At 61.8% G+C, this 54,508-nt stretch carries 64 protein-coding genes (1 of these 64 cut by a window edge); 53 read left to right on the top strand and 11 right to left on the bottom strand.

Features of this window, described 5'->3' with window-relative positions; all coding sequences use genetic code 11:
* The 31 genes from rplB to LB545_RS29585 form a co-directional block, all read left to right on the top strand.
* Positions 1-702: the 3' portion of a 50S ribosomal protein L2 gene (gene rplB / locus LB545_RS29735; RefSeq protein WP_140501261.1), read on the top strand. It extends 132 nt beyond the left edge of the window; the window shows 702 of its 834 coding nt (coding positions 133-834); the start codon falls outside the window, past its left edge; it ends in the stop codon at positions 700-702.
* Between the two features lie 16 nt (positions 703-718).
* Positions 719-997: a 30S ribosomal protein S19 gene (gene rpsS, locus LB545_RS29730; protein WP_006205463.1), complete on the top strand. Its 279-nt coding sequence runs from the start codon at positions 719-721 to the stop codon at positions 995-997.
* Between the two features lie 2 nt (positions 998-999).
* Entirely contained in the window at positions 1,000-1,389 is a 390-nt protein-coding gene (gene rplV / locus LB545_RS29725) for a 50S ribosomal protein L22 (protein WP_006205462.1), read from the top strand.
* Positions 1,389-2,117 carry a 30S ribosomal protein S3 gene (rpsC, locus tag LB545_RS29720; protein WP_140501263.1) on the top strand — a complete coding sequence of 243 codons (729 nt, stop codon included), beginning with the start codon at positions 1,389-1,391 and terminating at the stop codon, positions 2,115-2,117. Before rplV ends, rpsC begins: the two co-directional genes overlap by 1 nt.
* A gap of 27 nt (positions 2,118-2,144) precedes the next feature.
* Positions 2,145-2,558 (top strand): 50S ribosomal protein L16, encoded by a 414-nt coding sequence (gene rplP, locus LB545_RS29715; protein ID WP_027026963.1) that lies wholly within the window; start codon positions 2,145-2,147, stop codon positions 2,556-2,558.
* Between the two features lie 13 nt (positions 2,559-2,571).
* On the top strand, positions 2,572-2,772 hold the full coding sequence (gene rpmC, locus LB545_RS29710; RefSeq protein ID WP_006205459.1) for a 50S ribosomal protein L29: 201 nt from the start codon (positions 2,572-2,574) through the stop codon (positions 2,770-2,772).
* An 11-nt stretch (positions 2,773-2,783) separates the two neighbouring features.
* Positions 2,784-3,023, top strand: a complete 240-nt coding sequence (rpsQ, locus tag LB545_RS29705; RefSeq protein WP_010909280.1) for a 30S ribosomal protein S17 — start codon at positions 2,784-2,786, stop codon at positions 3,021-3,023.
* 85 nt (positions 3,024-3,108) lie between these two features.
* Positions 3,109-3,477, top strand: coding sequence for a 50S ribosomal protein L14 (rplN, locus tag LB545_RS29700; protein WP_006205457.1), 369 nt, complete (start codon positions 3,109-3,111; stop codon positions 3,475-3,477).
* A 12-nt stretch (positions 3,478-3,489) separates the two neighbouring features.
* Positions 3,490-3,804, top strand: a complete 315-nt coding sequence (rplX, locus tag LB545_RS29695; protein ID WP_006205456.1) for a 50S ribosomal protein L24 — start codon at positions 3,490-3,492, stop codon at positions 3,802-3,804.
* The gene (gene rplE, locus LB545_RS29690; RefSeq protein WP_140501265.1) at positions 3,797-4,375 is read left to right on the top strand and encodes a 50S ribosomal protein L5; all 579 of its coding nucleotides are present in this window, start codon (positions 3,797-3,799) and stop codon (positions 4,373-4,375) included. The genes rplX and rplE overlap by 8 nt, the downstream gene beginning before the upstream one ends.
* Positions 4,376-4,402: 27 nt before the next feature.
* The gene (rpsN, locus tag LB545_RS29685) at positions 4,403-4,708 is read left to right on the top strand and encodes a 30S ribosomal protein S14 (protein ID WP_013895695.1); all 306 of its coding nucleotides are present in this window, start codon (positions 4,403-4,405) and stop codon (positions 4,706-4,708) included.
* Positions 4,709-4,720: 12 nt separating this feature from the next.
* A complete protein-coding gene (gene rpsH / locus LB545_RS29680; protein ID WP_006205453.1) occupies positions 4,721-5,119 on the top strand; it encodes a 30S ribosomal protein S8 in 399 nt (132 codons plus the stop codon).
* 93 nt (positions 5,120-5,212) lie between these two features.
* Positions 5,213-5,746 (top strand): 50S ribosomal protein L6, encoded by a 534-nt coding sequence (gene rplF, locus LB545_RS29675; RefSeq protein ID WP_140501269.1) that lies wholly within the window; start codon positions 5,213-5,215, stop codon positions 5,744-5,746.
* Positions 5,747-5,885: 139 nt separating this feature from the next.
* Positions 5,886-6,245, top strand: coding sequence for a 50S ribosomal protein L18 (gene rplR, locus LB545_RS29670; protein WP_140501271.1), 360 nt, complete (start codon positions 5,886-5,888; stop codon positions 6,243-6,245).
* A gap of 147 nt (positions 6,246-6,392) precedes the next feature.
* Entirely contained in the window at positions 6,393-6,956 is a 564-nt protein-coding gene (rpsE, locus tag LB545_RS29665; RefSeq protein WP_006333394.1) for a 30S ribosomal protein S5, read from the top strand.
* A gap of 24 nt (positions 6,957-6,980) precedes the next feature.
* Positions 6,981-7,178, top strand: coding sequence for a 50S ribosomal protein L30 (gene rpmD, locus LB545_RS29660; protein ID WP_006205449.1), 198 nt, complete (start codon positions 6,981-6,983; stop codon positions 7,176-7,178).
* Positions 7,179-7,200: 22 nt separating this feature from the next.
* Positions 7,201-7,674: a 50S ribosomal protein L15 gene (rplO, locus tag LB545_RS29655; protein WP_140501273.1), complete on the top strand. Its 474-nt coding sequence runs from the start codon at positions 7,201-7,203 to the stop codon at positions 7,672-7,674.
* Positions 7,675-7,864: 190 nt separating this feature from the next.
* Positions 7,865-9,205 carry a preprotein translocase subunit SecY gene (secY, locus tag LB545_RS29650; RefSeq protein WP_140501275.1) on the top strand — a complete coding sequence of 447 codons (1,341 nt, stop codon included), beginning with the start codon at positions 7,865-7,867 and terminating at the stop codon, positions 9,203-9,205.
* Entirely contained in the window at positions 9,202-9,810 is a 609-nt protein-coding gene (locus tag LB545_RS29645; protein ID WP_140501277.1) for an adenylate kinase, read from the top strand. Before secY ends, LB545_RS29645 begins: the two co-directional genes overlap by 4 nt.
* A gap of 191 nt (positions 9,811-10,001) precedes the next feature.
* Positions 10,002-10,370 (top strand): 30S ribosomal protein S13, encoded by a 369-nt coding sequence (gene rpsM / locus LB545_RS29640; RefSeq protein ID WP_006205445.1) that lies wholly within the window; start codon positions 10,002-10,004, stop codon positions 10,368-10,370.
* Between the two features lie 156 nt (positions 10,371-10,526).
* Positions 10,527-10,916, top strand: a complete 390-nt coding sequence (rpsK, locus tag LB545_RS29635; RefSeq protein ID WP_006205444.1) for a 30S ribosomal protein S11 — start codon at positions 10,527-10,529, stop codon at positions 10,914-10,916.
* A 101-nt stretch (positions 10,917-11,017) separates the two neighbouring features.
* Positions 11,018-12,028: a DNA-directed RNA polymerase subunit alpha gene (locus LB545_RS29630; RefSeq protein ID WP_023682599.1), complete on the top strand. Its 1,011-nt coding sequence runs from the start codon at positions 11,018-11,020 to the stop codon at positions 12,026-12,028.
* 104 nt (positions 12,029-12,132) lie between these two features.
* Positions 12,133-12,564 (top strand): 50S ribosomal protein L17, encoded by a 432-nt coding sequence (gene rplQ, locus LB545_RS29625; protein ID WP_140664504.1) that lies wholly within the window; start codon positions 12,133-12,135, stop codon positions 12,562-12,564.
* 161 nt (positions 12,565-12,725) lie between these two features.
* A complete protein-coding gene (locus LB545_RS29620) occupies positions 12,726-14,216 on the top strand; it encodes a DegQ family serine endoprotease (RefSeq protein ID WP_224706214.1) in 1,491 nt (496 codons plus the stop codon).
* A 45-nt stretch (positions 14,217-14,261) separates the two neighbouring features.
* Entirely contained in the window at positions 14,262-15,569 is a 1,308-nt protein-coding gene (locus LB545_RS29615) for a replication-associated recombination protein A (protein ID WP_140557280.1), read from the top strand.
* A gap of 334 nt (positions 15,570-15,903) precedes the next feature.
* Positions 15,904-16,734: an aspartyl/asparaginyl beta-hydroxylase domain-containing protein gene (locus LB545_RS29610; protein ID WP_140664499.1), complete on the top strand. Its 831-nt coding sequence runs from the start codon at positions 15,904-15,906 to the stop codon at positions 16,732-16,734.
* A gap of 67 nt (positions 16,735-16,801) precedes the next feature.
* Entirely contained in the window at positions 16,802-17,176 is a 375-nt protein-coding gene (gene crcB, locus LB545_RS29605; protein ID WP_140515446.1) for a fluoride efflux transporter CrcB, read from the top strand.
* Positions 17,177-17,236: 60 nt separating this feature from the next.
* Positions 17,237-18,217 carry an RluA family pseudouridine synthase gene (locus LB545_RS29600; protein ID WP_140515445.1) on the top strand — a complete coding sequence of 327 codons (981 nt, stop codon included), beginning with the start codon at positions 17,237-17,239 and terminating at the stop codon, positions 18,215-18,217.
* Positions 18,218-18,219: 2 nt separating this feature from the next.
* On the top strand, positions 18,220-19,143 hold the full coding sequence (locus LB545_RS29595; RefSeq protein WP_140650858.1) for a DMT family transporter: 924 nt from the start codon (positions 18,220-18,222) through the stop codon (positions 19,141-19,143).
* A 1-nt stretch (position 19,144) separates the two neighbouring features.
* Positions 19,145-19,936 (top strand): ATP12 family chaperone protein, encoded by a 792-nt coding sequence (locus LB545_RS29590; RefSeq protein WP_140561145.1) that lies wholly within the window; start codon positions 19,145-19,147, stop codon positions 19,934-19,936.
* A 172-nt stretch (positions 19,937-20,108) separates the two neighbouring features.
* Entirely contained in the window at positions 20,109-21,998 is a 1,890-nt protein-coding gene (locus LB545_RS29585; RefSeq protein WP_140650863.1) for an MFS transporter, read from the top strand.
* Between the two features lie 77 nt (positions 21,999-22,075).
* Here LB545_RS29585 and LB545_RS29580 read toward each other — a convergent pair whose 3' ends face one another.
* Complete coding sequence (locus LB545_RS29580; RefSeq protein ID WP_140650866.1) at positions 22,076-22,270, bottom strand: DUF2735 domain-containing protein; 195 nt, start codon at positions 22,268-22,270, stop codon at positions 22,076-22,078.
* A gap of 311 nt (positions 22,271-22,581) precedes the next feature.
* Here LB545_RS29580 and LB545_RS29575 point away from each other — a divergent pair, with 311 nt between their 5' ends.
* On the top strand, positions 22,582-23,622 hold the full coding sequence (locus tag LB545_RS29575) for a glutamine synthetase beta-grasp domain-containing protein (protein WP_140650869.1): 1,041 nt from the start codon (positions 22,582-22,584) through the stop codon (positions 23,620-23,622).
* 851 nt (positions 23,623-24,473) lie between these two features.
* Here the strand turns inward: LB545_RS29575 and glnA are convergent.
* Together glnA and LB545_RS29565 are read right to left on the bottom strand one after the other, a co-directional pair.
* The gene (gene glnA / locus LB545_RS29570) at positions 24,474-25,883 is read right to left on the bottom strand and encodes a type I glutamate--ammonia ligase (RefSeq protein WP_140515442.1); all 1,410 of its coding nucleotides are present in this window, start codon (positions 25,881-25,883) and stop codon (positions 24,474-24,476) included.
* A gap of 59 nt (positions 25,884-25,942) precedes the next feature.
* The gene (locus tag LB545_RS29565; protein ID WP_006205430.1) at positions 25,943-26,281 is read right to left on the bottom strand and encodes a P-II family nitrogen regulator; all 339 of its coding nucleotides are present in this window, start codon (positions 26,279-26,281) and stop codon (positions 25,943-25,945) included.
* Between the two features lie 332 nt (positions 26,282-26,613).
* Here LB545_RS29565 and LB545_RS29560 point away from each other — a divergent pair, with 332 nt between their 5' ends.
* A complete protein-coding gene (locus LB545_RS29560) occupies positions 26,614-28,143 on the top strand; it encodes an NAD(P)H-hydrate dehydratase (RefSeq protein ID WP_140584213.1) in 1,530 nt (509 codons plus the stop codon).
* An 18-nt stretch (positions 28,144-28,161) separates the two neighbouring features.
* Here the strand turns inward: LB545_RS29560 and LB545_RS29555 are convergent, their stop codons facing one another.
* Positions 28,162-29,694, bottom strand: coding sequence for an acyl-CoA carboxylase subunit beta (locus LB545_RS29555; RefSeq protein ID WP_140515440.1), 1,533 nt, complete (start codon positions 29,692-29,694; stop codon positions 28,162-28,164).
* A gap of 398 nt (positions 29,695-30,092) precedes the next feature.
* On the opposite strand from LB545_RS29555, the gene LB545_RS29550 reads away from it, so the two are divergent.
* The gene (locus LB545_RS29550; RefSeq protein ID WP_140515439.1) at positions 30,093-31,508 is read left to right on the top strand and encodes a DEAD/DEAH box helicase; all 1,416 of its coding nucleotides are present in this window, start codon (positions 30,093-30,095) and stop codon (positions 31,506-31,508) included.
* Between the two features lie 108 nt (positions 31,509-31,616).
* Here LB545_RS29550 and LB545_RS29545 read toward each other — a convergent pair whose 3' ends face one another.
* Complete coding sequence (locus LB545_RS29545) at positions 31,617-32,591, bottom strand: alpha/beta hydrolase (RefSeq protein WP_140515438.1); 975 nt, start codon at positions 32,589-32,591, stop codon at positions 31,617-31,619.
* A 93-nt stretch (positions 32,592-32,684) separates the two neighbouring features.
* Complete coding sequence (locus LB545_RS29540) at positions 32,685-33,506, bottom strand: SDR family oxidoreductase (protein WP_140501312.1); 822 nt, start codon at positions 33,504-33,506, stop codon at positions 32,685-32,687.
* A gap of 230 nt (positions 33,507-33,736) precedes the next feature.
* Here LB545_RS29540 and LB545_RS29535 point away from each other — a divergent pair, with 230 nt between their 5' ends.
* From LB545_RS29535 to LB545_RS29510, 6 genes are all read left to right on the top strand, one after another.
* Positions 33,737-34,771 carry a cysteine synthase A gene (locus LB545_RS29535; RefSeq protein ID WP_140501314.1) on the top strand — a complete coding sequence of 345 codons (1,035 nt, stop codon included), beginning with the start codon at positions 33,737-33,739 and terminating at the stop codon, positions 34,769-34,771.
* A complete protein-coding gene (locus LB545_RS29530; RefSeq protein ID WP_140671680.1) occupies positions 34,771-35,514 on the top strand; it encodes an alanyl-tRNA editing protein in 744 nt (247 codons plus the stop codon). The genes LB545_RS29535 and LB545_RS29530 overlap by 1 nt, the downstream gene beginning before the upstream one ends.
* A gap of 81 nt (positions 35,515-35,595) precedes the next feature.
* Entirely contained in the window at positions 35,596-36,447 is an 852-nt protein-coding gene (gene sseA, locus LB545_RS29525) for a 3-mercaptopyruvate sulfurtransferase (protein WP_140515435.1), read from the top strand.
* A gap of 2 nt (positions 36,448-36,449) precedes the next feature.
* The gene (locus LB545_RS29520) at positions 36,450-37,013 is read left to right on the top strand and encodes a GNAT family N-acetyltransferase (RefSeq protein ID WP_140564586.1); all 564 of its coding nucleotides are present in this window, start codon (positions 36,450-36,452) and stop codon (positions 37,011-37,013) included.
* Between the two features lie 96 nt (positions 37,014-37,109).
* Positions 37,110-37,667, top strand: a complete 558-nt coding sequence (locus LB545_RS29515; RefSeq protein WP_140501321.1) for an OmpA family protein — start codon at positions 37,110-37,112, stop codon at positions 37,665-37,667.
* Between the two features lie 143 nt (positions 37,668-37,810).
* On the top strand, positions 37,811-38,278 hold the full coding sequence (locus tag LB545_RS29510) for a DUF1203 domain-containing protein (RefSeq protein WP_224706213.1): 468 nt from the start codon (positions 37,811-37,813) through the stop codon (positions 38,276-38,278).
* A gap of 376 nt (positions 38,279-38,654) precedes the next feature.
* Here the strand turns inward: LB545_RS29510 and ald are convergent, their stop codons facing one another.
* A complete protein-coding gene (ald, locus tag LB545_RS29505) occupies positions 38,655-39,770 on the bottom strand; it encodes an alanine dehydrogenase (RefSeq protein ID WP_140501325.1) in 1,116 nt (371 codons plus the stop codon).
* A 158-nt stretch (positions 39,771-39,928) separates the two neighbouring features.
* Here ald and LB545_RS29500 point away from each other — a divergent pair, with 158 nt between their 5' ends.
* Positions 39,929-40,402: an Lrp/AsnC family transcriptional regulator gene (locus LB545_RS29500; protein WP_140501327.1), complete on the top strand. Its 474-nt coding sequence runs from the start codon at positions 39,929-39,931 to the stop codon at positions 40,400-40,402.
* A 79-nt stretch (positions 40,403-40,481) separates the two neighbouring features.
* Here the strand turns inward: LB545_RS29500 and LB545_RS29495 are convergent, their stop codons facing one another.
* From LB545_RS29495 to LB545_RS29485, 3 genes are all read right to left on the bottom strand, one after another.
* Positions 40,482-41,309 carry a peptidoglycan-binding domain-containing protein gene (locus LB545_RS29495; protein ID WP_140761948.1) on the bottom strand — a complete coding sequence of 276 codons (828 nt, stop codon included), beginning with the start codon at positions 41,307-41,309 and terminating at the stop codon, positions 40,482-40,484.
* Positions 41,309-41,938, bottom strand: a complete 630-nt coding sequence (locus LB545_RS29490) for a hypothetical protein (RefSeq protein ID WP_140761951.1) — start codon at positions 41,936-41,938, stop codon at positions 41,309-41,311. The genes LB545_RS29495 and LB545_RS29490 overlap by 1 nt, the downstream gene beginning before the upstream one ends.
* A gap of 100 nt (positions 41,939-42,038) precedes the next feature.
* Positions 42,039-42,689 (bottom strand): 5-formyltetrahydrofolate cyclo-ligase, encoded by a 651-nt coding sequence (locus tag LB545_RS29485; protein WP_224706212.1) that lies wholly within the window; start codon positions 42,687-42,689, stop codon positions 42,039-42,041.
* Positions 42,690-42,854: 165 nt separating this feature from the next.
* Here LB545_RS29485 and LB545_RS29480 point away from each other — a divergent pair, with 165 nt between their 5' ends.
* The 7 genes from LB545_RS29480 (at position 42,855) to LB545_RS29455 (ending at position 49,305) form a co-directional block, all read left to right on the top strand.
* The gene (locus tag LB545_RS29480; RefSeq protein ID WP_224706211.1) at positions 42,855-44,120 is read left to right on the top strand and encodes an NAD(P)/FAD-dependent oxidoreductase; all 1,266 of its coding nucleotides are present in this window, start codon (positions 42,855-42,857) and stop codon (positions 44,118-44,120) included.
* Positions 44,121-44,272: 152 nt separating this feature from the next.
* Positions 44,273-46,249 (top strand): bifunctional 2',3'-cyclic-nucleotide 2'-phosphodiesterase/3'-nucleotidase, encoded by a 1,977-nt coding sequence (locus LB545_RS29475; protein ID WP_224706210.1) that lies wholly within the window; start codon positions 44,273-44,275, stop codon positions 46,247-46,249.
* Between the two features lie 192 nt (positions 46,250-46,441).
* Positions 46,442-46,576, top strand: a complete 135-nt coding sequence (locus tag LB545_RS30935) for a hypothetical protein (protein ID WP_263486323.1) — start codon at positions 46,442-46,444, stop codon at positions 46,574-46,576.
* A gap of 118 nt (positions 46,577-46,694) precedes the next feature.
* Positions 46,695-46,985, top strand: coding sequence for a Dabb family protein (locus tag LB545_RS29470; RefSeq protein ID WP_140501335.1), 291 nt, complete (start codon positions 46,695-46,697; stop codon positions 46,983-46,985).
* A 49-nt stretch (positions 46,986-47,034) separates the two neighbouring features.
* The gene (locus tag LB545_RS29465; protein ID WP_140525534.1) at positions 47,035-47,925 is read left to right on the top strand and encodes a VOC family protein; all 891 of its coding nucleotides are present in this window, start codon (positions 47,035-47,037) and stop codon (positions 47,923-47,925) included.
* Positions 47,922-48,767, top strand: a complete 846-nt coding sequence (gene kdsA, locus LB545_RS29460) for a 3-deoxy-8-phosphooctulonate synthase (RefSeq protein ID WP_224706209.1) — start codon at positions 47,922-47,924, stop codon at positions 48,765-48,767. The genes LB545_RS29465 and kdsA overlap by 4 nt, the downstream gene beginning before the upstream one ends.
* Before the next feature lie 172 nt (positions 48,768-48,939).
* The gene (locus LB545_RS29455; protein ID WP_140501340.1) at positions 48,940-49,305 is read left to right on the top strand and encodes a PRC-barrel domain-containing protein; all 366 of its coding nucleotides are present in this window, start codon (positions 48,940-48,942) and stop codon (positions 49,303-49,305) included.
* Between the two features lie 70 nt (positions 49,306-49,375).
* Here the strand turns inward: LB545_RS29455 and LB545_RS30930 are convergent, their stop codons facing one another.
* Positions 49,376-49,498, bottom strand: coding sequence for a hypothetical protein (locus LB545_RS30930; protein WP_263483006.1), 123 nt, complete (start codon positions 49,496-49,498; stop codon positions 49,376-49,378).
* 199 nt (positions 49,499-49,697) lie between these two features.
* Between LB545_RS30930 and eno the strand changes: the two genes are divergently transcribed.
* The 5 genes from eno to LB545_RS29430 all read left to right on the top strand — a co-directional run.
* Positions 49,698-50,972: a phosphopyruvate hydratase gene (gene eno / locus LB545_RS29450; RefSeq protein WP_140501342.1), complete on the top strand. Its 1,275-nt coding sequence runs from the start codon at positions 49,698-49,700 to the stop codon at positions 50,970-50,972.
* Between the two features lie 157 nt (positions 50,973-51,129).
* Positions 51,130-51,453, top strand: a complete 324-nt coding sequence (locus LB545_RS29445) for an FtsB family cell division protein (protein WP_140501344.1) — start codon at positions 51,130-51,132, stop codon at positions 51,451-51,453.
* A 214-nt stretch (positions 51,454-51,667) separates the two neighbouring features.
* Positions 51,668-52,705, top strand: a complete 1,038-nt coding sequence (gene pdhA / locus LB545_RS29440; protein ID WP_140525504.1) for a pyruvate dehydrogenase (acetyl-transferring) E1 component subunit alpha — start codon at positions 51,668-51,670, stop codon at positions 52,703-52,705.
* Positions 52,706-52,720: 15 nt separating this feature from the next.
* Positions 52,721-54,112 carry a pyruvate dehydrogenase complex E1 component subunit beta gene (locus tag LB545_RS29435; RefSeq protein ID WP_140501348.1) on the top strand — a complete coding sequence of 464 codons (1,392 nt, stop codon included), beginning with the start codon at positions 52,721-52,723 and terminating at the stop codon, positions 54,110-54,112.
* A gap of 18 nt (positions 54,113-54,130) precedes the next feature.
* Positions 54,131-54,508: biotin/lipoyl-containing protein (locus tag LB545_RS29430; protein ID WP_224706208.1), on the top strand; the 378-nt coding region annotated here is incomplete at its 3' end.

Below are 54,508 nucleotides of genomic sequence, written 5' to 3'. Positions count from 1 at the left end.
AATTACGGCCGCATCACTGCACGCTTCATCGGCGGCGGTCACAAGCGTTCGTACCGCATCATCGATTTCAAGCGCCGCAAGTTCGACGTCGTCGGCACGGTCGAGCGCATTGAATACGATCCGAACCGCACCGCCTTCATCGCGCTGATCAAGTATGACGATGGCGAGCTGTCCTACATCATCGCTCCGCAGCGCCTTGCCGCAGGCGACAAGATCGTGGCTGGCGAAGCGGTCGACGTGAAGCCGGGCAATGCGATGCCGCTGGCCTCGATGCCGGTCGGCACGATCGTCCACAACATCGAGCTGAAGCCGGGCAAGGGCGCCCAGGTCGCCCGTTCGGCTGGCGGTTACGCCCAGCTCGTCGGCCGCGACCAGGGCATGGCGATCCTGCGCCTCAACTCGGGCGAGCAGCGTGTCGTTCACGGCTCCTGCATGGCTACCGTCGGTGCCGTGTCCAACCCGGACCACGGCAACATCAACGACGGCAAGGCCGGCCGCACGGTTTGGCGTGGCAAGCGCCCGCACAATCGCGGCGTGACCATGAACCCGGTCGACCACCCGCATGGCGGTGGTGAAGGCCGCACCTCCGGTGGCCGCCATCCGGTCTCGCCGTGGGGCAAGCCGACCAAGGGCAAGAAGACGCGGTCCAACAAGGCGACCGACAAGTTCATCCTGCGCTCGCGCCATCAGCGCAAGAGCTAAGAAGAGGTAACGCCAAGTGACTCGTTCTATTTGGAAAGGCCCCTTCATCGACGGCTACCTTCTCAAGAAGGTGGACAAGGTTCGTGAAGGTGGTCGCAATGAGGTGATCAAGATGTGGAGCCGTCGCTCCACCATCCTGCCGCAGTTCGTCGGCTTCACCTTCGGTGTCTACAACGGCCAGAAGCATGTTCCCGTCTCGGTGAACGAGGACATGGTCGGTCACAAGTTCGGTGAATTCGCTCCGACGCGGACCTATTACGGTCACGGCGCGGATAAGAAGGCGAAGAGGAAATAATCATGGGCAAGGCCAAAGCTCCGCGCAGGCTTGCTGACAACGAAGCGCGCGCCGTACTGCGCACGATCCGTATCAGCCCGCAGAAGCTGAACCTGGTTGCCGCGCTGATCCGCGGCAAGAAGGTCGCGACAGCGCTTTCCGACCTGGAATTCTCGGCCAAGCGGATTTCCGGCACGGTCAAGAAGACGCTGGAATCGGCGATCGCCAACGCGGAAAACAACCACGACCTCGACGTCGATGCGCTGATCGTGGCGGAAGCCTATGTCGGCAAGTCGATCGTCATGAAGCGGTTCCATGCCCGGGGCCGTGGTCGCGCCAGCCGTATCGAGAAGCCGTTCTCGCACCTCACGATCGTCGTTCGTGAAGTCGAAGAAAAAGGGGAGGCCGCATAATGGGCCAGAAAGTCAATCCGATCGGTCTTCGCCTCGGCATCAACCGCACCTGGGATTCGCGCTGGTTCGCGAACACCGGCGAGTACGGCAAGCTGCTGCATGAGGACATCAAGATCCGCAAGTACCTCGAGAAGGAGCTCAAGCAGGCTGCCATCTCGAAGGTCGTGATCGAGCGTCCGCACAAGAAGTGCCGCGTCACCATCCATGCCGCGCGCCCGGGTCTGATCATCGGCAAGAAGGGCGCCGACATCGAGAAGCTTCGCAAGAAGCTGATGGAGATGACCAAGTCCGAGACGCACCTCAACATCGTCGAAGTGCGCAAGCCGGAAATCGACGCGACCCTGGTCGCCCAGTCGATCGCCCAGCAGCTCGAGCGCCGCATCGCGTTCCGCCGCGCCATGAAGCGTGCCGTGCAGTCGGCGATGCGCCTCGGTGCCGAAGGCATCCGCATCAACTGCTCGGGCCGTCTCGGCGGCGCTGAAATCGCGCGCATGGAATGGTACCGTGAAGGCCGCGTGCCGCTGCACACGCTGCGTGCCGATGTCGACTACGGCACGGCCGAGGCGAATACGGCGTACGGCATCTGCGGCGTCAAGGTGTGGGTGTTCAAGGGCGAGATCCTCGAGCACGACCCGATGGCTTCGGAGCGCCGCGCGACCGAGGGCGATCATGCGCATGGCGGTGGTGGTGGTGATCGCGAACGCGGTCGTCGTCGCGAAAACGCCTGAGACATTTAGGAATTTGGAGTTAGAACGATGCTGCAGCCAAAGCGCACAAAGTTCCGCAAGCAGTTCAAGGGCCGCATCCACGGTACCGCCAAGGGCGGCACCAACCTGGATTTCGGTGGTTTCGGGCTGAAGGCGCTTGAGCCGAACCGCGTCACCGCGCGCGAGATCGAAGCGGCCCGCCGCGCGATCACCCGCGAGATGAAGCGCGCCGGCCGTGTCTGGATCCGTATTTTCCCGGATCTGCCGGTCACCTCGAAGCCGACCGAAGTCCGCATGGGCAAGGGCAAGGGCGCGGTCGACTACTGGGCGGCGCGCGTCAAGCCCGGCCGGATCATGTTCGAGATCGACGGCGTCAACGAAGAAACCGCCCGTGAGGCACTGCGTCTCGGCGCGGCCAAGCTCTCGGTCAGGACGCGCTTCGTACAGCGCATCGCAGAATAAGGACGGGCTGATCATGAAAGCCGAAGACATCCGGACCAAGACCCAGGACCAGCTGACCGACGACCTGGCCAGCCTGAAGAAGGAGCAGTTCAACCTGCGCTTCCAGAAGGCGACCGGCCAGCTCGAAAAGACCGCGCGCGTGAGGCAGGTCCGCAAGGACATTGCGCGTATCAAGACCATCGCTGCGGAAAAGTCCGCGGCTAAGAAGGCTTAAGGACGAAAACCATGCCAAAGCGCATTCTGCAGGGCACCGTCGTCAGCGACAAGAACGAGAAGACGGTTGTCGTCAAGGTCGAACGGCGCTTCACGCATCCCGTGATGAAGAAGACCGTGCGCATGACCAAGAAGTACAAGGCGCACGACGAGAACAACGCCCACAAGGTTGGCGATCAGGTGTTCATCCAGGAATCGAAGCCGATTTCCAAGGACAAGCGCTGGATTGTCGTGTCTTCGGACCAAGCCTGATCTCTGGGCGTAAACAAACGAATTTTGGACAGACCGGGGAGGGGTGAAGAACCCGTCCCGTTAGAAAAGAAGAAGGCGGCCAGTCATGATTCAGATGCAAACAAACCTCGACGTCGCGGATAATTCCGGCGCCCGTCGTGTCATGTGCATCAAGGTGCTGGGCGGCTCGAAGCGGAAATACGCTTCCGTAGGCGACATCATCGTGGTGTCGATCAAGGAAGCCATCCCGCGCGGCCGCGTGAAGAAGGGCGATGTGATGAAGGCGGTCGTGGTTCGCACGGCCAAGGACATCCGCCGCCCGGACGGCAGCGTGATCCGTTTCGACAAGAACGCGGCCGTTCTCGTCGACAACAAGAAAGAGCCGATCGGCACGCGTATCTTCGGACCGGTTCCGCGCGAACTCCGCGCCAAGAACCACATGAAGATCATCTCGCTCGCGCCTGAAGTGCTGTAAGGAGCCGGACCAATGCAGAAGATTAGAAAAGGCGACAAGGTCGTCGTGCTGGCTGGCAAGGACAAGGGCCGTTCGGGCGAAGTCCTGTCGGTTCAGCCGAAGGACGACACCGCGCTGGTGCGCGGCGTCAACATGATTCGTCGTCACCAGAAGCAGTCCCAGTCCCAAGAGGGCGGGATCATCACCAAGGAAGCGCCGATCCAGCTGTCGAACATCGCGCTGGCCGACCCCAAGGATGGCAAGCCGACCCGCGTCGGCTTCATCTTCCAGAAGGACGGCAAGAAGGTGCGCGTCGCCAAGCGCTCGGGAGAAGTCATCAATGGCTAAGGCTCAAACCAAGCAGGCGACTGCCCAGAACACGCCGCGCCTCAAGCAGGTCTACAACGATACCATCCGCAAGGCCTTGCAGGAGCAGTTCGGCTACGACAACGAGATGCAGGTTCCGCGCATCGACAAGATCGTGCTGAACATGGGCGTTGGCGAAGCGACCGGCGATTCGAAGAAGCCTTCGATCGCGGCCGAGGATCTGGCGATGATCGCCGGCCAGAAGGCCGTCGTCACCCGCGCCCGCAATTCGATCGCGGGCTTCAAGGTCCGCGAGAAGATGCCGATCGGCGCCAAGGTCACGCTGCGCAAGGAGCGCATGTACGAGTTCCTCGACCGCCTCGTGAACATCGCGCTGCCGCGTGTCCGCGACTTCCGCGGACTGAATCCGAAGAGCTTCGATGGTCGTGGCAACTACGCCATGGGCATCAAGGAACACATCGTGTTCCCGGAGATCAACTACGACAAGGTTGATCAGATCTGGGGCATGGACGTCATCGTTTGTACGACTGCGAAGACGGACGACGAAGCCAGGGCACTGCTCAAGGCCTTCAACTTCCCCTTCCGCCAGTAACGGCAGCGAGAAAAGGAAAAATCTGAAATGGCAAAGACCAGCTCAGTCGAGAAGAACAACAGGCGCCGCAAGCTTGCCGACCAGTACGGTCCCAAGCGCGCTGCCCTGAAGGCGATCATCATGGACCAGTCCAAGCCGATGGAAGAGCGCTTCCGCGCTCAGCTCAAGCTTGCCGCCATGCCGCGCAACTCGGCCAAGATCCGCATCCGCAACCGCTGCGAAGTCACCGGCCGCCCGCGTGCCTATTATCGCAAGCTCAAAGTATCGCGCATCGCGCTTCGTGATCTCGGCAATAACGGCCAGATCCCGGGCCTGGTCAAGTCGAGCTGGTAAGGAGGACATAATATGTCATTGAGCGATCCTCTCGGCGATATGCTGACCCGCATCCGCAACGCCTATGGCCGCAAGAAGTCGAGCGTGTCGACGCCGGCCTCGCGTCTGCGCACCCGCGTCCTCGACGTGCTGAAGGCTGAAGGCTATATCCGCGACTACAGCCAGACCGATTTCGACAACGGCAAGTCCGAAATCGAGATTGAGCTGAAGTATTTCGACGGAGCGCCGGTGGTGCGCGAAATCGCCCGCGTCTCGAAGCCGGGCCGCCGCGTTTACGTTTCGGCCAAGTCGATCCCGCATGTCGCCAACGGCCTCGGTATCGCCATCCTTTCGACGCCGAAGGGCGTGATGGCCGACCACGAAGCGCGCGAACAGAACGTCGGTGGCGAGATCCTCTGCCAGATCTTCTGATCCGGCAGCGTGATCCCGAAAAAAATGGAATCCGGTCTTCGGATCGTCCCGAAGACAGAGACCTGAAACAAGAGAAGTGACGAGGACAACAAAATGTCTCGTATTGGAAAGAAACCCGTTTCGCTGCCGCAGGGCGTGACCGCGACCGTCAACGGCCAGACCGTGACGGCGAAGGGCCCCAAGGGCGAGCTGAAGTTCGTGGTCAACGACGAAGTGCTGGTCAAGATGGAAGGCAGCGAGATCGCTGTCGAGCCGCGCGACCAGTCCAAGACCGCCCGCTCCAAGTGGGGCATGTCGCGCACGCAGATCGTCAACATCCTGCAGGGCGTCAAGGACGGCTTCGAGAAGAAGCTCGAGATCACCGGCGTCGGCTATCGCGCGGCCTTGCAGGGCAAGAACCTGCAGCTGGCGCTCGGCTTCAGCCACGACGTCGTCTACGAGACGCCGCAAGGCATCACCATCACCGTGCCGAAGCCGACCGAAATCACCGTTGCCGGTATCGACAAGCAGCAGGTCGGCCAGGTGGCCGCGGAAATCCGCGAATACCGTGGTCCCGAGCCCTACAAGGGCAAGGGCGTCCGCTATGCAGGCGAGAAGATCGTCCGCAAGGAAGGCAAGAAGAAGTAGTGGGTTTGGCCCCGGGAAGGTGCAGACTTTTCGGAAGGGGCCAAGCCAGGAAGTGTAACGCCGCGGGGAGCGGTCGCGGGAGGCGCTTTCGCCTACCGCACAGGGCGGCCCCCGTTTTCTGAAGGCAAGGAAGACCATCATGGGTACCAAGGAAGCCACTCAGCGCCGCGCGCAGCGCGTCCGCCGCCAGATCAAGAAGGTCGCCGGCGAGCGTCCGCGCCTGTCGGTTCACCGCACGTCGAAGAACATCTACGTCCAGGTCATCGACGACGCCAAGGGCCACACCATCGCTGCCGCCTCGACCCTCGAGAAGGACCTCAAGGGTTCGCTTAAGACCGGTGCCGATACCGCTGCCGCTGCCGCGATCGGCAAGCTGATCGCCGAGCGTGCCGCCAAGGCGGGAGTCAAGGAAGTCGTCTTCGACCGCGGCCCGTACATCTATCACGGCCGCGTCAAGGCGCTGGCCGAGGCGGCTCGTGAAGGCGGCTTGAGCTTCTAAGCCTGATCCGGACCGAAAGTCGGCAGAAAGTTGCAGACTTTTCGAAACGGATCATGCAAGGGAGTGATGATTTTCACCGTCGGCGACCCGCAATGAGGCGTCGGCATTCAGCAACCCGTGCTTCCGGAAAAGAACAAGGAACAGGATATGGCACAGGAACGTAGGGATGGCGGCCGCGGCCGCGATCGTGAAGAACGCGATGACGGCATGGTCGACAAGCTCGTCCACATCAACCGTGTCGCCAAGGTCGTCAAGGGCGGCCGCCGCTTCGGTTTTGCAGCACTCGTCGTCGTCGGCGACCAGAAGGGCCGCGTCGGCTTCGGTCACGGCAAGGCGCGCGAAGTGCCGGAAGCCATCCGCAAGGCAACCGAATCGGCCAAGCGCGACATGATCTTCGTGCCGCTGCGCTCGGGCCGCACGCTGCACCACGATGTCGAGGGACGCTGGGGCGCCGGCCGTGTTCTCCTGCGCGCCGCCAAGCAAGGTACCGGCATCATCGCCGGCGGCCCGATGCGTGCCGTCTTCGAGACGCTCGGCATGCATGACGTGGTCGCCAAGTCGATGGGTTCGTCGAACCCTTACAACATGGTTCGCGCCACTTTCGACGCGCTGAAGAGCCAGATGCATCCCAAGGATGTGGCTGCCGCGCGCGGCATCAAGTATTCGACCCTTCAGGCCCGCCGCGGCACCGCCGTCGCGGCTGAAGAATAGTCGATCTGACCAGGGATTTTGACCATGGCCAAGAAAGCAACCAAGACCATCACCGTTGAGCAGATCGGTTCGCCGATCCGCCGCCCGAAGGAACAGCGCGCGACGCTGGTCGGCCTCGGCCTCAACAAGATGCACAAGCAGCGCACGCTGGAAGATACGCCTTCCGTGCGCGGCATGATCGCTGCCGTCCAGCATCTCGTCCGCGTCGTGGACGAGGGCTGAGCACAGGCGCAGGAGAAGCAAGATGAAACTCAACGATCTGCGTGACAAGGACGGCGCGACGCATTCGAAGAAGCGTCTCGGCCGCGGCATCGGCTCCGGTTCCGGCAAGACTGCCGGTCGCGGCGTCAAGGGCCAGAAGGCGCGCTCCGGCGTCGCCGTCAACGGCTTCGAGGGTGGCCAGATGCCGCTCTATCGGCGCCTGCCGAAGCGTGGCTTCAACAATATCTTCGCCAAGAGCTTCACCGTCGTCTCGCTGGCCCGTATCCAGGCCGCTGTAGACGCCAAGAAGCTCGATGCGAAGGCGACCGTGACGGCCGAGGCGCTGGTAGCCGCCGGCGTCATCCGTCGCGTGAAGGACGGCGTTCGCGTGCTGTCGGACGGCGATCTCAAGGCGAAGCTCGCCTTTGACGTCGCCGGGGCCTCCAAGGCCGCGATCGAGAAGATCGAAAAGGCCGGCGGTTCGGTCAAGCTGCCGCAAGAGGCGGCCGCCGAGTAACAGCAATTTGAAGCGCGGTCGGCAAGGCCGATCCGGTTTTGCTTTCGATCACGCTTCGACCTGTTCAATATGGCGGCCGCGTCAACGCGGCCGCTTGCATGTTTACAGTCCGGAGCTTATCTCGTGAGCTTCGGTGACACGCGCCGCCTGACCTTAGGGCCATCAAGCGTGACCAAGCGGAGAATCGGGCATGGCTTCGGCTGCTGAACAACTAGCCTCGAATCTGAATTTCTCAGCCTTCGCCAAAGCGGAGGACCTGAAGAAACGAATCTGGTTCACCGTCGGCGCGCTGCTCGTCTACCGCCTCGGCACCTACATCCCGCTTCCCGGCATCAATCCCGATGCCTTCGCGCAGGCCTTCTCTTCGCAGAGCAAGGGCGTGCTGGGCATGTTCAACATGTTCGCCGGCGGCGCTGTGCAACGCATGGCGATCTTCGCGCTCGGCATCATGCCTTACATTTCCGCTTCCATCATCATGCAGCTGATGACCTCGGTCATCCCGTCGCTGGAAGCGCTGAAGAAGGAAGGCGAGCAGGGCCGCAAGGTCATCAACCAGTACACGCGCTACGGCACGGTGCTCCTGGCGCTGGTGCAGGCCTATGGTATTTCGGTCGGGCTTGAAGGCGGCAACGGCATCGTCAGCGATCCCGGCATGTTCTTCCGCATCTCGACCGTCGTCACGCTGGTCGGCGGCACCATGTTCCTGATGTGGCTCGGCGAGCAGATCACCGCGCGCGGCATCGGCAACGGCATTTCGCTGATCATCTTCTCCGGCATCGTCGCCGGCCTGCCGCATGCCATTTCCGGCACGCTGGAACTCGGCCGCACCGGAGCGCTGTCGACCGGCCTGATCCTGGCGATCATCGTGCTGGCCATCGTCGTCATCGCGCTCATCGTCTTCTTCGAGCGCGCCCAGCGGCGTCTGCTGATCCAGTATCCGAAGCGTCAGGTCGGCAATCGCATGTTCCAGGGCGACACTTCCCACCTGCCGCTCAAGCTCAACACGTCGGGCGTCATCCCGCCGATCTTCGCCTCGTCGCTGCTGTTGCTGCCGGCCACCGTCGCCGGCTTCTCGCAGACGACGAACATGCCGGCCTGGGCCAGCACCATCCTGGCCTCGCTCGGCCATGGCCAGCCGCTCTATATGTTATTCTACGCGGCGATGATCGTGTTCTTCGCCTTCTTCTACACCGCGATCGTCTTTAACCCGAAGGACACCGCCGACCAGCTCAAGAAGCACTCCGGCTTCATCCCCGGCTACCGTCCGGGCGAGCGCACCGCCGACTATATCGACTACGTTCTTACCCGCATCACTGTCGTCGGTGCCATCTATCTGGTGCTGGTCTGTCTGCTGCCGGAGTTCCTGATCTCGGCGACTGGCGTACCATTCTACCTTGGTGGCACATCGCTTCTGATCGTGGTCAGTGTCACGCTCGACACGGTTGCGCAGATTCAGGGCCACCTGATCGCGCACCAATATGAAGGCCTGATCAAGAAGTCGAAGCTGCGCGGGGGGAAGAAAGCCAGATGAGGTTGATTTTGCTTGGGCCGCCAGGAGCGGGCAAGGGGACACAAGCACAAAGACTGGTAGAGAGACACGGCATCCCCCAGCTTTCCACGGGCGACATGCTGCGCGCCGCGGTCCAGGCCGGTACCGAAGTCGGCAAGCGCGCCAAGGCGGTCATGGATGCCGGCGAGTTGGTCTCGGATGCCATCGTCAACGCCATCGTGGCCGAGCGCATTGACCAGCCCGATTGCGCCAATGGTTTCATCCTCGACGGCTACCCGCGTACGCTGGTGCAGGCTGATGCGGTTGAATCGATGCTTGACGAACGTGGCATCGCGCTCGACACCGTCATCGAGCTTGTCGTCGATGACAAGGCGCTGGTCGGCCGCATCGTCAAGCGCGCCGATGAGGCCAAGGCAGCCGGTCAGCCGGTGCGCAAGGACGACAATCCGGCGGTGTTCGAGGAGCGCCTGCGGGAATATTACAAGAAGACCGCTCCGCTGATCGGCTATTATTATGCCAAGCGCCGGCTGAAGAGCGTGGACGGCATGGCTGGTATCGATGCCGTGACGTCGGAGATCGAAGCCGTGCTCGCGGCGACGGTGAAAGAGGCCGCCTCGGCCAAATAGCGATTGTGCTTGACTGAAGCGGTCCGCTGGGGTATGGCGGCCCGTCTTCCTGTCAGGCATGGAGTTTGCTTGCCCGCAAGGGCGGGGCAGCCGTTTTTGACCAGGAAACTCCCGCAAGGGCCGGCCTCCACCGGACGCGGGGCAACGCAGACAGCGCCGGCTCGTCCGGCCCATATGGAGATGAGAAGAACATGGCTCGTATAGCCGGCGTCAACATTCCGACCAACAAGCGCGTTGTCATCGCGCTTCAGTACATTCACGGCATCGGCAAGAAGTTCGCCCAGGAAATCGTCGACAAGGTCGGCATCCCGGCCGAGCGCCGCGTCAACCAGCTGACCGACGCGGAAGTGCTGCAGATCCGCGAGACGATCGACCGCGACTATCAGGTCGAGGGCGACCTGCGCCGCGAAGTGTCGATGAACATCAAGCGGCTCATGGACCTCGGCTGCTACCGCGGCCTGCGTCACCGTCGCTCGCTGCCGGTTCGCGGCCAGCGGACGCACACCAATGCACGCACCCGCAAGGGCCCGGCCAAGTCGATCGCCGGCAAGAAGAAGTAATTTAGGGCAGTAAGGGAGTAGGGGAGTAAGGCAGTAGGGAATGCCCGGCAATCGGGTCGCACTTTCCCTACTCCCTTACTGCCCTATTCCCCACTCCCTTACCAAGGTGGAGCCGCTGGCATTACGGCGGTGTAGAGATCAACTGAAAGGAATACCATGGCCAAGGAAGCCGCTCGTGTTCGCCGTCGCGAACGCAAGAACATCTCGTCGGGCGTTGCCCACGTCAATTCGACCTTCAACAACACCATGATCACCATCACTGACGCACAGGGCAATTCGATCGCCTGGTCGTCGGCCGGCGCCCAGGGCTTCAAGGGTTCGCGCAAGTCGACCCCCTTCGCCGCCCAGATGGCTGCCGAGGATGTTGCCAAGAAGGCCCAGGAACACGGCATGCGCATGCTCGAGGTCGAGGTCTGCGGACCCGGCTCCGGCCGTGAATCGGCGCTGCGCGCCCTGCAGGCGGCTGGCTTCACCATCACCTCGATCCGTGATGTGACCCCGATCCCGCACAATGGCTGCCGTCCGCGCAAGAAGCGTCGCGTTTAAGGAATTACCGAACGCCGCGTGAACGCCAGAAGCGTTCCTCCGCGGTTTTCCAGGTCGCCCGCCACGATTGGATGGTGGCGGGTCAACGGAAGGAAAGCATCATGATCCAGAAAAATTGGCAGGAACTGATCAAGCCGAACAAGATCGAGTTCTCGTCGAAGAAGAAGACGCTGACCACGCTGGTGGCCGAGCCGCTCGAACGCGGCTTCGGCCTCACGCTCGGCAACGCGTTGCGTCGCGTGCTTCTGTCCTCGCTGCGCGGCGCGGCAGTCACCGCCGTACAGATCGACGGCGTCCTGCATGAATTCTCGTCCATCGCCGGCGTGCGCGAGGACGTGACCGACATCGTCCTCAACATCAAGGAAATCGCCATCCGCATGGAAGGCGACGGCCCCAAGCGCATGGTTGTGCGCAAGCAGGGCCCGGGTGCGGTTCTCGCCGGCGACATCCAGACGGTGGGCGACGTCGAGATCCTCAATCCGGATCACGTCATCTGCACGCTGGACGAGGGCGCTGAAATCCGTATGGAATTCACTGTCGATACCGGCAAGGGTTACGTGCCGGCCGACCGCAACCGCGCCGAGGATGCGCCGATCGGCCTGATCCCGGTCGACAGCCTCTATTCGCCGGTCAAGAAGGTCTCCTACAAGGTCGAGAACACCCGTGAGGGCCAGGTCCTCGACTACGACAAGCTGACCATGACCATTGAGACCGACGGTTCGATCTCGGGCGAGGACGCGGTGGCTTTCGCCGCCCGTATCCTGCAGGACCAGCTTGGCCTGTTCGTCAATTTCGACGAGCCGCAGAAGGAAGTCGCCACCGAAGCCGTCACCGAGCTCGCCTTCAACCCGGCGCTGCTCAAGAAGGTCGACGAACTTGAGCTTTCGGTGCGTTCGGCCAACTGCCTTAAGAACGACAACATCGTCTACATCGGCGATCTCATCCAGAAGACCGAAGCCGAGATGCTGCGCACCCCGAACTTCGGCCGCAAGTCGCTGAACGAGATCAAGGAAGTCCTGGCGGCGATGGGCCTGCACCTCGGCATGGAAGTGCCGGACTGGCCGCCGGAAAACATCGAAGACCTCGCCAAGCGTTACGAAGACCAATATTGAGCATGAATTCCAAGGATCGGCGGCGTGAGCCGCTCGATCCGACGGTCATGCGGAAAACCATCAGAGGCCGTGGCCTCTTGAACAACTGAAGAAGGAGAAGAGCCATGCGCCACGGTTTTAAAGGCCGTCGCTTCGCCCGCAGCGTAAGCCACCGCAAGTCAATGTTCGCCAACCTCGCCGTGTCGCTGCTCGAACACGAGCAGATCGTCACCACCTTGCCCAAGGCGAAGGACCTGCGTCCGATCGTCGAGAAGCTGGTGACGCTCGGCAAGCGCGGCGACCTGCACGCCCGCCGCCAGGTGATCGCGCAGATCGGCAATGAAGGCGTCGTCAAGCGCCTGTTCGACACCATCGCGCCGCGCTACGCCACCCGCAACGGCGGCTATCTGCGCATCATGAAGGCGGGCTTCCGCCACGGTGACAATGCCGCGATGGCGGTCATCGAATTCGTAGACCGCGACACGGAGGCCAAGGGCGCCGGCGACCGCGCCCGCCTCGAAGCCGAAGGCACCGATGCGGAAGCCGCAGCCGCTTAAGGCTTCGCTTTTCAAATGATTTAAGGGGCCTGCGGGCCCCTTTTTCATATTCTGGCCGCCTCGGCTGCTCCTGCGTCAAAATAATTCGATTTAATCGCCTTAGCCTTTCATTTTGCACATTCGTCGGGACAATGCGCCCCAACTCGCACGGAGGATTCGCAATGCGCGCTAAAAGACTGTCCCTGGTTCTGCTCTGCGCCTTTATGGCGTTCGCAACCACGCCGACAGTCCGGCAGGCATTGGCCGAGGATGCCCCCAAAGCCGATCCGGGCCTCTCCGACGTGCTCACCGACCTGCTGCACGGCGTCGAGGGCGAAAACGCCACCTCGGGCCCCGACAAGCGCGTGCCGTTCGGCCGTGAGGAGGTGCAGTTGTCGTTCGCGCCATTGGTCAAGCAGACGACGCCGGCCGTGGTCAATGTCTATGCCTCGCAAACGGCCAAGGTCGTTTCGCCCTTCGAAGGCGATCCGTTCTTCGAAGAATTCTTCGGTCGCGCGCAGCCGCGCGCGCAGTCCTCCCTGGGCTCGGGCGTGCTTGTCGATCCGAGCGGCGTCATCGTCACCAATTTCCACGTCATCAAGAATGCCGACGAGGTGAAGGTCGCGACCGCCGACGGGCGCGAATTCACCAGCAAGGTGATGCTCAAGGACGAGACGCTCGATCTTGCCGTGCTCAAGATCGAATCCGACAAGCCATTCCCGGTCATCGCCATCGGCGATTCCGATGCGCTCGAAGTCGGTGACCTGGTGCTGGCCATCGGCAATCCTTTCGGTGTCGGGCAGACCACCACGAGCGGCATCGTTTCCGCACTTGCCCGCAGCCATATAGGCGTTTCGGATTCGGGTTATTTCATCCAGACGGACGCTGCCATCAATCCCGGCAATTCCGGCGGCGCGCTGATCAACATGGGCGGCCAGCTGGTCGGCATCAACACCGCCATCTTCAGCCGCAGCGGCGGCTCGATCGGCATCGGCTTTGCCATTCCTGCCAATATGGTGCGCGCTTTCGCCGATGCCGCCAAGGCCGGTCTCGATTTCTTCGAGCGGCCTTACATCGGGGCCGAGTTCGAAGCGGTGACGCCGCAGATCGCTGAATCGCTCGGCATGGAAAAGCCTGCCGGCGCGCTGGTCTCGTCCGTTGACGCGTCCGGACCGGCCGGCAAGGCCGGATTGAAGCCTGGCGATGTCGTCCTGCAGATCAACGGCAGGCCGGTCGAGAGCATCGAGGCACTGGACTATCGCATGGCGACGCTGTCGATCGGTACAAAGGCCAATTTCGCGGTGCTGACCAAAGGCCAGCAGGCGGCGATGGACATCGCGCTGGAACGCGCGCCCGAGGGTGCAAAACCCTCGGAGGTGACGCTGCATGGCCGCAGCCCCTTCTCGGGCGCCAAGGTTGCGGAATTATCGCCGCGGCTGGCTCAGAAGCTCGGCCTGCGCACCGACATCAAGGGCGTCACCGTGGTCGACATCAATCGCGATTCGCCGGCCGCCGATTTCGGCTTCCAGCCGGGCGACATCGTGCGCGAGGTCAACGGCACGACAATCGATACGGCGGCGACGCTGGCGCAGGCTTCCCAGCAGGATACGCGCTGGTGGCGCTTTACCGTCGAGCGCGGCGGGCAGATACTGCGCCAGGTGTTGCGTTACTGAGCTCGATCGCTGAAGAGATCGCGCTCCAAACCCAAAAAGAAGTGCATGGCCGATCTGTTCAGTGTCGATGAACCGGAAAAGGCGCCGCCAGGCCGGCCGCTGGCAGACAGGCTGCGCCCGAAAAACCTTGGCGAGGTCGTCGGCCAGGAGCATCTGACCGGCCCCGATGGTGCGCTGACCCGGCTGATTAATTCCGGTTCGCTCGGCTCCATGATTTTCTGGGGGCCGCCCGGCACCGGCAAGACCACGGTGGCGCGCCTGCTTGCCGGTGAAACCAGCCTTGCCTTCGAGCAGATTTCGGCGGTTTTCTCCGGCGTAGCCGACCTGAAGAAAGTGTTCGAGGCGGCCAAGCTGCGCCGCGCCAATGGCCGCCAGACCCTGCTGTTCGTCGACGAGATCCACCGCTTCAACCGCGCCCAGCAGGATGGTTTCCTGCCGGTCATGGAAGACGGCACCGTCGTACTCGTCGGCGCCACCACCGAAAATCCGTCCTTCGAACTCAATGCAGCTCTGCTGTCGCGTGCGCGCGTGCTGGTCTTCCATTCCCTTGGCGAGGAAAGCATAGCAAAGCTTCTGGCCAGGGCCGAGGAGACGGAGGGCAGGGCGCTGCCGCTCGATGATGAGGCGCGGGCGATGCTCATCCGCATGAGCGACGGCGATGGCCGGGCCTCCCTGACGCTGGCGGAAGAAGTGTGGCGCGCCGCCAAACCAGGCGAAGTGTTCGGCCCCGAAGGCTTGCAGCGCATCATCCAGCGTCGGGCGCCGATCTACGATAAGGGCCAGGACGGTCACTACAATTTGATCTCGGCGCTGCACAAATCCGTGCGCGGTTCTGATCCCGACGCCGCGCTCTACTATCTCGCGCGCATGTTCGACGCCGGCGAGGATCCGCTCTATCTCGGCCGGCGGCTGGTGCGCATGGCGATGGAGGACATCGGGCTGGCGGATCCCCAGGCATTGGTTGTCGCCAATGCGGCCAAGGACGCCTACGATTATCTGGGTTCGCCCGAGGGCGAACTCGCCTTCGCCGAGGCCACCGTCTATCTCGCTACGGCGCCCAAATCCAACGCGGTCTACACCGCCTTCAAAGCCGCCACGCGTGCCGCCAAGGAGCACGGCTCGCTGCTGCCGCCCAAGCACATCCTCAACGCGCCGACAAAGTTGATGAAGGACGAAGATTACGGTGCCGGCTACCGCTATGATCATGACGAACCGGACGCGTTTTCCGGCCAGGACTATTTTCCGGAAAAGATGGGCCGCCAGACCTTCTACGACCCACCCGAACGCGGTTTCGAGCGCGATATCAGGAAACGGCTCGACTACTGGGCAAAGCTGCGCAAAGAGCGGGAATAGCAGGCTTGCGACGGCCGGTGGCGGTTGCGGTCCGAAACGAGGCTTCACCTGGGGTATTTCCACGTCGGTTCTTCTGCACGCGCTGCTCGCGGCCACGATTATATCGATGCCAATGCCGCAGCTTCCGAGCCGGCCGGAGGAAGAGCAGGTAACGGTCGACATCCTGACCCCGCGACAGTTCGAGGTCTCGGCAAGGCAGTCAGCCGGGCCACGATGCCGTGGCCGTTGTGCGGCAACCCAAAAGACCTTATCAAGGCGCACGGCCGGGCGGTGGTCGTTGTCGTGAATTTGGCACTATTCATTCGCAACAGGATCGCGCTCGGCGCGTGGAAAAATGACAAAAACCCTTCGCAAGACCCTTCGCAAATTCGCCATTGCCATCCCGCTCCTTGCCCTTGGCTTCTATTTCATTCCGATCCTCACGACGATTTTCGTGGTTTGCGGCGTGATCGACGTGCTGCGCAACGACCGCAAGAATCTGTCCCTGTTCAGCGGCTATTTCCTGGGCAATGGCCTCTTCACCTGGCTGCTTTCGCCATTCAACCTGCTGGTCGACCTCCTGTGCTACAGAAATCCGGGCGTGTGGAAGCTGGAGCAGTTCCCGCAGGATTATCAGCGCGAAGTCAACGAGGTCTTGGATGTCTTCAAGGCGCGCAAGGCCGAAATCATCGCCGACATCGACGCCAATTTCGGCGCCGGCCGGCGCGGCATGTATGTCTACCAATGGTATGGCAAGCACAGGATAGACAACGTCGCCGAGTTCAACAAGGATTTCAAATACATCAAGACGATTGCCGTCTCGGTCTTCAGCAAACGCGAATCGACCTCCTGGCACTTCGGACCGCTGCGGCTCAGCCTCCGCATCCTCTACAACCTCATTCCGGTGAAGTCAGAGATCTTCGTCGAATGCGGCAACGTCAAGAACTATTGGTACGACAATCCGCTGTTCATTTTCGACGACACGCTGCTGCATCGCTCGGTCAACGAGTATGACGGTCGTCGCTACTGCGTATTCATGGACATTATCAGGCCGTCCCCGGTCCCCAGGCTTATCGCCGGCCTTCTCGCCATCGTCTCGGTGAGTGTCGAGAGGATCAATTCGATGTTCTACAAGAACTGGAAGATGATCGGCTCGACCAAGCCGAAAAAAGCAGAAACCACCTGAGCTGGCAAGTTTTCGAACGTAGCCGGCGCGCCGGATAGGTATGAATAGTCGGGGACAGTATACGGCGATGTTCAATCTGCTTCTCGTGGCCGCCGGCGGCGGCATTGGCGCCGGCGTTCGCCATCTGACCAATATGGGCTCGCTGCGCCTTGTCGGTCCCAACTATCCCTGGGGCACGATGGCGATCAACATCGTCGGTTCGTTCGCGATGGGCCTGTTCATCGCCGCCCTGGCGCGCCGCGGCGGGTCTAACGAACTCAGGCTGTTTGTTGCCACCGGCATCTTAGGCGGCTTCACGACGTTTTCCGCCTTTTCGCTCGATTTCGCGACCTTGTGGGAGCGGGGAGCCACCTTGCCGGCGTTTGGATATGCGCTGGCCAGCGTGATTGGCGCCATCATTGCCCTGTTTTTGGGTCTTTGGCTCGCAAGAAGCCTGCCTTAATGCTATTGCCGCGCCGAGAGCAGGCCTGGGCCTGCCAGGAAACGGGTAAGCGAAAACAATATGGCAGGCGTTGAACAGATCACGGTGGAGGCCGGCGAGGCGGGCATGCGGCTCGACCGCTGGTTCAAGACCCATTTCCCGGGCCTTGGCTTTGGTCACCTGCAGAAGCTGCTTCGGTCCGGGCAGATCCGCGTCGACGGCGGCCGCGTCAAGGCCGACACCCGTGTCGAGCCTGGCCAGACGGTGCGCATTCCACCGCTGGAAGTGGACAAGAAGGGCGACAGCCCGCTGACCGGCCATTCGATCCGCAACCAGGGCGATGCCGAAGTCCTGGCAAAGATGCTGATCCATGAGGATCCGAAGGTTTTCGTCTTCAACAAGCCGGCTGGCCTTGCGGTGCAGGGCGGCTCGGGCGTCACCCGTAACGTCGACGACATGTTGGAAGCCTGGCGCAACCAGAAGGGCGAGAAGCCGCGGCTGGTGCACCGGCTCGATCGCGACACGTCTGGCGTGCTGGTCGTCGCCCGCACCAGGCTGGCGGCGATGAAGCTCTCCGAGGCGTTTCGCGCCCGCGAGACCAAGAAGACCTACTGGGCTTTGGTCAAGGGCGTGCCGCCCAAGCGCGAGGATAAGATATCGACCTGGCTGATCAAGGAAGCCACGCCGGATGGCGATCGGGTGCGCATTGCCAAGCACGGCGAAAAGGGCGCCGACCATGCCGTATCCTACTATCGCATCATCGAGCAGGCGGCGCAGGCGCTGACCTGGCTGGAGATGGAGCCCTATACCGGCCGCACCCATCAGTTGCGCGTTCATGCCGCCCATATCGGTTGTCCCATCATCGGCGATCCCAAATATTTCGAGGCCGACACCAATTGGGATTTTCCGGGCGGGATGCAGAACCGCCTGCATCTGCACGCGCGCCGAATCGTCATCCCGCATCCGGACCAGGGTTTCATCGACGTCACCGCACCTATGCCGCCGCATATGCGCCAGAGCTGGAACCTGATCGGCTTCGACGACGCCAGTGCGGAGGATTGACCATGAGCGGCGCTGCCGATGCGCTCGACCGTCGCGATACGGTCGACATGGCGGCCGCCGCCATAATGGTCGGCCTGACGTTCTCCTGGGGCCTGAATTACGTCGCCGCCAAGATCTCCTATGCCGGCTATGATCCGGTTTTCCTGTCGATCGCGCGCTCGGTTATCGGCGGGCTCTGCGTCTTCCTCTGGTGCCGCTGGCGCGGCATTGCGCTTTTCAAGAGGGACGGGACATTGCTCGCGGGCATTGCAGTGGGCGTGCTCTTCGGCATCGAGTTCCTCTGCCTTTATGTCGGGCTGGAGCACACCACGGTCGCCCGCAACACGCTGCTGGTCAACACCATGCCGTTCTGGATGCTGCTGGGAGGGCATTTCCTGCTCGGCGAGCCGATCAGCCTGCGCAAATCCCTTGGCCTTCTGCTTGCCTTTGCCGGCCTCGCCGCGGTCTTTTCCGACAAGCTCGGCGGCGGCGGGGACATGCTGTTCGGCGATCTGCTGAGCCTTGGCTCCGGATTCGTCTGGGCCTTGACCAATATCCTGATCAAGCGCTCGAAGCTGGGTAACACGAGCGCCGAAAAGCTGCTGCTCTATCAACTCTCCGGCGCTGCGATCGTCGGCGTCCTGGTGTTGCCTCTGGCCGGCCCCTCCGTGCGCGATCCCGCGCTGTTGCCGACGTTGGCCCTGCTTTTCCAGGCGCTCTATATCGTCGCCTTCACCTATGTTTTGTGGTTCTGGCTGCTGCGGCGCTATCCCGCTTCGAGCCTGTCGAGTTTCACGTTCCTGTCGCCGGTCTTCGGCGTGCTGTGCGGCGCCCTGTTCTTGAACGAGCCGCTGACCATACGCATTTTTCTGGCACTTGGTCTCATTGCCGCCGGTCTGGTCATCGTCAACAGGCCGCCGCGCCAGCAGACGGCCGAAGGAGGCTGACATGCGCGATATCCTCAGCGATCTCGAGGCGGGGAAACTGCTCTCCGACCCCGATCCGGTGCGCCGCGCCCAAATCCAGATGAAGAAGCCGCTGCCGAAACGTTTTTACAAGACCGTTTCGGTCGCGCCCGCCGATGGTGGCTTTGCCGTCCATCTCGACGGAAAGCCCGTGCGCACGCCGGGCAAGACGCTGCTGACGCTGCCGACCGAGAAGGCGGCATCGCTGGTTGCCGATGAATTCGCCGCCCAGGGCGAGACCATCGATCCGGTGTCGATGCCGGTGATGCGTCTCGTCAACACCGCGCTCGACGGCGTCGCCAGCGATCCGCAGGCGGTGCTGGAGGACATACTGCGCTTTGCCTCATCGGATCTGCTCTGTTATCGCGCCGACGCACCACAAGGCTTGGTCGAGCGGCAGAACGAGCTGTGGGATCCTGTCCTCGATTGGGCGCAGGCAGCACTCGGCGCTCGCTTCAACCTTGCCGAGGGCATCATCCACGTCGAGCAACCGCGCGAAACTATTGCTGTGCTGGGTGCGCATCTTGCCCAGCGCGCCGAGCCGCTGCGCCTGGCAGCGATCCACGTCATGACCTCGCTGACCGGTTCGGCGCTGCTGGCGTTGGCCGTGGAGTTCGGCGAACTCGGCGGTGAGGCGGCCTGGACTGCCGGCCATGTCGACGAGGATTGGCAGATCGAGCATTGGGGACAGGATGCGGAAGCTGTCGCGCGCCGGTCCGCCCGCAAGCGCGACATGATGGCTGCCGTCGGTCTGATCGAGGCGCTCGAAGGCTGACCGGCCACCGCACCGCACCTAATACCAAAGTCATAATCCCAAAGTCATCTGCCGTTGGCAGGCGCTTTCTGTCATTTTTCCCGTGATTGCTGCCGCGAGTCTGCGCTCGGAAGAGAATGCGAACGCAAGGGCGCTGCATCGAGCACAAGGGTCTCACGGGAGGAGCATCTCAATGGCTATCGCATCGACCGCCAGCGGAAAGAGCCGCGGCATGACGCGAGAGGAGAAGAAGGTCATCTTCGCTTCTTCGCTCGGCACCGTTTTCGAGTGGTACGATTTTTATCTCTACGGGTCGCTGGCGGCTTTTATTGGTTCGACCTTTTTCAGCCCGACCATTCCGGAAGCGACGCGCAATATTTTCGCGCTGCTGGCTTTCGCCGCCGGCTTCCTCGTCCGTCCGTTCGGCGCTTTGCTGTTCGGCCGCATCGGCGACCTTGTCGGCCGCAAATATACCTTCCTCGTCACCATGACGATCATGGGCCTGTCGACCTTCCTGGTGGGCTTGCTGCCTGGTTATGCGAGCCTCGGCATCGCGGCTCCGGTGATCCTGATCATCCTGCGCATGCTCCAGGGCTTGGCACTGGGCGGCGAATATGGCGGCGCGGCCACCTATGTCGCCGAGCATGCGCCGGACGACCGGCGCGGCTACTATACGTCGTGGATCCAGACGACCGCCACACTCGGCCTGTTCCTGTCGCTGATCGTCATCCTGATCGTCCAGGGCTCCATGAGCAAGGAAACCTATGCCGCCTGGGGCTGGCGCGTTCCTTTCATCGTGTCGTTCCTGTTGCTCGGCATTTCCATCTGGATCCGGCTGTCGCTTTCCGAATCCCCCACCTTCCAGCGCATGAAGGAAGAGGGCAAGGGTTCCAAGGCACCGCTCTCAGAAGCCTTCGGCCAGTGGAAGAACGCCAAGATCGCGCTGCTGGCACTGCTCGGCCTTACGGCTGGCCAGGCCGTCGTCTGGTATAACGGCCAGTTCTACGCCCTGTTCTTCCTCCAGAACGTGTTGAAGCTGGAAGCGCAGTCGGTCAACATCATGATCGCCATCGCGCTTGCGCTGGGCTCCATCTTCTTCGTCGTGTTCGGCTGGCTCTCCGACAAGATCGGCCGCAAACCGATCATCATGGCCGGGCTCGCACTGGCGATCGTCTGCACCTTCCCGCTGTTCAAGGCATTGACCTGGGCCGCCAATCCGGCCCTTGCCGAGGCACAGCAGAGCACCCGCGCGACGGTGACCGCGGCACCCGGCGACTGCAGATTCCAGTTCAATCCGGTGGGTACCGCGAAGTTCACGACGTCTTGCGACATCGCGACCTCGTTCTTGACCAAGAACTCGGTGCCCTATGACGTCGTTTCCACGGCGGCACCCGGTACGGCTGCTTCGGTCAAGATCGGCAATGAAACGGTGGCATCCTACGATGCTGTCGCCGCGGGCGACCAGGCCAAGGCCAAGGAGGCCGCCTTCGTCAAGGCCGTCAACATGTCGCTGCAGGACGGCGGATATCCGCTGAAGCGTGCTGCGATCAAGATACCGGACCAGAAGCTCGACGCGTTTGTCGCTGCCAATCCCGAACTGAAGCTCGACGCCGCCGCCATCCGCGCCGGCGAGAAGGCGACGGTTCCTACCGATCAGGCTATCAAGGACAAGCTTTTGACCGCCGACGAGGCTGCCGGTGCGCCTGAGGTCACCGTCTACAACATACCCGGCGGCGGTGCCTTCGCCATGTTCGCCGACCCTGCGGCCGTGAACTGGCCGATGACGATCGCCATCCTGTTCGTCCTCGTCCTGTTCGTGACCATGGTCTACGGTCCGATCGCGGCCATCCTGGTCGAGATGTTCCCGACCCGCATCCGCTACACCGGCATGTCGCTGCCCTACCATATCGGCAATGGCTGGTTCGGCGGTTTGCTGCCGGCGACCGTGTTCGCGCTCAGTGCCTACAGGGGCGACATCTATTATGGCCTCTGGTATCCCGTGATAATCGCGGCGATGTCGCTCGTCATCGGCATGATCTTCGTCAAGGACACGCTGGGCACGAACCTGGACACCAAGCAGTAACGCGTCGGATCCACATGCATGAGAAAACCCGGCGCGAGCGATCGCGCCGGGTTTTCATATTGAGGCTGAAGATGCGTTCAGCTCTTCGGCTGCTGGTTTTCTTCCTCGACAGCGGCCTCGTGATACCAGCCATCGAAATCGGCATGCGTATTACGCAGCGAGGCAAGCTCTGCCGCGAACTTGGCCTTCGCGCCTAAATTTGAGGCAGATACGCGGCCTGCAACCGGGAACATCAGGATCTTTGCCGACGGACGGGCGAGGGTGATTTCCATTGGCGGTCTCCTTTCTTCTCCGAGGGTCAGTTGGTTCAGCTTTTCCTCAAAATAGGTTCTGCGATTCATTTAGGCAATATGCTTATGAAAAGATCAGTTATTGACTATTATTTGCGCAATCTCTGCATCTGATCGATCCCAGCGCATTGCTGTGGCGGTGCAGCGAATTCAGAGGAATCTCGCGACCATTTTGTCGCACCGGTCGATGCCGGAGTGGCATATGAATTGCTTTTTACCAGTCGGCAGGTCGGCTTGCTCCGGCCATGCGTCGACACCGCGTGCGGTGGTCAAGCACAACGAGAGGCTCTAGAATGACCAAATACAAGCTCGAGTATATCTGGCTCGACGGATACACCCCGGCCCCCAATCTTCGCGGCAAGACCCAGATCAAGGATTATGCCGAGTTCCCGACGCTCGACCAGCTGCCGCTGTGGGGCTTTGACGGCTCGTCCACCATGCAGGCCGAGGGCCGCAGCTCCGATTGCGTGTTGAAGCCGGTCGCGCTATATCCCGATCCGGCCCGCACCAACGGCGTTCTCGTCATGTGCGAAGTCATGATGCCCGATGGCGTCACGCCGCACGTGTCCAACAGCCGCGCGACCATTCTCGACGATGAGGATGCCTGGTTCGGCTTCGAGCAGGAGTACTTCTTCTACAAGGATGGCCGTCCGCTCGGTTTCCCCGAGAGCGGTTATCCCGCCCCGCAGGGCCCGTACTACACCGGCGTCGGCTATTCGAACGTCGGCAGCATCGCGCGCCAGATCGTCGAAGAGCATCTCGACCTCTGCCTTGCCGCGGGTATCAACCATGAAGGCATCAACGCCGAAGTGGCCAAAGGCCAGTGGGAATTCCAGATTTTCGGCAAGGGCTCCAAGAAGGCCGCCGATCAGATGTGGATGGCCCGCTACCTGCTCCAGCGCCTCACCGAAAAGTACGGCATAGATATCGAGTTCCACTGCAAGCCGCTCGGCGACACCGATTGGAACGGCTCGGGCATGCATTGCAACTTCTCGACCAAATATATGCGCGAAGTCGGCGGCAAGGGTTATTTCGAGGCCCTGATGGCGCAGTTCGAAAAGAACCTGATGGACCATATCGCCGTGTACGGCCCGGACAACGACAAGCGTCTGACCGGCAAGCACGAGACGGCCCCCTGGAACAAGTTCAGCTATGGTATCGCCGACCGCGGCGCCTCGATCCGCGTGCCGCACTCGTTTGTCAAGAATGACTACAAGGGTTATCTGGAAGACCGCCGCCCGAACTCGCAGGGCGACCCCTACCAGATCGCTTCCCAGGTCCTGAAGACGATTTCGCAGGTTTCGACCGGCGCATCGGTTTCGGCCGCTGCTTGATATTTCACGTCGGGCCTCAAGATCCCCGACAACCATGACGCGAGCCCCGGCGGGAGTTGCCGGGGCTTTTTCGTGTGACGATGGCGGGCACTATCGCATGCCGCTGTTTCCGTTCGCCGCTCCTCGTCTTCCTGGCTCCTGGCCTGGCAAAGCAAATTCCCCCAAAAAAAGTCAGGTTAAAAAGGGCGGCTCAAACGCATCCCGACAAGGCGGCTTTGGGCTGACGAAAGCATACCTTGGCGCCGGTCCGCAGGCTTCGAAATCCTCGACAAAGCCCGGAAATCCGGCCATTCCGGCAAGAATGCCTGTCGATCGATCCTTTCATAAGCCCCTGTTCATACACCAAAATCAACCGTCTCGACGCCCGGCAGGCGACATTGACAGGCTGCGGCGCAACATGCGTATTCGCAGGCATTGGGGGATACGCCAAGCGGTGCTGTTCGAACGGGGCGGGGTTTCTTGAACGACAGCATTGGCGGGGGCGCCGGACGAGCGGGCATTGCAGCCTGAGGCAGTGTGCCGCTCGCTCCTGGCTTATCCCTTTACTTGCAAAAAGCGCATGCCGGATCGCCTGGCAGCCCAGCTTGGCTGGCTCAAGCCGGCCTGTGCCTCAGCGCAATCGACACGTGTGACGTGACCAGCCGACGGAACCTCAGCAGCCGGTGCGCCTTTCCAGTCGCTGGATCGGGCAGCATCCGATCGAACGCGTCAGTGTCCGCGGATTTGGCTGAATGGAAGCCTCGATATGAGCAAACAAAGAGGCCGGAAGAGGTTCATCTTCCGGCCTCGCGTTTGCAGGCTGAATTGAAGCCGCTGGATCCGGGTTATGCCGGGTCCAGGGAGATCAAAAATCAGACCGAATAGTACATGTCGTATTCGACGGGATGCGGTGTCATTTCGAAGCGCATCACCTCGGCCATCTTCAACTCGATGTAGCTGTCGATCTGGTCGTCGTCGAAGACGCCGCCGGCCTTCAGGAAGCCGCGGTCCTTGTCGAGGCTCTGGAGCGCCTCACGCAGCGAGCCGCAGACGGTCGGGATCTTCTTCAGCTCCTTCGGCGGCAAATCGTAGAGATCCTTGTCCATCGGCTGGCCGGGATGAATCTTGTTCTTGATCCCGTCGAGGCCGGCCATCAGCATGGCGGCAAAGGCGAGATAGGGGTTCGCGCCCGGATCGGGGAAGCGGACCTCGACGCGCTTCGACTTTGGCGACGAGCCGAACGGGATGCGGCAGGATGCCGAGCGGTTGCGCGCCGAATAGGCGAGCAGCACCGGCGCCTCGTAGCCCGGCACCAGGCGCTTGTAGGAATTGGTCAGCGGGTTGGTGAAGGCGTTGATGGCCTTGGCGTGCTTGATGATGCCGCCGATATAGAACAGGCAGCTTTCCGAGAGGCCGGCATACTCGTTGCCGGCGAAGGTCGGCTTGCCTCCTTTCCAGATCGACTGGTGGACATGCATGCCCGAGCCGTTGTCGCCGAAGATCGGCTTCGGCATGAAGGTGGCGGTCTTGCCATAGGCATTGGCGACCTGATGCACGACATATTTGTAGATCAGCATCTTGTCGGCGTTGCGGACCAGCGTGTCGAACTTGATGCCGAGTTCGTGCTGGGCCGCAGCCACCTCGTGGTGATGCTTCTCGACCCGCACGCCCATCTCGGCGAGCACGGTCAGCATCTCGGAGCGCATGTCCTGCGCCGAATCGATCGGCGGCACCGGGAAATAACCCCCTTTGATGCGCGGACGGTGGCCGAGATTGCCGGTTTCGTAGTCGGTGTCGTCATTGGACGGCAGTTCGGTGGAATCGAGCCTGAAGCCGGTGTTATAGGGATCGGCTTTGTACTTGACGTCGTCGAAGACGAAGAACTCGGCTTCCGGGCCGACATAGATGGTGTCGCCGATCCCTTCCGACTTCATGTAGGCCTCCGCCTTCTTGGCAGTGCCGCGCGGGTCGCGGTTGTAGGATTCGCCCGAAACCGGATCGAGGATGTCGCACAGGATGACCATCGTCGACTGCGCGAAAAACGGATCCATGTGGACCGTTTCAGGATCGGGCATCAGCACCATGTCGGACTCGTTGATCGCCTTCCAGCCGGCGATCGAAGAACCATCGAACATCACGCCATCGGCGAACATGTCTTCCTCGACCTCGATGACATCCATCGTCACGTGCTGCAGCTTGCCCTTCGGGTCGGTGAAGCGCAGGTCAACGAACTTCACATCGTTGTCCTTGATCTGCTTCATGATGTCTTTGGCTGTCGTCATGTCATGTATCCCTGTGGTGACGTTTTTTAATAATGACGTTTCGGAAGATGGGCGAGGTGTCAGACCGCATCCATGCCGGTTTCGCCGGTGCGGATGCGCACAACTTCCTCGATGTTCGAGACGAAGATCTTGCCGTCGCCGATGCGCCCAGTCTGGGCCGCCTTGCGGATGGCTTCGATGGCGCCTTCGACCGCATCGTCGCCGAGCACGACCTCGATCTTCACCTTGGGCAGGAAGTCGACGACATATTCGGCGCCGCGATAAAGCTCGGTGTGGCCCTTCTGGCGTCCAAAACCCTTGGCCTCGGTCACGGTGATGCCTTGCAGTCCGGCCTCCTGAAGCGCTTCCTTCACTTCGTCCAGCTTGAATGGCTTGATGATCGCTTCGATCTTTTTCATGTAAAAAGTGGCCTCCACTGCCAAAAAAACGGGTTGTGAGCCCCGCTTGCGCCTCCATCAAGCACGAATTGTGCCAATTGGCGGGATTTCAAGCGGTGTCATTCGATTCCAGAACATGCCGCACGAAGATGCAAATTCGCATCGTTCACTGCATCCAGCGCGCGACGGATGGCTGCAGCCTACGCGGCGTCGGTGTTTATGTCTGCCCGATATTTAGGCGTATTGCTTATTTGGTGGGCATTGCTCAGCTTGGCTGGGACCGCGCCAACTCCTCTGCGTTTGCGTCGAGCCGAAAACTGGACAATGCTTTATCGAATGCGGATCGGCAATCCATGAGCAACGAACTTCTTTCTCCCGAGGAGATGAGCGAGGCGGATCGGTTGACGATTGCCGCCGGCGCAATCGACGGCATCGGCCTGATGCGCCGTGCAGGCGAAGCCGTCGCGGCCGAAATTTTCAGGCGCGATCCGGCAGCGAAGCGGGTCCATGTGCTTTGCGGTCCCGGCAACAATGGCGGCGATGGCTATGTCGTGGCCCGCTGCCTGGCAACCGCTGGCGTCGACACGGTGGTCTGGGCGACGGGCACGCCGAAGCCGGGCAGCGATGCCGCGCTTGCCGCCGGCGAATGCCCGGTCAAACCTCGGCCGCTGGCGAATTTCGCGGCCGAAGCCGGCGCTGTCGTCGTCGACGCTCTTTACGGAGCAGGGCTGTCCAAACCGCTGTCCGGTGAAGCGGCGAGAACGGTTGGCGTGGTGACAAGCCTGGCCTTGCCGGTCGTCGCGGTCGATCTGCCATCAGGCGTTTCCGGGGACAGCGGCCAAGTGCTCGGCCATGCTTTTCGGGCTGGGGTCACCGTCACCTTCGCCCGCAAAAAACCTGGTCATCTTTTGCTGCCCGGGCGCGAGCTGTGCGGGGAGATCGTGCTCGCCGATATCGGTATCGCCGATGGTCTCATTGCCCGGATTCGGCCCCAGGCGTTCGAGAACTCGCCGGCGCTTTGGCTCAGCGCCTTTCCGATTCCGGGCGTCGATACGCACAAGTACAAGCGCGGCCATGTCGGCGTCTTTTCCGGCGGCCCGAGCGCCACTGGCGCGGCGCGGCTTGCGGCGCTTGCCGCGGCGCGAAGCGGGGCAGGGGCGGTCACCGTCCTGTCCCCGGCGAAAGCCATGCAGGTCAATGCCGCGCATCTGACCTCGATCATGCTGCGCAAAGCAAATGACAGCGCCGACATCGACGCCTTCATCGGCGAACGCCGGCCCTCCGCTTTTGTACTGGGCCCTGGCTTCGGTGTCGGTGAAAGAACGCGGAATTTTGCTCTCACGCTGCTTGCCGCTGGCCAGCAGCGGAACGTTTCCGCCTCGGTCGATGGTCTGGTGTTCGACGCCGACGCGATCACCTCGTTTCGCGAGAAGCCGGATGTCCTGTTCGAAGCCTCGCGCCAGCCGAGCGCGCCGTCGCTGGTGATGACGCCGCATGAAGGCGAGTTCGCCAGGCTGTTTGCTGACATCGCGGGTGGCGCCGTTTCGTCCAAGTTGGGCAGGGCTCGTATGGCCGCCACCCGTGCCAATGCCGTGATCGTCTATAAGGGCGCCGACACCGTAATCGCTGCTCCCGATGGCAAGGCCGCGATAAACTCCAATGGCGCGCCGTGGTTGGCAACCGCCGGTTCGGGCGACGTGCTCTCGGGGCTCGTGGCCGGCTTCCTGGCGCAAGGCATGCCGGCCTTCGAGGCGGCGTGCGCGGCGGTATGGATCCATGCCGAGGCCGGCAGCCGGTTCGGGCCGGGGCTGATCGCCGAGGATTTCCCGCTGGCGCTGGTGCCTGTGCTGCGTGAACTGGTGGCGGCTCGCGGCGCGCGCTGACTTGCCGCGACATTCAGCTTACAGCGGAATGTTGTCGTGCTTTTTCCAGGGGTTCTGCATGTCCTTGTTGCGCAGCATTCGCAGCGCGCGGGCGATGCGGCGGCGGGTCGAATGCGGCATGATCACCTCGTCGACATAGCCGCGCTCGGCGGCGACGAAGGGCGACAGGAAGCGGTCTTCGTAAGCCTTTGTATGAGCTGCGATCTTTTCGGCGTCTCCGATGTCCTTGCGATAGATGATCTCGACCGCGCCCCTGGCGCCCATCACGGCGATCTGCGCCGTCGGCCAGGCATAGTTCATATCGCCACGCAGGTGTTTCGAAGCCATCACGTCATAGGCGCCGCCATAGGCCTTCCTGGTGATGACGGTGATCTTCGGCACGGTCGCCTCGGCATAGGCGAAGAGCAGTTTGGCGCCGTGCTTGATCAGCCCGCCATATTCCTGCGCCGTTCCCGGCAGGAAGCCCGGAACGTCGACGAAGGTGACGATCGGGATTGAAAAGCAATCGCAGAAGCGCACGAAGCGCGCTGCCTTGCGGCTGGCGTCGGAATCGAGCACGCCGGCCAGCACCATGGGCTGGTTGGCGACGAAGCCGACCGTGCGGCCTTCGATGCGTCCGAAGCCGGTGACGATGTTCTTGGCGAAACTTTGCTGGATCTCGAAGAAATCACCCTCGTCGGCGACTTTCAGGATCAGCTCCTTGATATCGTAAGGCTTGTTGGCGTTGTCGGGGATCAGCCGATCGAGCGACAGATCGTGATCGGTGACCGACTGGTAGCATTCGATCTCGGGAATCTCCGATGTGTTCGAGGCCGGCAGCAAATCGACCAGCCGGCGCATCTGCAGCAGTGCTTCGACGTCGTTGTCATAGGCGCCGTCGGCGATCGAGGATTTCGTCGTGTGAACGGAAGCGCCGCCGAGGCTCTCGGCGGTCACCGTCTCGTTGGTGACGGTCTTCACCACGTCCGGTCCGGTGACGAACATGTAGGAGGTGTCGCGCACCATGAAGATGAAGTCGGTCATGGCCGGCGAATAGACGTCGCCGCCAGCGCAAGGCCCCATGATCACGGAAATCTGCGGAATGACGCCCGACGCCAGCACATTGCGCTGAAAGATCTCGGCGTAGCCGCCGAGTGCAGCCACGCCTTCCTGGATGCGGGCACCGCCGGCATCGTAGAGGCCGATGATCGGCGCGCGGTTGCGCAGCGCCATCTCCTGCACCTTGATGACCTTTTCGGCATGCGCTTCCGACAGCGAGCCGCCGAACACGGTAAAATCCTTGGCGAAAAGGTAGACGGGACGGCCGTTGACGGTGCCCCAGCCGGTGACAACGCCATCGCCGGCGATCTTGGTCTTTTCCATGCCGAAGTCGGTCGAACGGTGCTCGACATACATGTCGAACTCCTCGAACGAACCCTCGTCGAGAAACACCTCGATGCGTTCGCGGGCGGTGAGCTTGCCCTTCTTGTGCTGCGCGTCGATGCGAGCCTGACCGCCGCCCATGCGGGCGATCTCGCGACGACGCTCGAGTTCCTTCAGCACGTCCTTCATTCTCGATCTCCTGCGCGGGCTGCTTTGTGGTAATGATGCCCGCAGGTGAGCGCAAGCGTCGCTTTTTCGAGGCGTTTTGTTGCGCTGCAACATGATGCCCTTGCATTTCAGAGCGAACTCAGCCATATGCACGGCATAGGCGCTTGGGCCGGACCGATCCGGCCTTCTCCTCGAATGAGACTGGTTGCGTCTGTTTTCCCTCTTTCCTGCTGATCGGCCCCGATTGGTTAGCAAGGTGGCGAAAAAGCCCCGTGGCATGATGCCTGCGGGCACGACAGCGCAGCCGCGCGGACGAACACGTCCGCCGCCTTGTCGTTCCATGACAATTGATTCGACGGCAGGTTGCGCCCTGCCGCCATTGATGTTTGCGGCCAGAGGCCGCGTGAAAGAAGAATATTTTGACCAACGAAAACACTTTGCCCGGCAACGACACTGGAGAACTCTCCGGTTTCGCAGCACTGGGAATCACGGGTGCGCTGCTCAAGGCCACCCATGCCGCCGGCTTCACCGATCCGAAGCCGATCCAGGCTCAGGCGATCCCGCCGCAGATGGAAGGCCGTGACATTTTCGGCATCGCCCAGACCGGCTCCGGCAAAACTGCGGCCTTCGCGCTGCCGATCCTGTCGAAGATCATTGCGCTCGGCACCAAGCGCCGGCCGAAGACGGCACGCGCGCTGATCCTGGCGCCGACACGTGAGCTCGCCGTGCAGATCGAGGACACCATCAAGATCCTCGCCAAGGGCGCGCATGTCTCGACCGCGCTCGTGCTGGGCGGCGTCTCGCGCTTCAGCCAGGTGAAGAAGGTTGCGCCTGGTGTCGACATCCTGATCGCCACGCCTGGCCGGTTGACCGATCTGGTGCGCGAAGGCGACCTCATGCTTGCCGACACCAAATGGCTGGTGCTCGACGAGGGCGACCGCATGCTCGACATGGGCTTCATCAATGACGTCAAGCGCATCGCCAAGGCGACCGCGCCGGACCGTCAGACGGTGCTGTTCTCCGCGACTATGCCCAATGAAATCGCCGAACTGGCGAAAGGCCTGCTGAAGAACCCAATCCGTGTCGAAGTCGCGCCGCAAAGCACGGCGGCGGCCGAGATCGCGCAGAGCGTCGTCCTTGCCCGCACCAAGCAGAAGCGCCAAGTGCTGTCGACGATGCTCGCCGACGAGACGATGAAGTCCGTCATCATCTTTTCGCGCACCAAGCACGGCGCCGACCGGGTAACCAAGGACCTCGAGCGCGACGGCTTCAAGGCCGCTGTCATCCACGGCAACAAGTCGCAGAATGCGCGGCAGAAGGCACTGAACGATTTCCGCGAGGGTTCGGTGCGCATTCTGGTGGCCACCGATATCGCCGCGCGCGGCATCGACGTGCCCGGCATCAGTCATGTCGTGAATTTCGACCTGCCTGATGAGGCGGAGAGCTATGTCCACCGCATCGGCCGCACCGGCCGCAACGGCCGGGACGGCATTGCGATTACGCTCTGCGATCCGTCCGAGAACAGCAAGCTGCGCCAGGTCGAACGCATCATCCGCGCCAAGCTGCCTGTTGTCGCCGACCATCTCGGCAGCCCCGATCCGCAGCGCAACCCGGCTGAGAAGAACGAGCGCTTCGAGCCTGCCAATGACCGAAACGACCGCAATGGCCGTCGCGACGGCAGGCGGCCGGGCGGCCAGAACAACGGCTCCGGCAAGAAGCGCTTCGGTGACAAGCCGGCCTTCGCTGGCGACCGCAAACCGGAAGGCGCCAAGCCCTTCAAGGGCAACAATAAACGCCGCTTCGGCGGCAAGCGGCCCGCGGCGCGGGCCGCGTAGGCAGGCCGCTTCGTATTGACCGGGCATTTGCGTGCCCGGCTGGTCACCAGTGAGATAAAGGGCGACCGCGGTGAGGCTGCGGTCGCCCTTTCCGTATGGAAGCTCTGGCTACTTCGCGACCGCCTCGATCCAGACGGCAATTCTTTGTGCAAGGAAGGTCGTGGTCGATGGCGACAGGGCGTCGCCGGCGATGACGTGGTTGTCGGGATCGCCGGTATCGTCGACCGGAACCAGCTCGTGCGGCGCGCCCCAACGCCCGGCGATTTCACGCGTGCGGTCAGGCCGCACCACGCTGTCCGAATCCGAAAAGATGAAGAGGGCAGGGACCACCGCTTTCTCCACCGGCGCGCCATAGGCAAGTTCCGTCAGCGCCTGCATCGGCAGCGTCGCGGCAAGGGGATATCTGGTGGTCCAGAATTTCTCGTGCAGCGCGTTGCGCGGCATGAAGCTGCGCTCCTTGCCGGCGACGAGTTCGGCTATTTGTTTGCCCCATCGCATGGTCAGGATCCCGGCGCCCGACGCCTTGACGCCGAAATTCGGCGAGATGAACGCGATCGCCGCCACGCCGTCCGAAGCACCCGGTTGTGTTGCCGCCCAGGCCGCCAGCGAGCCGCCGGTCGAGGTGGAGATGACGATCACCTTGTCGCCGATGGCCCGGCCGATCGCGAGCGCCTCCTCATAGTCGTTGATCCAGGCATCGACGCTGCCTTGCGTCATGGCCGCGCCATCCTGCCCGTGGCCGGTGAGGCGGGTAAAGAACAGATTGGCGTCGAGCTGGTCGGCAACCTCGTCGGGCAGCGGGCGGAGCTCGCCTTTCGACGCCGAAAAGCCGTGGATATAGACGATCGACAGCCGTGTCCTGGCATGCACCATCGGATTGGCCCAGATGATCTCTTTCTCCAGCCCGTCACGGATGCCGGATATCGCCGCTTCCGTCCTGGCCACATAGGCCTGCGGATCGTCGCCGATTGCGGCTGGATCGAAGCGGATCGTGGTGTCGACGGGAACCCGCGGGCCGAGCACGAAGGCCAGTGCGAGGATGGCGACTAACCCCAGCACAGCAAGCACGATTCGTCGCCCCATCGCAGACTCCAAACGCAACAACAACAAACCTACGGCGGCGGCGGGGAACAGGCAACGACCGGCCCGGCGATGAAGCCGCCGATCCGCTGGCTTCTATTCGCTCGGCGGCTTGCGGTCGTAATTCAGCGGCCGTGCCTTCCAGCTCGTCATGAGGCTGATCACGCCTCGGTACACCGGTCTCGGCAACAGGCTGAGCAGCTTCAGGGGCCAGCTCGTCCGGCGCGGGAATGTGACCTCGAAGCCGCCGGATTTGATACCCCGCACCATGCGCCGCGTCGCTCGGCTGACCGGCATCAGCCCCGGCATGGGCAGCATGTTCTTCTCGGTCAGCGGTGTGTCTATGAAGCCCGGATTCATGACCTGGACGCGCACGTTCATCTTGTCGAAATCGTATTTCAGCGATTCGGCCAGGATGTTGATCGCCGCTTTGGTGCCGCCATAGGCGGCGGTCGTCGGCCAGCCGAAATAAGCGGTGACCGAGCCGACCAGCACGATATGGCCGCGCGCCCGCACGCGCATGCGTTCGACGACCGGCACCAGCCCGTTGATGATGCCGAAATAGTTGACCTCGAAAGACCGGCGAAAATCGCTGACGACGAGAGCCTCGCCAGGCGTGGAAATGTAGTTGCCCGCGTTTAAGACGGCGAGCACGATGGGGCCAAGCTCGTTCTCGATTGCAGCGACGGTTCTTGCCATGCGCGGCTCGTCGGTCACGTCGCAGGGAAAAGCCTTGACCTTGCCTGGCATCTGCGCGGTCTCGACAATCAGCGTGTCGATGGGATCGCCATCGGGTGCCGTTACGGCCACCGCATAGCCCTGGGACGCAAGGTCCCTGGCCAGCGAACGGCCGATGCCGCTGCTGCCTCCCGTGACCCAGGCGACGCCATGCTTCGGGTCGGCCCGATAGAGTGTCATGCTGCGCCCCCGTCGAATTGTTCTTGGCTTTTGCTCTAACCGCGAAGAAATCGAATGAAAAGAGCGGTTTTCGATGCCGGTCCCAAATGAACCGCGCGGATACGCCCGGCACCAGGGAGAGGCCGGCGCAAATGCAGTGCAGAAAATGCGACTGGACCAGGCAAATTCTTGCCTTGAAACCGAAGCTTCGGGTTTCTAGGGTTTCGCCGCAGCTACACAAGGACTCCCGAATGCCCCGCTCCGTGATCGACGCTATCGGCAACACGCCATTGATCCGCCTCAACAGGGCTTCGGAAGAAACCGGCTGCGAGATCCTGGGCAAGGCCGAATTCATGAATCCCGGACAGTCGGTCAAGGACCGCGCCGGCCTGTTCATCATCCGCGATGCCGAAGAGCGTGGGCTGCTCAGGCCGGGCGGCGTCATTGTCGAGGGCACGGCCGGCAATACGGGCATCGGGCTGACGCTGGTCGCCAAGGCGCTCGGCTACCGCACCGTCATCGTCATTCCCGAAACGCAGAGCCAGGAGAAGAAGGACACGATCAAGCTGCTCGGCGCCGAGCTGATCGAGGTTCCGGCCGTGCCGTACAAGAACCCCAACAATTACGTGAAATTGTCGGGGCGGCTGGCTGAGCAAATGGCGCGTTCGGAGCCGAACGGCGCTATCTGGGCCAACCAGTTCGACAATGTCGCCAACCGCGACGGGCACATCCGCACCACGGCGCAGGAGATCTGGAGCCAGACCGGCGGCAAGGTCGACGGCTTCGTCTCGGCGGTCGGCTCGGGCGGAACGCTGGCCGGCGTCGCTTTCGGACTGAAGGCGAAAAGCAAGGACGTAAAGATCGCTCTCGCCGATCCGCTGGGCGCTGCGCTCTACAGTTTCTATACCAGCGGTGAGCTGAAATCCGAGGGCAGTTCGATCACCGAAGGCATCGGGCAGGGACGCATCACCGCCAACCTCGATGGGTTCACGCCCGACTTCTCGTTCCAAATTCGTGATGAGGATGCGTTGCCGATCGTCTTCGACCTGGTCCAGGAGGAAGGCCTTTGCGTCGGCGGTTCGACCGGCATCAACATAGCGGGCGCGATCCGACTGGCGCGTGAACTCGGCCCCGGCCATACCATCGTGACCATTCTTTGCGACTACGGCACACGCTACCAATCGAAACTGTTCAATCCCGAATTCCTGCGCGAAAAGAAGCTGCCGGTGCCCGGCTGGATGGAAGAGAAATCAGATATTTCCGTGCCGTTTGAAAAGGTCGTGTGATGGCGCACAAGACCGAAGCGCTGTTTCGCGACGACGCCTATCTCAGGACGGCCGATGCCGTGGTGGTCGCCGTCAACCAGCGCGGCGGCATCGTTCTGGACCGCACCATCTTCTATGCCACCTCGGGCGGGCAGCCGGGCGATAGCGGCTATCTCCAGCGCGCCGATGGCAGCCGCATCGTCCTGGCCGCTACCATCACCGGGGAAACAAAGGACGAGATCATCCACGTGCCGGCGCCGGAACAAGCCGCGCCTGCGGTCGGCGAGCGCCTGAAGCTCGCAATCGACTGGGAGCGACGTCATCTCTTGATGCGCATGCATGCCGCTTGCCATTTGCTCACCGTCGTCTGCCCGTTTCCGATCACCGGCGCGGCGGTTTCGGAAGACGACAGCCGTGTCGATTTCGACATTCCCGACGCCAGCTTCAGCAAGGAAGACGTGACGGCTGGCCTGATGGGCCTGGTGCGGGCCGATCATCCGATCTTTACCAGGCTGATCAGCGACGAGGAACTGGCCGCCAATCCGGGTCTGGTGAAGTCCAAGAATGTCCGTCCGCCGCTAGGTACCGGCAAAATCCGGCTGGTCTGCATCGGCGAGAATGCTTCGGTGGACAGTCAGCCCTGTGGTGGCACCCATGTCAAAAGCACCGGCGAGATCGGCGAAATCCATATCGGCAAGATTGAGAAGAAGGGGCGTGAAAACCGGCGCTTCCGCATCCGGTTTGGACCGATGCCCCAAACATGATCTCGAAAGCTACGATGTTTTCGGACAAGATCATGCGGCAAGGCAAGACAACGTCTGGTCAATGGCGGCAGGAGAACCACAATGGCTGAAGACAGTCCTTTCACCGTCGACGCGGACTGGTTGCAGGAGCGTTTGGGCCAGCCTGGCCTGACGATTGTCGATGCATCCTGGTATCTTCCGGCGCAAAACCGCGACGCGCGCGCCGAGTATGACGCCGGGCACATTCCGGGCGCCCGCTTCCTGGATCAGGACGCGGTCTCCGATCCGGACGCCGCGCTGCCGCATACGCTGCCGTCGCCGCAGCATTTCGCGCAGTATGTCGGCGCGATGGGCGTTTCGGCAGATGACACGATCATCGTCTATGACGGCCCGGGCTTTTTCTCGGCACCTCGGGCTTGGTGGATGTTCCGGGTGATGGGCGTCTTCCAGACCTATATCCTTGACGGCGGTTTCGATGGCTGGAAAGCGGCAGGTCGGCCGGTGACGGCCGAACCGACCAAAATCGCGCCAAGCGTGTTCCACGCCGATTTCGACGCCGGCCGGGTCGCCAGCCTTGCCGAGATGCGCCGCATCGTCGAAACCCGGGAAAGCCAGATTGCCGATGCACGCGGGGCAGGACGCTTCACCGGCGCGGAGCCGGAGCCGCGCGCGGGCGTCCGTTCCGGCCATATGCCGGGCGCGCGCAACTTGCCTTATTCGGCGCTGTCGGAAAACGGCGTGCTTCTGCCGAAGGAGCGGTTGCGCAAGGTGGTCGAGGACGCCGGCCTCGATCTGTCGAAGCCTATCGTCACTTCCTGCGGCTCCGGCGTTACGGCGGCGGTGATCACGCTTGCGTTGGAAACGCTTGGCCATACCGACAACAGGCTTTACGACGGCTCATGGACCGAATGGGGCGGTCTCTCCGACACACCAGTCGTGACAGGCAAGGAATGACGATGGAAAACGGCGAGCTGAAGGACATCGAAGTCACGGTGACGTTCCTCGAGATGCATGCGCCACCGGCCGTGTCGCCGCCCATGCCCTACAACCGCCAGGTCGCACTCCTGAAAACTAAGGACATTCCGCTGCATTTCTACCGGTACCTGATGGATCGGGTGGGGCGTAAATGGCACTGGGTCAATGTGCTGAGGCTGGATGACGACGAGCTTTCGGCCGGCGTCCACCGCGAGGATCGCGACATCAGGGTGCTCTATCTCGATGGCGCACCCGCCGGTTTTTTCGACCTCAAGCCGCATCTGCCGGAAGAAGTCGAGCTTGCCTATTTCGGCATGATGGAACACGCCACCGGGCAAGGCATCGGCCGCTGGTTCCTGGGATCGGCGATCGCCGCGGCTTGGTCGTATGGACCGAAGCGGGTGACGGTGCAGACCTGCACGCTCGACCATCCTGCTGCCTTGCCGCTCTACCAGAAGCTCGGCTTCGCGCCGGTGGCGCAGAAGAAGGAGACCGTTCACCCTCTGCCCTTCGCCGAGCGCTCGGCCAGCGTCATGCGGCCATAGCGACGCCCTCACAAAAGCTGAACCTCTCGTTCATCCGCGCTTCAGCCTGTCTCTGCCATCTTGCCCGCACATAATACGGGCCGAAGGAGAAAAGACATGCTGACCCGCCGTACCCTTGCCGCCGCGCTGATCGCGGCAATCGCAATGCCCGGTCTCGCCGCCGCGCAGGCGACAACGCCTTCGGCCGCAACCATCGAACGAAAGCTCGAGGCGGCACCCCGCGTGAAGCTGCGCCCGAACGAGCGCGTCACCATCCGTGAGTTCAAGCGCCGGCCGGACCTGCGCCGCATGGCCCGGTCGATCGATATCCAGTCGATCAATTTCGCTTTCGGCTCGGCCGCGATCTCCAGCTCGCAATACGACAAGATCGACACTATCGCCGATGCGTTGCAGCGTATCCTGCGCCGCAACCCCGGGGCGCGCGTCCTCATCGAGGGCCATACCGACGCCGTCGGCTCCTTCCAATCGAACCGGATCCTGTCGGAACAGCGCGCCGCCTCGCTGAAGCGCACGCTGGTGCGCGAGTTCGGCGTGCCGGCCTATGCTTTGGAGACGGTCGGTTATGGCGAGGAATTCCTGCTGGTGCAGACGCAGAACGAAAACTGGCGGAACCGGCGGGTCACCCTCCGTCGCTTTGACGACTTCATTCGCTGAGGGAGTTCCGACAATCCGGTGAAGTTCGCCTTGCCTTGGTCGGCTGGAACAAGCCGACCAAGGGCCAATGATTGTCAGGAATCGGGTGGGAGGCGGGGGCTGATGCGCATAATTTCCGATCAATGACATCGGAGATTTTCGCCATGACCATCCAGTTCAAAGCCTTGCCGACACAAGATGTACGAGCGCTTCAGCGCGGCGGGCCCGATGCCTATGGAAACACGCCCGAGCGTAAGGTCTCCGACGGCGACGGCATGCCATGCCGGCATTGCCTGAAGAACATCGCCGGCGGAGACGACTATCTCATCCTGGCCTACCGGCCATTCCCCAAACTTCAGCCCTATGCCGAGACCGGACCGATCTTCCTTCACGCGCAGGAATGCGAGCGCGCCGCGGAATCTCAGGCACTTCCCGAAATTCTCGAAAGCCCGGACTATATCGTGCGCGGCTACGGCACGGATGACCGCATCGTCTATGGCAGCGGTGGCGTCATTGCGACCGATGCGATCGCCGCGCGCGCCGAGGCTCTCTTGGAACGCGACGAGATTGCCTACGTGCATGTCCGCTCGGCGCGCAACAATTGCTTCCAGTGCCGGATCGAACGTGTCTGACGGGCGCATGTGGCGGTGCGATAGCGGAGCGCTGTCGTACTCCTGTCATACCATTGCGGTACACGGGTAGCCGTCGATCGATTTGTCGACCGCGGATGAACCGGCGGCAAATCTCGACATCGAGGAAGCGGGGCCTTGGCTCCGCTTTTTTGTTTGCCTGAACCTTCCACAGAAATTTTCTGCGCAAAGAAGCATATGGGCTTCGACTATTTGCCTGGAGGGCTCAGTTAAACTTGCAATTGGCGCCGAGACGCAGGTTGCGGCACATGTTTTAAGTCCGAGCCGGGTGCAGGCCTGACAGCCGCCAATCCGGAAAGAAAAAACCCGCCGGGAATGACCGGCGGGCTGACGGGAGGCAGGTATCCTCTCAGGAGAATCAGGCCGCGAGAACCGCCTTCGGTTCGACCAGTTCGTAGCCGAGCGCTTCGGCGACCGCACGGTTGGTGATCTTGCCTCTGTGGACGTTGAGTCCATTGCGCAGATGATGGTCGTCGACCAGCGCCTTCAGGCCCTTGTCAGCGAGCTGAAGGCCATAGTGCAGAGTCGCGTTGTTGAGTGCATGTGCTGAGGTGACCGGCACGGCGCCCGGCATGTTGGCGACGCAATAGTGGATGACGCCGTCGACCTCGTAGGTCGGCTCGGCATGTGTGGTCGCGTGCGAGGTCTCGAAGCAGCCGCCCTGGTCGATGGCAACGTCGACCAGCACCGACCCCTTCTTCATGCCCGAAAGCATTTCGCGCGAGACCAGCTTCGGCGCCGCAGCACCCGGGATCAGCACGGCGCCGACAACGATGTCGGCGGAAAAGCACTCTTCTTCCAGAGCCTCCACGGTCGAGTAGCGGGTATGGACGCGGCCGGCAAAGAGGTCATCGAGCTGGCGCAGGCGCGGGATCGAGCGGTCGATGATGGTGACGTCGGCGCCCAGGCCAGCCGCCATCCTGGCTGCGTGCAGGCCGACGACGCCGCCGCCGAGCACGGTGACCTTGCCGGGCAGCACGCCGGGCACGCCGCCGAGCAGCACGCCGCGGCCGCCATTGGCCTTCTGCAGCGCCGTGGCGCCGGCCTGGATCGACAGGCGGCCGGCGACTTCCGACATCGGCGCCAGCAACGGCAGGCCGCCCCGGTCGTCGGTCACCGTTTCATAGGCGATGGCGGTAACGCCCGAAGCGAGCAGGCCCTTGGTCTGTTCCGGATCCGGAGCAAGGTGAAGATAGGTGTAGAGGATCTGGCCATCGCGCAGTTGGGCCCATTCGTTAGGCTGCGGCTCCTTGACCTTGACGATCATATCCGACTTGGCGAACACATCGGCCGCCGTCTTGGCGATGGTGGCGCCGGCAGCGCGATAGGCGTTGTCGTCGGCTCCGATGCCGGCCCCGGCGCCGGTCTCGACCAGCACCTCATGTCCGTGGGCGACATATTCGCGGACCGAGCCGGGCGTAAGTCCGACGCGATATTCATGATTCTTGATTTCCCGGGGGCAGCCGACGCGCATTTTCTTTTCTCCTGACACGGCCCTTCGGGGCTCGTTCCCTGTATTGACGCAGTCAACCACGAATCGTTGCGTAAGTGTTTGCGAATGCACTTGCAGGAGGGTTCGCTATTCGATAATTGTTGCGTAGAATGCATAAAAATTCGCAGGAATCACGAAGAATGCCGCTCGACAGGATTGATATCGCCATTCTGGAGACATTGCAGAAGGATGGCCGGATGCCGAACGCCGCCCTTGCCGAAAGGGTCGGCCTGTCGCAGTCGGCCTGTTCGCGCCGGCTCGACAATCTGGAGAAATCCGGAACCATCCGCGGCTATCATGCCCGGCTTTCCAATGCAGCACTTGGTCACCAGATGACGGCGATCGTGCACATTTCGCTGTCGGGCCAGTTCGAGAAGACGCTGTCGGATTTCGAGGCTGCGATCAAGCGCTGCCCGAACGTGCTGTCCTGCCACCTGATGTCGGGCGAGTACGACTATATTCTCAGGATCGCGGCCAAGGACCTTGCCGACTACGAACGCATCCACAAGGAGTGGCTGTCGGCGATGCCGCATGTGACGAAGATCAATTCGTCTTTTGCCCTGCGCGAAATCGTCGACCGGACGGCGATGGGCCTGAAGCCCGAAATGGCCTGAATGCGTAGAACCTTGAGCAACTCCAATGCCGAAGCAAAAGGATAGAGGCGAGGCGCACCTCAATAGCAATCTATATCCCTCAAGTATTCGGCTTGACGACCAGATTCTCGAATGGAACAACCGCAACGTCAGGTAATGTGTAGCCTGCGCCTCCGGGCAGGCGACCCATCGTTTGCCATCCGACAATGCCGTCGGTAGGTAGCCCACGAGACTTTTGAAACTCGGCGACTGCCTTCTTGGCAAACGGTGACAACCGGATTTCGCTGTCAAATGTTGCGTCGGGGTTCTTGGGTTTCAAAAACGTATCAATGGCATCGCTGTCGGGGAGCTGAGAGGTGGCATAGCTCACCGTTCCTGCAAGCGCTATCTCGGCGAAAGTGTTCGCCTCGTCCTTGCGGCCTGCCGATCGATATTGGTTGGCGAGCTGCGAACTGAGCTTCGCGGCAGCCCCCCACTGCTCACTAGCGACCGCCTCTCTCAGTTCTACGAAAACAGGTTCGTAGCCTTGGGGAACAACCCATCCATCGGGAATCTGTCCACTGAGAAAACGTTCTGTGTTCTTCGAAATTCCGGAGGGCGTTAGCAGAAACACGATCTGTCCGGTTATCCGACAAGATTCCCAACGCAGACGACCTTGTGGAAAGCGTATGGGGAGCAAAGCTTCCACTCGATATTGTACATCGGCGGAACAAACAGTCTCCGGTATGGCAACCTTTCCCTCGTCGTCCGTATCGGTAATCAACTCCTCCGACGTCGAGGCAGTCTTCCTGTATATGTGAGCTGGCACTCCAACGGGCGGTTTGCCATTCGTCATCACAGCAATCGAAACAGTAATCGTTTTTGCCGATGCGACGTCACTTAAAATCACCAACAAAAGAGGCGTTAGTAAAGCAAACCGCAAAATCATTATCGCCCCCTAGTTATTTTAAGGTTGATATCCTGCGCCGCCTTTTTACTTCCAGATGTGCTTGCGTTCTTGTATGATATAAATAGCATAACGCAGAAAAGTATCCATAAAGCGGATACGACCTCCAAAAAATTGTTGGCAAGAATCGTGTCCAGCGACCAGCTTCTTACCAGCTTTAAATCAATTTTTTGATCTTCCTTCTTGTTTTGGAAATAGAGGACTGGTTCCACATCTTTCGACCTAAGCACAGCTCGTATTTCAAATGCTGTACCGGCTGGCAGGTCGATCTTTTGAGCTATGCTAAGCGAATTTGGCAAGATACCCTCGGTCATAGCCCACGGCGGCACTTTCAACATCTGCGCATAGGTATTTATGTCGGATCCCGGAGTGCCAAAGCATTCATCGTCGCCAGGACAGTCCAGTCCCAAAGTGACATTAGATATTCTAGTCTTTGGAGACACATTCGTGAAACGATACACTATGTATGGCGGCGAAGCATCGCGACCATTTTCACTTGTCTCATAGCGCAGATACGGCGTGGTGCTTATGTGTTCGTAATACGTAGACAGAACCCACGTAATTACCGACATCAAAACCGTAATGACGTAAGGCGCCGATGTACCAAACATCTTATATTCCCCAACGTCCAAATCTATCAAGATCGGAGACTGGGCGCAAAACAAATCTTCGCCGATCAAAAGGCACAAGAGCCAGCCAGTAGCTCTCGGCCTAAATCTCCGTCACCACCTCGCTCATCGGGATATCGTGCGGCTGCGGGTAGATGGTGGCGATTCGCTGCAATTCGTAGCCGACGCCGATGACCAGCGGCTTGAACGGCATCGCCGCCAGCGTTCGGTCGTAGAACCCGCCGCCATAGCCCAGGCGATAATTGCCGGAATCGATGCCGACGATCGGCGAGATGACGATGTCGGGCAAGACCGGTTCGCCCTCGGCCGGGATCGGAATGTTCCACACGCCCTTCTCCAGCCGGTCGCCCGGAACATAGGCCCGGAAGATCAGCGGCTGTGCCTTTTCGATGACGACGGGCAGCGCGGTGCGCCCGCCTCGTTCATTGATGGCGGCCATCCATGGCCGCAGGTCCGGCTCGCCGCGAAACGGCCAATAGAGGCTGACCATGCGGCCGGCGATATCGCCGATCGCCGCGTCGAGGGCTCCGGCGATGCTCTGCGACATCGCCGTTCGCGCATCGGCGGAAACCGCGAGACGCGCCGCGATCAGGCGTTCCCGTTCGGCCTTGCGCCATCGTCTGACGTCGGTCCAATCGGATATCGGCGCGTGAAACGCGGGATCGAGTTCGTGCATGAAGCATGGCGGCGAGGAATATTGCGCCGGACCCTGGTCGTCGTGATCGTTGGCCATGCTTCACCTCATCGCTGTTTTCCATAACGCTATACCCGGCGGGGGGATGCGACATGTGCATTCACGACATGGAACGACGAGTCTCGGGCACGGCCTTCGTGTTGTTGCATTGCACAAAAGCTCCTACATCAAAGGCATGCGATATTGCTGGTCAGGGTGAATGCGATGGATCAAGCCAATCACCATGTCGTCGTCGTAGGGGCGGGGTTCGGCGGCCTCGAATTCACCCGCGCTCTCGCCGGTGCGCCCGTGCGCATCACCATGATCGACAAACGCAATCACCATCTTTTCCAGCCGCTGCTCTATCAGGTCGCAACGACGGCGCTGGCGACCTCGGAGGTCGCCTGGCCGATCCGCCACCTGCTGCGCAAGCGCAAGGACGTGACGACGCTGCTCGCCAATGTCACCGGCATCGACCGAGCCGGAAAGCGCGTGCTGCTCGATGACCGCAGCACCGTCGCCTACGACACGCTGGTGCTCGCCACCGGCGCCCGACATGCCTATTTCGGCCACGACGAATGGGAGCCGTTCGCGCCAGGGTTGAAGACGCTGGAGGACGCCACCACCATCCGACGGCGTATTCTGCTCGCCTTCGAGCAGGCCGAACGGGAAACCGATCCTGCCAGGCGCCAGGCGCTGCTGACGATCGCGATCGTCGGCGGCGGTCCGACCGGTGTCGAACTTGCCGGCACCATTGCCGAACTGGCGCACGACACACTGCGCGGCGAATTCCGCAACATCGACACGCGCGAGACGCGTGTGGTGCTGATCGAGGCTGGCGACCGCATATTGGCCAATTTCGCACCGAAACTGTCCGATTATGCCGGAAAGGCGTTGAAGCGGCTCGGCGTGACGATCGAACTCGGCCGGGCGGTCACGCGCTGCGACGCCGAGGGCGTCGTCTTCGGCGACACGCATCTGCCGGCGAGGACCATATTGTGGGCGGCGGGCGTTGCCGCTTCGCCGGCAGCCGAATGGCTGGGCGCCGCCGCCGACCGGGCGGGAAGGGTGCTGGTTGAACCCGATCTCACCGTGCCGGGCAGCCCCGAGATTTTCGTCATCGGCGACGCCGCTCTCGTGCTGCGGCCCGATGGACGGCCCGTTCCCGGCGTGGCGCCTTCCGCCAAGCAGGAGGGCCGCCATGTTGCCGCGACCATCAAGGCCAGGCTTGCCGGCGATACGAGCGTAAGGCCGTTCCACTACAAGCATGCCGGGGACCTGGCCACGATCGGCAAGCGCGCCGCGGCGATCGATTTCGGCTGGATCAGGCTGACCGGCTGGCCGGCCTGGTGGCTGTGGGGACTGGCGCACATCTATTTCCTGATCGGCTTCCGCAACCGGCTCGCGGTGTCGCTGAGCTGGCTATGGATCTACGTCACGGGCCAACGCAGCGCCCGCCTGATCACGCAGGGCGACGACGACAAGGGCTGATCTTCCGCGCTTGCGCCCGTTCATCCGCGCGTCATCTGTTGCTGATCGACTGACAACTCCGATGCGCGCAACTTCTTGAATGGACTCGAATAGGTTTCAGCGCGAAGTTCGCTTTCGGCCAGGGTCTTTCGTGTCGTCGAAAAGGAGAAAACATGTCGCCGGTCCATTCCGTCTCCCGCCGCGGTCTCCTCGCGGGCGCCGCCGCCACAGGCGCGCTGATTGCGCTTCACCCTTTCTCCGCCCGCGCCCAGGCCAACCAGGCGCATCTCCGGATCATGGAGACCACCGACATCCATGTGAATGTGCTGCCCTATGACTATTACGCCGACAAAGCGAATGACACGATGGGACTGTCGCGCACGGCCTCCCTGATCGACGCGGTGCGCAAGCAAGCCGTTAATTCGATGCTGATCGACAATGGCGACCTGCTGCAGGGCAATCCGATGGGCGACTACATCGCCTATGAAAAGGGCATGAAGGACGGTGACCTGCATCCGATCATGAAAGGCATGAACCTGCTCGGCTACGAGTGCTCGACGTTGGGCAACCACGAATTCAACTACGGCCTGTCCTTCATGGACAAGGTTCTGGCCGGCGCCAATTTCCCCTTCGTCTGCGCCAACCTGATCCGCGGCACCGAGCTTGCCGCGAACCCGCGCGACGACAAGCTCTACCTCAAGCCCTACGTCATCCTCGACAAGAAGATCAGGGACGGTTCAGGCACCGAGCAACCGATCAGGATTGGCATCATCGGCTTCGTGCCGCCGCAGATCATGGTCTGGGATCTCAAGAACCTCGAAGGTAATGTCAGAACGCGCGACATTGTCGAGGCTGCCAAGGCCTGGGTGCCGCAGATGAAGGAAGAGGGCGCCGACATTATCATCGCGCTCTCGCATTCTGGCATCGACATCAAGCAGGGCGATATGATGGAGAACGCATCGTTCTTTGTCGCCGGCGTTGAAGGCATCGACGCGGTGTTCACGGGTCACCAGCATCTGGTGTTCCCTGGCAAGAAGGATTTTCAGGCGCTCGAAGGCGTCGATGCGCAAAAGGGTACGCTGCAGGGCAAGCCGGCCGTCATGGGCGGCTTCTGGGGCTCGCATATGGGCCTGATCGACCTGATGCTGGAGCGCGACGGATCGAAATGGAAGATCGTTTCCGCCACCTCGGAAGCGCGGCCGATCTTCGAACGTGTCGACAACAAGAACAAGCCGACTGTCGCGGACGACAACCGCATCATCGCCGCGCTCGAGCAGGACCATCAGGCAACGCTCGCCTATGTGCGTCGTCCCGTCGGCAAGACCGCAGCGCCGCTCTATTCCTATTTCGCGCTGGTCGCCGACGATCCGTCGGTTCAGGTCGTCAGCCAGGCGCAGACCTGGTACCTCCAGGACATCCTGAAAAACACACAATGGAAGGACGTGCCGCTGCTGTCGGCGGCAGCCCCCTTCAAGGCCGGCGGGCGCAACGGCGCCGACTACTACACCGATGTGCCGGCAGGCGACATCGCCATCAAGAACGTCGCCGACCTCTACCTTTATCCCAACACCGTGCGGGCCGTTGAGATCACCGGAGCGCAGGTCAAGGAATGGCTGGAAATGTCGGCCGGCATCTTCAACCGGATCGAACCTGGCAAGGCCGACCAGGCGCTCATCAACACCGACTTTCCGTCCTACAATTTCGACGTTATCGACGGCGTCACCTACAGAATAGATCTGTCGCAGCCGCCGAAATACGATGCCAAGGGCGGGCTGGCCAATGCTAGTGCCAATCGCATCGTCGGCCTGATGTTCGACGGCAAACCGATTGATCCCAATCAGAAATTTGCCGTTGCAACGAACAACTACCGGGCCGGCGGCGGCGGCAATTTTCCTGACATCGACGCTTCCAAAATTATCTACGAAGCGCCAGACACCAACCGCGACGTCATCGTCCGCTACATCGTCAAGCAGGGCACCATCAACCCGTCGGCGGACGGCAACTGGTCGTTCGCGCCGCTGCCCGGAACCAGCGTCGTGTTCGAGACAGGGCCCAAGGCGAAGGACCTCATCGCCGAAGTGAAGTCATTGAAGATCGAGCCGGTGGGCGCCGGCGAGGCAGGATTCGCGAAATACCGCATCCTTCTCTGATCGCCATTCGCAATTGGCCATTTCTGGATCATGCCCGGCCAGTCGCCGGCGACGAGATCGAAGGCGCGCCGGCATTGATTTGCCAGTTCCAAGTGCCGAGAGTTCACATACCGGACGAGGGTCGACACGGATCCCATCTTTGCCTGGCGGAAACGTCTATGAGCACAGCCGGGCTTATGCGATAGATTAGCCATGCGTTATGTCATCGTCATCGCCGCCGTTGCGTTTTTCCTGATCTGGGACGGTCTCTACAACCAGGGCCGGTACCTCGATATGACGGTGAGGAATGTCTCTCACGTGGTGCGTTACGTCACCGGCAAGGCCTAGTTTCCGTTCAGGTCTCGTGCATCCCGGGCGCGTCGCAAGGACGCGCGGCACCCTGAACGGTTGACCTGACGGTTTCGTCGTCACAAAAGACCCCGGATTTTTGATCGAGGAGGCGGGGTTGATCCGGCATATCGTTTTCTTCAGCGCGCGGCGTGGCGAGGATGTGGAGGCAGTGCGCTCTGGGCTGCTGGCGCTCGGCGGCATTCCCCATTCCAGCCTGTTCGAGGTGACGCTGAACACCAAGGTCGATCCGCTGTCGGATGAGATCGACGTGGTCGTCTACGCCGAGTTCACCGATGCCGCCGCATTGGCCGCCTACAAGGCGCATCCGCTCTATGCGCAGACCACCAGCAGGGTCAAGCCATTGCGCGAACTGCGTTATTCCGCCGATGTGGTGGCCGGAAGCTGATTCGGGCGCCCTTGAACCCCTTTTGCGCAATGATGCACACCGCGCTGGCATGATCCAAACACCACCCACAGGCACTCATCCGCTCGATCACCTCGTGCTGCCGACCTCGAGCCTGGATGTGGCGCGGGCGCGGCTAACGGCCCTCGGCTTCATCGTCGCGCCGACAGGCATCCATCCATTCGGCACGGAAAATTGCTGCGTCTTCCTCGCGGACGGCACCTATCTGGAACCGCTGGCTGTAGGCGATGATCAGGCCGCGATCAAGGCCGCCGGCCAGGGCAATGTCTTCGTCGCGCGCGACCGGCTCTATCGTGACCGCAATGGCAATGAAGGTTTTTCCGCCGTGGTCCTGACCACGGACGACGCCGATGCGGACCATGCACGCTTTGTCGATGCGAGCCTGTCGGGCGGGGACATGCTGGGCTTTTCGCGGGCGTTCACCGACGCTGCCGGCAAAAGCGACATGGCGTCATTCAAACTGGCCTTCGCGTCGACCGGGGGTTCAACCGATGCGTTCCTGTTCGCCTGCCAGCGCGTCAACGCGCCGGAAGTGGACCGCACAGCGCTGCAGGCTCATGCCAACGGTGCCACGGGAATTGTCGAGATCGTGGCGATCAGCGACGAGCCCGCCGAGCAGCGCCGGCTGATTTCCGTGGCAGTAAACGATCCGACGGCTGACGCGCGCGCCTCCATTTTTCGTCTACCTAACGCTATCTTGGCTGTACTCGACCCGGCCTCTTTCACGGCACGCTTTGGCGTGCCCGCCGGTAAGCCGACGCAACTCCGCTTCGCGGCAGTCGTCTTTTCGGTTCGGCGTGCCGCTGTGGCGGCAGGTCTGCTTGCAGCCAATTCCATCAGATACGATATGTCGGGCAGTGATATCGTCGTGCAGCCGACATCCGGGCAGGGCGCGGCCTTCATCTTTCGGGAGATACAATGAGCAACGCCTTGGCGCCCAATTCATCGGTAACCGTCGGCAATGTCGTCTTCGACAACGCAGCACCGCTGTCGCTGATTGCCGGCCCCTGCCAGTTCGAATCACGCCAGCATGCCTTCGACATGGCCGGCGCGATGAAGGAATTGACAGGCAGGTTGGGCATCGGCCTCGTCTACAAGACCAGCTACGACAAGGCCAACCGCACCTCCCTGTCGGCTACACGCGGTGCCGGCATGGAAGCGGCGCTCCCGGTCTTTGACGAGTTGCGCAAGGAATTCTCCTTGCCGGTACTGACCGACGTCCACACCGAGGAACAGTGCGCCATCGTTGCGCCGCATGTCGACGTGCTGCAGATCCCGGCCTTCCTGTCGCGCCAGACCGACATGCTGGTTGCCGCCGCAAGGACGGGCAAGGTGATCAACGTCAAGAAGGGACAGTTCCTCGCGCCCTGGGACATGAAGAACGTGGTGGCCAAGATCACCGGCTCCGGCAACGCCAATGTCTTGACCACCGAGCGCGGCGCCTCGTTCGGCTACAACACGCTCGTCTCCGACATGCGGGCCCTGCCCATTATGGCCGACATCGGCGCGCCTGTGATTTTCGACGCCACCCATTCGGTCCAGCAGCCGGGCGGGCAGGGCGGTTCCTCCGGCGGCGAACGCCGCTTTGTCGAGACCTTGGCCCGCGCGGCTGTCGCCGTCGGCGTTGCCGGCGTCTTCATCGAGACCCACCAGGATCCGGATAATTCGACCTCGTCCGACGGACCGAACATGGTGCCGCTGAAGGACATGCCGGCACTTCTGGAGAGGTTGATGGCGTTCGACCGGGTGGCGAAGGCCCGCTGACCCGGCGCAACTGAAGGTCGTCGCCGCGGAGGGCATATATCGGCCTGCCACGTCAGTGAGAAGTCACCTTCATACAGGCGGAAAAAGTCGAACAGACCGGCGGAAAAGTCGGGAACCTTCGATCTCGCCCCTCATTGTGAAAGTCCAGAGCAACGACAATGAGGAGCACATCATGACAACCCAGGCAGGACACACAGAGGCTATCGCTGCTTCGCGGGTCATCGGCACATCCGTCTATAACACCGAAGGAACGAAGATCGGCAGCATCGAGGACGTCATGCTCGACAAGCTGTCCAACGGCATCATGTTCGCTGTGATCGGTTTTGGCGGCTTTCTTGGCATGGGTGAAAAATATCACGCCATCCCGTGGGCGAGTTTGGATTACGATGAGGATAGGGGCGGCTATGTCGTGCCATTCTCGAAGGACCAGCTGAAAGCCGCTCCCGCCTATTCGATCAACGAGCTGACGGGCGCCGATGGCGAGGCCGCACGTGACGCCTCCTACAATTACTACAAGGTCGAGCCTTACTGGCATTGACCGGCCAGCCTGACGTGAAAAGGCCCCCGCAAAACGCAGCGGGGGCCTTTTACATGATCGCCTGCCGTGCTTACTCCGCGCTGCGGAGGGTCGACAGTTGCACCGCGCCCTGTGGAGGCTGCTGGTTGTCGCAGGACGTCAGGAACGCCGCCGCGATCAGGAACAAACTCACGATACCGCTTAACTCGGACATGGCGAAACTCCTCCTGTTTCGCCCCGCGCAGCCGCCATCATAGACCGGCGGCCATCCTATGGCGCATGACTTATGATGACAGGAATTTGCGCTTCGTGAATCGCGCCGGCGGCAATAATTGGCGGTGGCCCGATTGCCTTTTGCGCCGCTTTGGCTAAGACGGGCGCGACGTTTCGTCAGATCAATCGGGGACATCGCAATGACCGCCATCATCGACATTGTCGGGCGTGAAATCCTGGACAGCCGTGGAAATCCGACCGTCGAGGTCGATGTCGTGCTCGAAGACGGTTCGATGGGCCGCGCGGCCGTGCCGTCTGGAGCTTCCACCGGCGCGCATGAAGCCGTCGAACTGCGCGACGGCGGCGCCCGCTATCTCGGCAAGGGCGTGCTGCGGGCCGTCGAGGCGGTCAACGGCGAACTGTTCGAGGCAATCGGCGGCATGGAAGCCGAAAACCAGATCCACATCGACCAGACCATGATCGAGCTCGACGGCACGCCCAACAAGAGCCGGCTCGGCGCCAACGCTATTCTCGGTGTGTCGCTGGCGGTGGCCAAGGCCGCGGCCGAAGCCGCCGGCCTGCCGCTCTATCGTTATGTCGGCGGCACCAAGGCGCATCTGCTGCCGGTACCCATGATGAACATCATCAATGGCGGCGCCCATGCCGACAACCCGATCGATTTCCAGGAATTCATGATCCTGCCGGTCGGTGCGCCAACGCTGCGCGAAGGCGTGCGCTGGGGTTCTGAGGTCTTCCACACGCTGAGGAAGAAGCTGAAGGACGCCGGCCACAACACCAATGTCGGCGATGAAGGCGGCTTTGCCCCGAACCTGAAGAGCGCGCCGGTGGCGCTCGATTTCATCATGGAGTCGATCGAGCAGGCCGGCTTCAAGCCGGGCGAGGAGATTGCGCTCGGCCTCGATTGCGCCGCGACGGAATTCTTCAAGGACGGCAACTACGTCTATGAAGGCGAGAAGAAGACACGCGATCCGAAGGCGCAGGCGAAATACCTGGCCAAGCTCGCCGCCGATTATCCGATCATTTCGATCGAGGACGGCCTTGCCGAGGATGACTGGGAAGGCTGGAAATATCTGACCGACCTGATCGGCAAGAAGACGCAGCTCGTCGGCGATGATCTCTTCGTCACCAACACGGCGCGCCTGCGCGACGGCATCCGCATGGGGGTCGCCAATTCGATCCTGGTCAAGGTCAACCAGATCGGATCGCTGACCGAGACGCTCGATGCCGTCGAGACCGCGCACAAGGCCGGCTACACCGCCGTCATGTCGCATCGCTCGGGCGAGACCGAGGATTCGACCATCGCCGACCTCGCCGTCGCCACCAATTGCGGGCAGATCAAGACCGGATCGCTGTCGCGTTCCGACCGCATGGCCAAATACAACCAGCTCATCCGCATCGAGGAAGAACTCGGCAAGCAGGCGCGCTACGCCGGCAAGTCGATGTTGAAGGGCTGAGCCGGAGCATCGGACACAGGGATGGCGGTGAGGGGCGGGAATTCCCGCCCTTTTTCGTTGGAGCGCCTGTGGACGCGTCATCCGTAACCGTCCGTTAAGCACAATGGAGCGAAAAAGACCGTGGTCGCCCGAGTTCGCGACTGCGAGGGAACGGACGATGTGGACGCGTCAGCACAAACAGAGAAACACCGGCCGGCTGATCATCCCCTCGCTCTGCGCGGTGTTCCTGGCCTATTTCGGCTTTCATGCCTATCACGGCGAGTTCGGCATCAATTCGAAATACCAGCTGGAGGCCGAGACTGTTGCCCTGCAGGCCCAGCTCGATGCGATCAAGGCGCGCAGGATGGAGCTGGAACGGCGCGTCAAGCTGATGCACGACGGCACGCTGGAGAAGGACATGCTCGACGAGCAGGCGCGTAAGGCGCTGAATTTGTCCCAGGCCGACGAAATCACCATCATGTTGCCGGTCTCGGCAAAGTAACCAATATCAGGTTAATCACCAATATTTTCAATGATTCTAATTGCTTAGTCGCATGCCAGCTATGCAATTTCGACATGGCGGAACACGTTCTCACGTGTTAGCCTCCCCAAAATCAGTGGGGAGAGCTGATCTCCCCTGAGCAGATTTCATCTTGCTCGAGCAGATTTCATCTTGCTCGAAATGTCCGCGAAGAGACGCCAACAGGGAGTGATGCATGGCAACCGCAGCCAGGAAAGCGCCTGCCAAATCGAAATCCGACGGCAAATCGGGCCTTTCCGCGCCCAAACCAGTGGAATTCACCAAGGACGAGGAGCTCGCCGCCTACCGGCACATGCTGCTTATTCGCCGTTTCGAGGAAAAGGCCGGCCAGCTTTACGGGATGGGCTTCATCGGCGGCTTCTGCCATCTCTACATCGGCCAGGAAGCGGTCGTCACCGGTATGAAGATGGCGCTGATCGACGGTGACCAGATGATCACGGCCTACCGCGACCACGGTCATATGTTGGCGATGGAACTGTCGCCGCGTGGCGTCATGGCCGAACTGACCGGCCGCCGAGGCGGCCTGTCGAAGGGCAAGGGCGGCTCCATGCACATGTTCTCCAAGGAGAAGCATTTCTACGGTGGCCACGGCATCGTCGGCGCGCAGGTGTCGCTCGGCACGGGCCTGGCCTTCGCCAACCGCTATCGCGGCAACAACAATGTCACGCTGACCTATTTCGGGGACGGGGCCGCAAACCAGGGCCAGGTCTACGAAAGCTTCAACATGGCCTCGCTTTGGAAGCTGCCGGTGATCTACATCATCGAGAACAACCGCTATGCCATGGGCACCTCGGTATCGCGCTCCTCGGCGGAGACCGACTTCTCGAATCGCGGCGCCTCGTTCAAGATTCCCGGTATCCAAGTCGACGGCATGGACGTGCGTGCTGTCAAGGCCGCCGGCGATCTCGCTACCGAATGGTGCCGTGCCGGCAATGGGCCGCTGATCCTCGAAATGCAGACTTACCGCTATCGGGGCCATTCGATGTCCGACCCGGCGAAATACCGCTCCAAGGAAGAAGTGCAGAAGATGCGCTCCGAGCATGACCCGATCGAGCAGGTCAAAGCGCGGCTGATCCAGAAGAAGTGGGCAAGCGAGGACGAATTGAAGACCATCGACAAGGAGGTTCGCGACGTCGTCGCCGATGCCGCCGAGTTTGCCCAGCACGACGCCGAGCCGGATCCGTCCGAGCTCTGGACCGACATCGTATTGTAACGGGAGGGCAAGGACATGCCGATCGAAATTCTCATGCCCGCCCTTTCGCCGACCATGGAAGAGGGCAATCTTTCCAAGTGGTTGAAGAACGAGGGCGACAAGGTCGTCGCCGGCGACGTCATCGCCGAGATCGAAACCGACAAGGCGACGATGGAAGTCGAAGCTGTCGATGAGGGCACGCTTGCCAAGATCGTGGTTCCCGCAGGCACCGAAGGCGTCAAGGTCAACGCGGTGATCGCCGTGCTGGCTGTCGATGGCGAAGATGTCGACAAGGCCGGCGAAGGCATCGGTGAAGAGCCCGCCAAGACTGAGGCAAAGGCGCCGACACCGGCACCCGCCGCGGCCAAGAGCGAGGCAGCGGCGCCTGTGGCGGCCGCGCCGAAGACGGAAGTCGCCGCCGATCCTGACATACCCGCCGGGACCGAGATGGTCTCGACCACGGTGCGCGAAGCGCTGCGCGATGCCATGGCGGAGGAAATGCGCCGCGACGGCGATGTCTTCGTCATGGGCGAGGAAGTTGCCGAGTACCAGGGCGCCTACAAGATCACCCAAGGCCTGCTGCAGGAGTTCGGACCGCGTCGCGTCGTCGACACGCCGATCACCGAGCACGGCTTTGCCGGCGTCGGGGTCGGTGCGGCGATGGCTGGCCTGAAGCCGATCGTCGAATTCATGACCTTCAACTTCGCCATGCAGGCGATCGACCAGATCGTCAACTCGGCCGCCAAGACGCTCTACATGTCCGGCGGACAGATGGGCGCGCCGATCGTCTTCCGCGGGCCGAATGGTGCTGCGGCTCGCGTCGCCGCCCAGCATTCGCAATGCTATGCCGCCTGGTACAGCCACATACCGGGCCTGAAGGTGGTGATGCCTTATACCGCTGCCGACGCCAAGGGACTGCTCAAGGCGGCGATCCGCGATCCGAACCCGGTCATCTTCCTCGAAAACGAAATCCTCTACGGCCAGTCCTTCGACGTGCCGAAGCTGGACGACTTCGTGCTGCCGATCGGCAAGGCGCGCATCCACAAATCAGGCAAGGACGTCACCATCGTCTCCTTCGGCATTGGCATGACCTATGCGGTCAAGGCCGAAGCGGAACTGCGCGGCATGGGCATCGACGCGGAGATTATCGATCTCAGGACCATCCGTCCGCTCGACTTCGACACCATCATCGCCTCGGTGAAGAAGACCAACCGGCTGGTCGTGGTGGAAGAAGGCTTCCCGCAGAACTCGGTCGGCGACCATGTCGCCAACCAGGTGTCGCAGCGAGCCTTCGATTTCCTCGACGCGCCGGTCATCACCATCGCCGGCAAGGACGTGCCGATGCCCTATGCGGCCAATCTCGAAAAGCTGGCTTTGCCGAATGTCGGCGAGGTCATCGAGGCCGTCAAAGCCGTCTCATATCGCTGAACCGGGCGGGAGGACACAATGCCAATCAACATCACCATGCCGGCCCTCTCGCCCACCATGGAAGAGGGCAATCTGTCGAAGTGGCTCGTGAAGGAGGGCGACAAGGTTTCGCCCGGCGATGTCATTGCCGAGATCGAGACCGACAAGGCGACGATGGAAGTCGAAGCCGTCGATGAGGGCACGGTGGCGAAACTGGTCGTTCCCGCCGGCACCGAAGGCGTCAAGGTCAATGCGCTGATCGCCGTGCTTGCCGCCGAGGGTGAGGACGCAAGTGCCGCCGCGAAAAGCGGTGGCGATGCCGCACCGGCGAAAGCGGAGCCTCCCAAGGCTGAGACATCGAAGACCGAGACTCCCACCTCTCCGTCCGATGGGGGAGGTCGCGCCGCGGGTGAACCC

Origin of the sequence: Mesorhizobium sp. BR1-1-6 (assembly GCF_020165355.1) — a bacterium.
Lineage (GTDB): Bacteria > Pseudomonadota > Alphaproteobacteria > Rhizobiales > Rhizobiaceae > Mesorhizobium.
Note: the sequence above shows the minus strand (reverse complement) of the source record. Positions and strands in the feature narration are given on the sequence as shown.

Coding starts and splice junctions, on each gene's coding strand:
- rplV (WP_006205462.1), top strand. CDS start 1,000: ATGGGCAAGGCCAAAGCTCCGCGCAGGCTTGCTGACAACGAAGCGCGC.
- rpsC (WP_140501263.1), top strand. CDS start 1,389: ATGGGCCAGAAAGTCAATCCGATCGGTCTTCGCCTCGGCATCAACCGC.
- rplP (WP_027026963.1), top strand. CDS start 2,145: ATGCTGCAGCCAAAGCGCACAAAGTTCCGCAAGCAGTTCAAGGGCCGC.
- rpmC (WP_006205459.1), top strand. CDS start 2,572: ATGAAAGCCGAAGACATCCGGACCAAGACCCAGGACCAGCTGACCGAC.
- rpsQ (WP_010909280.1), top strand. CDS start 2,784: ATGCCAAAGCGCATTCTGCAGGGCACCGTCGTCAGCGACAAGAACGAG.
- rplN (WP_006205457.1), top strand. CDS start 3,109: ATGATTCAGATGCAAACAAACCTCGACGTCGCGGATAATTCCGGCGCC.
- rplX (WP_006205456.1), top strand. CDS start 3,490: ATGCAGAAGATTAGAAAAGGCGACAAGGTCGTCGTGCTGGCTGGCAAG.
- rplE (WP_140501265.1), top strand. CDS start 3,797: ATGGCTAAGGCTCAAACCAAGCAGGCGACTGCCCAGAACACGCCGCGC.
- rpsN (WP_013895695.1), top strand. CDS start 4,403: ATGGCAAAGACCAGCTCAGTCGAGAAGAACAACAGGCGCCGCAAGCTT.
- rpsH (WP_006205453.1), top strand. CDS start 4,721: ATGTCATTGAGCGATCCTCTCGGCGATATGCTGACCCGCATCCGCAAC.
- rplF (WP_140501269.1), top strand. CDS start 5,213: ATGTCTCGTATTGGAAAGAAACCCGTTTCGCTGCCGCAGGGCGTGACC.
- rplR (WP_140501271.1), top strand. CDS start 5,886: ATGGGTACCAAGGAAGCCACTCAGCGCCGCGCGCAGCGCGTCCGCCGC.
- rpsE (WP_006333394.1), top strand. CDS start 6,393: ATGGCACAGGAACGTAGGGATGGCGGCCGCGGCCGCGATCGTGAAGAA.
- rpmD (WP_006205449.1), top strand. CDS start 6,981: ATGGCCAAGAAAGCAACCAAGACCATCACCGTTGAGCAGATCGGTTCG.
- rplO (WP_140501273.1), top strand. CDS start 7,201: ATGAAACTCAACGATCTGCGTGACAAGGACGGCGCGACGCATTCGAAG.
- secY (WP_140501275.1), top strand. CDS start 7,865: ATGGCTTCGGCTGCTGAACAACTAGCCTCGAATCTGAATTTCTCAGCC.
- LB545_RS29645 (WP_140501277.1), top strand. CDS start 9,202: ATGAGGTTGATTTTGCTTGGGCCGCCAGGAGCGGGCAAGGGGACACAA.
- rpsM (WP_006205445.1), top strand. CDS start 10,002: ATGGCTCGTATAGCCGGCGTCAACATTCCGACCAACAAGCGCGTTGTC.
- rpsK (WP_006205444.1), top strand. CDS start 10,527: ATGGCCAAGGAAGCCGCTCGTGTTCGCCGTCGCGAACGCAAGAACATC.
- LB545_RS29630 (WP_023682599.1), top strand. CDS start 11,018: ATGATCCAGAAAAATTGGCAGGAACTGATCAAGCCGAACAAGATCGAG.
- rplQ (WP_140664504.1), top strand. CDS start 12,133: ATGCGCCACGGTTTTAAAGGCCGTCGCTTCGCCCGCAGCGTAAGCCAC.
- LB545_RS29620 (WP_224706214.1), top strand. CDS start 12,726: ATGCGCGCTAAAAGACTGTCCCTGGTTCTGCTCTGCGCCTTTATGGCG.
- LB545_RS29615 (WP_140557280.1), top strand. CDS start 14,262: ATGGCCGATCTGTTCAGTGTCGATGAACCGGAAAAGGCGCCGCCAGGC.
- LB545_RS29610 (WP_140664499.1), top strand. CDS start 15,904: ATGACAAAAACCCTTCGCAAGACCCTTCGCAAATTCGCCATTGCCATC.
- crcB (WP_140515446.1), top strand. CDS start 16,802: ATGTTCAATCTGCTTCTCGTGGCCGCCGGCGGCGGCATTGGCGCCGGC.
- LB545_RS29600 (WP_140515445.1), top strand. CDS start 17,237: ATGGCAGGCGTTGAACAGATCACGGTGGAGGCCGGCGAGGCGGGCATG.
- LB545_RS29595 (WP_140650858.1), top strand. CDS start 18,220: ATGAGCGGCGCTGCCGATGCGCTCGACCGTCGCGATACGGTCGACATG.
- LB545_RS29590 (WP_140561145.1), top strand. CDS start 19,145: ATGCGCGATATCCTCAGCGATCTCGAGGCGGGGAAACTGCTCTCCGAC.
- LB545_RS29585 (WP_140650863.1), top strand. CDS start 20,109: ATGGCTATCGCATCGACCGCCAGCGGAAAGAGCCGCGGCATGACGCGA.
- LB545_RS29580 (WP_140650866.1), bottom strand. CDS start 22,270: ATGGAAATCACCCTCGCCCGTCCGTCGGCAAAGATCCTGATGTTCCCG.
- LB545_RS29575 (WP_140650869.1), top strand. CDS start 22,582: ATGACCAAATACAAGCTCGAGTATATCTGGCTCGACGGATACACCCCG.
- glnA (WP_140515442.1), bottom strand. CDS start 25,883: ATGACGACAGCCAAAGACATCATGAAGCAGATCAAGGACAACGATGTG.
- LB545_RS29565 (WP_006205430.1), bottom strand. CDS start 26,281: ATGAAAAAGATCGAAGCGATCATCAAGCCATTCAAGCTGGACGAAGTG.
- LB545_RS29560 (WP_140584213.1), top strand. CDS start 26,614: ATGAGCAACGAACTTCTTTCTCCCGAGGAGATGAGCGAGGCGGATCGG.
- LB545_RS29555 (WP_140515440.1), bottom strand. CDS start 29,694: ATGAAGGACGTGCTGAAGGAACTCGAGCGTCGTCGCGAGATCGCCCGC.
- LB545_RS29545 (WP_140515438.1), bottom strand. CDS start 32,591: ATGGGGCGACGAATCGTGCTTGCTGTGCTGGGGTTAGTCGCCATCCTC.
- LB545_RS29540 (WP_140501312.1), bottom strand. CDS start 33,506: ATGACACTCTATCGGGCCGACCCGAAGCATGGCGTCGCCTGGGTCACG.
- LB545_RS29535 (WP_140501314.1), top strand. CDS start 33,737: ATGCCCCGCTCCGTGATCGACGCTATCGGCAACACGCCATTGATCCGC.
- LB545_RS29530 (WP_140671680.1), top strand. CDS start 34,771: ATGGCGCACAAGACCGAAGCGCTGTTTCGCGACGACGCCTATCTCAGG.
- sseA (WP_140515435.1), top strand. CDS start 35,596: ATGGCTGAAGACAGTCCTTTCACCGTCGACGCGGACTGGTTGCAGGAG.
- LB545_RS29520 (WP_140564586.1), top strand. CDS start 36,450: ATGGAAAACGGCGAGCTGAAGGACATCGAAGTCACGGTGACGTTCCTC.
- LB545_RS29515 (WP_140501321.1), top strand. CDS start 37,110: ATGCTGACCCGCCGTACCCTTGCCGCCGCGCTGATCGCGGCAATCGCA.
- LB545_RS29510 (WP_224706213.1), top strand. CDS start 37,811: ATGACCATCCAGTTCAAAGCCTTGCCGACACAAGATGTACGAGCGCTT.
- ald (WP_140501325.1), bottom strand. CDS start 39,770: ATGCGCGTCGGCTGCCCCCGGGAAATCAAGAATCATGAATATCGCGTC.
- LB545_RS29500 (WP_140501327.1), top strand. CDS start 39,929: ATGCCGCTCGACAGGATTGATATCGCCATTCTGGAGACATTGCAGAAG.
- LB545_RS29495 (WP_140761948.1), bottom strand. CDS start 41,309: ATGATTTTGCGGTTTGCTTTACTAACGCCTCTTTTGTTGGTGATTTTA.
- LB545_RS29490 (WP_140761951.1), bottom strand. CDS start 41,938: ATGTTTGGTACATCGGCGCCTTACGTCATTACGGTTTTGATGTCGGTA.
- LB545_RS29485 (WP_224706212.1), bottom strand. CDS start 42,689: ATGGCCAACGATCACGACGACCAGGGTCCGGCGCAATATTCCTCGCCG.
- LB545_RS29480 (WP_224706211.1), top strand. CDS start 42,855: ATGGATCAAGCCAATCACCATGTCGTCGTCGTAGGGGCGGGGTTCGGC.
- LB545_RS29475 (WP_224706210.1), top strand. CDS start 44,273: ATGTCGCCGGTCCATTCCGTCTCCCGCCGCGGTCTCCTCGCGGGCGCC.
- LB545_RS30935 (WP_263486323.1), top strand. CDS start 46,442: ATGCGTTATGTCATCGTCATCGCCGCCGTTGCGTTTTTCCTGATCTGG.
- LB545_RS29465 (WP_140525534.1), top strand. CDS start 47,035: ATGATCCAAACACCACCCACAGGCACTCATCCGCTCGATCACCTCGTG.
- kdsA (WP_224706209.1), top strand. CDS start 47,922: ATGAGCAACGCCTTGGCGCCCAATTCATCGGTAACCGTCGGCAATGTC.
- LB545_RS29455 (WP_140501340.1), top strand. CDS start 48,940: ATGACAACCCAGGCAGGACACACAGAGGCTATCGCTGCTTCGCGGGTC.
- LB545_RS30930 (WP_263483006.1), bottom strand. CDS start 49,498: ATGTCCGAGTTAAGCGGTATCGTGAGTTTGTTCCTGATCGCGGCGGCG.
- eno (WP_140501342.1), top strand. CDS start 49,698: ATGACCGCCATCATCGACATTGTCGGGCGTGAAATCCTGGACAGCCGT.
- LB545_RS29445 (WP_140501344.1), top strand. CDS start 51,130: ATGTGGACGCGTCAGCACAAACAGAGAAACACCGGCCGGCTGATCATC.
- pdhA (WP_140525504.1), top strand. CDS start 51,668: ATGGCAACCGCAGCCAGGAAAGCGCCTGCCAAATCGAAATCCGACGGC.
- LB545_RS29435 (WP_140501348.1), top strand. CDS start 52,721: ATGCCGATCGAAATTCTCATGCCCGCCCTTTCGCCGACCATGGAAGAG.